Annotated in this window: 48 protein-coding genes and 1 tRNA gene; 30 read left to right on the top strand and 19 right to left on the bottom strand. The window is 60.0% G+C overall.

Translation table 11 applies throughout. From position 1 onward, the window contains the following. Nucleotides 1-598: 598 nt before the first annotated feature. Together aqpZ and WDZ78_RS22575 are read left to right on the top strand one after the other, a co-directional pair. Complete coding sequence (aqpZ, locus tag WDZ78_RS22580; protein ID WP_080817969.1) at nucleotides 599-1,324, top strand: aquaporin Z; 726 nt, start codon at nucleotides 599-601, stop codon at nucleotides 1,322-1,324. 52 nt (nucleotides 1,325-1,376) lie between these two features. Next, the gene (locus WDZ78_RS22575) at nucleotides 1,377-1,670 is read left to right on the top strand and encodes a hypothetical protein (RefSeq protein ID WP_425674298.1); all 294 of its coding nucleotides are present in this window, start codon (nucleotides 1,377-1,379) and stop codon (nucleotides 1,668-1,670) included. 212 nt (nucleotides 1,671-1,882) lie between these two features. Here WDZ78_RS22575 and WDZ78_RS22570 read toward each other — a convergent pair whose 3' ends face one another. Then, the gene (locus WDZ78_RS22570; protein WP_425674297.1) at nucleotides 1,883-3,805 is read right to left on the bottom strand and encodes a glycosyltransferase family 2 protein; all 1,923 of its coding nucleotides are present in this window, start codon (nucleotides 3,803-3,805) and stop codon (nucleotides 1,883-1,885) included. A 169-nt stretch (nucleotides 3,806-3,974) separates the two neighbouring features. Here WDZ78_RS22570 and WDZ78_RS22565 point away from each other — a divergent pair, with 169 nt between their 5' ends. Further along, on the top strand, nucleotides 3,975-4,736 hold the full coding sequence (locus tag WDZ78_RS22565; RefSeq protein WP_020010984.1) for a transporter substrate-binding domain-containing protein: 762 nt from the start codon (nucleotides 3,975-3,977) through the stop codon (nucleotides 4,734-4,736). Nucleotides 4,737-4,756: 20 nt separating this feature from the next. Here the strand turns inward: WDZ78_RS22565 and uppX are convergent, their stop codons facing one another. Next, nucleotides 4,757-6,049, bottom strand: coding sequence for a Wzx-type polysaccharide biosynthesis protein UppX (uppX, locus tag WDZ78_RS22560; RefSeq protein ID WP_026363784.1), 1,293 nt, complete (start codon nucleotides 6,047-6,049; stop codon nucleotides 4,757-4,759). A 286-nt stretch (nucleotides 6,050-6,335) separates the two neighbouring features. Here uppX and uppY point away from each other — a divergent pair, with 286 nt between their 5' ends. Beyond that, entirely contained in the window at nucleotides 6,336-7,631 is a 1,296-nt protein-coding gene (gene uppY / locus WDZ78_RS22555) for a Wzy-type polysaccharide biosynthesis protein UppY (protein ID WP_020010982.1), read from the top strand. 26 nt (nucleotides 7,632-7,657) lie between these two features. Further along, the gene (locus WDZ78_RS22550; protein WP_020010981.1) at nucleotides 7,658-8,410 is read left to right on the top strand and encodes a polysaccharide deacetylase family protein; all 753 of its coding nucleotides are present in this window, start codon (nucleotides 7,658-7,660) and stop codon (nucleotides 8,408-8,410) included. A gap of 68 nt (nucleotides 8,411-8,478) precedes the next feature. Here the strand turns inward: WDZ78_RS22550 and WDZ78_RS22545 are convergent, their stop codons facing one another. Together WDZ78_RS22545 and WDZ78_RS22540 are read right to left on the bottom strand one after the other, a co-directional pair. Next, nucleotides 8,479-9,129: a S24 family peptidase gene (locus tag WDZ78_RS22545; protein ID WP_006313323.1), complete on the bottom strand. Its 651-nt coding sequence runs from the start codon at nucleotides 9,127-9,129 to the stop codon at nucleotides 8,479-8,481. Nucleotides 9,130-9,241: 112 nt separating this feature from the next. Beyond that, nucleotides 9,242-9,892 carry a response regulator gene (locus tag WDZ78_RS22540; protein WP_020010980.1) on the bottom strand — a complete coding sequence of 217 codons (651 nt, stop codon included), beginning with the start codon at nucleotides 9,890-9,892 and terminating at the stop codon, nucleotides 9,242-9,244. 253 nt (nucleotides 9,893-10,145) lie between these two features. On the opposite strand from WDZ78_RS22540, the gene WDZ78_RS22535 reads away from it, so the two are divergent. Both WDZ78_RS22535 and WDZ78_RS22530 read left to right on the top strand, forming a co-directional pair. Beyond that, the gene (locus tag WDZ78_RS22535; RefSeq protein WP_020010979.1) at nucleotides 10,146-10,499 is read left to right on the top strand and encodes a DUF952 domain-containing protein; all 354 of its coding nucleotides are present in this window, start codon (nucleotides 10,146-10,148) and stop codon (nucleotides 10,497-10,499) included. Then, nucleotides 10,499-11,590 (top strand): quinone-dependent dihydroorotate dehydrogenase, encoded by a 1,092-nt coding sequence (locus WDZ78_RS22530; RefSeq protein WP_425674296.1) that lies wholly within the window; start codon nucleotides 10,499-10,501, stop codon nucleotides 11,588-11,590. Before WDZ78_RS22535 ends, WDZ78_RS22530 begins: the two co-directional genes overlap by 1 nt. Nucleotides 11,591-11,721: 131 nt before the next feature. On the opposite strand, the gene WDZ78_RS22525 is transcribed toward WDZ78_RS22530, so the two are convergent. After that, the gene (locus WDZ78_RS22525; protein ID WP_020010977.1) at nucleotides 11,722-12,219 is read right to left on the bottom strand and encodes a CAP domain-containing protein; all 498 of its coding nucleotides are present in this window, start codon (nucleotides 12,217-12,219) and stop codon (nucleotides 11,722-11,724) included. 1 nt (nucleotide 12,220) lies between these two features. Then, nucleotides 12,221-12,487, bottom strand: a complete 267-nt coding sequence (locus tag WDZ78_RS22520) for a DUF6460 domain-containing protein (protein WP_003493739.1) — start codon at nucleotides 12,485-12,487, stop codon at nucleotides 12,221-12,223. A 169-nt stretch (nucleotides 12,488-12,656) separates the two neighbouring features. Here WDZ78_RS22520 and WDZ78_RS22515 point away from each other — a divergent pair, with 169 nt between their 5' ends. The 3 genes from WDZ78_RS22515 (at nucleotide 12,657) to WDZ78_RS22505 (ending at nucleotide 15,059) form a co-directional block, all read left to right on the top strand. Beyond that, the gene (locus tag WDZ78_RS22515) at nucleotides 12,657-13,598 is read left to right on the top strand and encodes a methyltransferase domain-containing protein (RefSeq protein WP_425674295.1); all 942 of its coding nucleotides are present in this window, start codon (nucleotides 12,657-12,659) and stop codon (nucleotides 13,596-13,598) included. A 134-nt stretch (nucleotides 13,599-13,732) separates the two neighbouring features. Then, nucleotides 13,733-14,344 carry a YitT family protein gene (locus WDZ78_RS22510; RefSeq protein WP_026363783.1) on the top strand — a complete coding sequence of 204 codons (612 nt, stop codon included), beginning with the start codon at nucleotides 13,733-13,735 and terminating at the stop codon, nucleotides 14,342-14,344. A 73-nt stretch (nucleotides 14,345-14,417) separates the two neighbouring features. Then, nucleotides 14,418-15,059 carry a YitT family protein gene (locus WDZ78_RS22505; protein ID WP_425674294.1) on the top strand — a complete coding sequence of 214 codons (642 nt, stop codon included), beginning with the start codon at nucleotides 14,418-14,420 and terminating at the stop codon, nucleotides 15,057-15,059. 26 nt (nucleotides 15,060-15,085) lie between these two features. On the opposite strand, the gene WDZ78_RS22500 is transcribed toward WDZ78_RS22505, so the two are convergent. Both WDZ78_RS22500 and WDZ78_RS22495 read right to left on the bottom strand, forming a co-directional pair. Beyond that, nucleotides 15,086-15,547: a carboxymuconolactone decarboxylase family protein gene (locus tag WDZ78_RS22500; protein ID WP_425674293.1), complete on the bottom strand. Its 462-nt coding sequence runs from the start codon at nucleotides 15,545-15,547 to the stop codon at nucleotides 15,086-15,088. A 98-nt stretch (nucleotides 15,548-15,645) separates the two neighbouring features. Then, complete coding sequence (locus tag WDZ78_RS22495; protein WP_425674292.1) at nucleotides 15,646-16,149, bottom strand: RrF2 family transcriptional regulator; 504 nt, start codon at nucleotides 16,147-16,149, stop codon at nucleotides 15,646-15,648. A gap of 122 nt (nucleotides 16,150-16,271) precedes the next feature. Here WDZ78_RS22495 and WDZ78_RS22490 point away from each other — a divergent pair, with 122 nt between their 5' ends. Beyond that, entirely contained in the window at nucleotides 16,272-18,791 is a 2,520-nt protein-coding gene (locus WDZ78_RS22490; protein ID WP_425674301.1) for a ligase-associated DNA damage response DEXH box helicase, read from the top strand. Nucleotides 18,792-18,819: 28 nt separating this feature from the next. Then, nucleotides 18,820-19,548, top strand: a complete 729-nt coding sequence (gene pdeM / locus WDZ78_RS22485; RefSeq protein WP_425674291.1) for a ligase-associated DNA damage response endonuclease PdeM — start codon at nucleotides 18,820-18,822, stop codon at nucleotides 19,546-19,548. Between the two features lie 78 nt (nucleotides 19,549-19,626). Here the strand turns inward: pdeM and WDZ78_RS22480 are convergent, their stop codons facing one another. The 4 genes from WDZ78_RS22480 to podJ all read right to left on the bottom strand — a co-directional run bounded on the left by WDZ78_RS22480 (nucleotide 19,627) and on the right by podJ (nucleotide 25,988). After that, entirely contained in the window at nucleotides 19,627-20,064 is a 438-nt protein-coding gene (locus tag WDZ78_RS22480) for a universal stress protein (RefSeq protein ID WP_425674290.1), read from the bottom strand. A 159-nt stretch (nucleotides 20,065-20,223) separates the two neighbouring features. Then, nucleotides 20,224-21,051, bottom strand: coding sequence for a TIGR02186 family protein (locus WDZ78_RS22475; RefSeq protein WP_020010965.1), 828 nt, complete (start codon nucleotides 21,049-21,051; stop codon nucleotides 20,224-20,226). Continuing rightward, nucleotides 21,048-21,974: a sulfite exporter TauE/SafE family protein gene (locus WDZ78_RS22470; protein WP_020010964.1), complete on the bottom strand. Its 927-nt coding sequence runs from the start codon at nucleotides 21,972-21,974 to the stop codon at nucleotides 21,048-21,050. Before WDZ78_RS22470 ends, WDZ78_RS22475 begins: the two co-directional genes overlap by 4 nt. Before the next feature lie 264 nt (nucleotides 21,975-22,238). Beyond that, the gene (podJ, locus tag WDZ78_RS22465) at nucleotides 22,239-25,988 is read right to left on the bottom strand and encodes a cell division protein PodJ (RefSeq protein WP_425674288.1); all 3,750 of its coding nucleotides are present in this window, start codon (nucleotides 25,986-25,988) and stop codon (nucleotides 22,239-22,241) included. A gap of 377 nt (nucleotides 25,989-26,365) precedes the next feature. Between podJ and WDZ78_RS22460 the strand changes: the two genes are divergently transcribed. The 5 genes from WDZ78_RS22460 to WDZ78_RS22440 all read left to right on the top strand — a co-directional run bounded on the left by WDZ78_RS22460 (nucleotide 26,366) and on the right by WDZ78_RS22440 (nucleotide 32,711). Next, nucleotides 26,366-28,162, top strand: coding sequence for an acyl-CoA dehydrogenase C-terminal domain-containing protein (locus WDZ78_RS22460; protein WP_020010962.1), 1,797 nt, complete (start codon nucleotides 26,366-26,368; stop codon nucleotides 28,160-28,162). A gap of 37 nt (nucleotides 28,163-28,199) precedes the next feature. Continuing rightward, nucleotides 28,200-29,408, top strand: coding sequence for an acetyl-CoA C-acetyltransferase (locus WDZ78_RS22455; RefSeq protein WP_425674287.1), 1,209 nt, complete (start codon nucleotides 28,200-28,202; stop codon nucleotides 29,406-29,408). Nucleotides 29,409-29,555: 147 nt separating this feature from the next. Next, the gene (locus tag WDZ78_RS22450; protein ID WP_425674286.1) at nucleotides 29,556-31,772 is read left to right on the top strand and encodes a 3-hydroxyacyl-CoA dehydrogenase NAD-binding domain-containing protein; all 2,217 of its coding nucleotides are present in this window, start codon (nucleotides 29,556-29,558) and stop codon (nucleotides 31,770-31,772) included. 149 nt (nucleotides 31,773-31,921) lie between these two features. Then, on the top strand, nucleotides 31,922-32,353 hold the full coding sequence (locus WDZ78_RS22445) for a hypothetical protein (protein ID WP_020010959.1): 432 nt from the start codon (nucleotides 31,922-31,924) through the stop codon (nucleotides 32,351-32,353). A gap of 282 nt (nucleotides 32,354-32,635) precedes the next feature. Continuing rightward, a tRNA-Phe gene (locus WDZ78_RS22440) sits at nucleotides 32,636-32,711 on the top strand. A 366-nt stretch (nucleotides 32,712-33,077) separates the two neighbouring features. On the opposite strand, the gene mnhG is transcribed toward WDZ78_RS22440, so the two are convergent. From mnhG to WDZ78_RS22405, 7 genes are all read right to left on the bottom strand, one after another. Continuing rightward, on the bottom strand, nucleotides 33,078-33,422 hold the full coding sequence (gene mnhG, locus WDZ78_RS22435) for a monovalent cation/H(+) antiporter subunit G (protein WP_425674285.1): 345 nt from the start codon (nucleotides 33,420-33,422) through the stop codon (nucleotides 33,078-33,080). Continuing rightward, the gene (locus WDZ78_RS22430; protein ID WP_112356015.1) at nucleotides 33,419-33,700 is read right to left on the bottom strand and encodes a K+/H+ antiporter subunit F; all 282 of its coding nucleotides are present in this window, start codon (nucleotides 33,698-33,700) and stop codon (nucleotides 33,419-33,421) included. The genes mnhG and WDZ78_RS22430 overlap by 4 nt, the downstream gene beginning before the upstream one ends. Continuing rightward, on the bottom strand, nucleotides 33,697-34,185 hold the full coding sequence (locus WDZ78_RS22425; RefSeq protein ID WP_425674284.1) for a Na+/H+ antiporter subunit E: 489 nt from the start codon (nucleotides 34,183-34,185) through the stop codon (nucleotides 33,697-33,699). The genes WDZ78_RS22430 and WDZ78_RS22425 overlap by 4 nt, the downstream gene beginning before the upstream one ends. Beyond that, nucleotides 34,182-35,828, bottom strand: a complete 1,647-nt coding sequence (locus WDZ78_RS22420; protein WP_165001562.1) for a monovalent cation/H+ antiporter subunit D — start codon at nucleotides 35,826-35,828, stop codon at nucleotides 34,182-34,184. The genes WDZ78_RS22425 and WDZ78_RS22420 overlap by 4 nt, the downstream gene beginning before the upstream one ends. Next, nucleotides 35,825-36,160, bottom strand: coding sequence for a Na+/H+ antiporter subunit C (locus WDZ78_RS22415; RefSeq protein WP_003503487.1), 336 nt, complete (start codon nucleotides 36,158-36,160; stop codon nucleotides 35,825-35,827). Before WDZ78_RS22415 ends, WDZ78_RS22420 begins: the two co-directional genes overlap by 4 nt. Continuing rightward, complete coding sequence (locus tag WDZ78_RS22410) at nucleotides 36,160-39,078, bottom strand: monovalent cation/H+ antiporter subunit A (protein WP_425674283.1); 2,919 nt, start codon at nucleotides 39,076-39,078, stop codon at nucleotides 36,160-36,162. Before WDZ78_RS22410 ends, WDZ78_RS22415 begins: the two co-directional genes overlap by 1 nt. Before the next feature lie 106 nt (nucleotides 39,079-39,184). Further along, complete coding sequence (locus tag WDZ78_RS22405) at nucleotides 39,185-39,562, bottom strand: hypothetical protein (RefSeq protein WP_425674300.1); 378 nt, start codon at nucleotides 39,560-39,562, stop codon at nucleotides 39,185-39,187. A gap of 454 nt (nucleotides 39,563-40,016) precedes the next feature. On the opposite strand from WDZ78_RS22405, the gene WDZ78_RS22400 reads away from it, so the two are divergent. The 13 genes from WDZ78_RS22400 to WDZ78_RS22340 all read left to right on the top strand — a co-directional run. Next, the gene (locus WDZ78_RS22400) at nucleotides 40,017-41,675 is read left to right on the top strand and encodes a globin-coupled sensor protein (protein ID WP_425674282.1); all 1,659 of its coding nucleotides are present in this window, start codon (nucleotides 40,017-40,019) and stop codon (nucleotides 41,673-41,675) included. Then, nucleotides 41,675-41,974: an STAS domain-containing protein gene (locus WDZ78_RS22395; RefSeq protein ID WP_003503483.1), complete on the top strand. Its 300-nt coding sequence runs from the start codon at nucleotides 41,675-41,677 to the stop codon at nucleotides 41,972-41,974. Before WDZ78_RS22400 ends, WDZ78_RS22395 begins: the two co-directional genes overlap by 1 nt. Continuing rightward, complete coding sequence (cheY1, locus tag WDZ78_RS22390) at nucleotides 41,971-42,336, top strand: chemotaxis response regulator CheY1 (RefSeq protein ID WP_003493773.1); 366 nt, start codon at nucleotides 41,971-41,973, stop codon at nucleotides 42,334-42,336. Before WDZ78_RS22395 ends, cheY1 begins: the two co-directional genes overlap by 4 nt. 16 nt (nucleotides 42,337-42,352) lie before the next feature. Next, entirely contained in the window at nucleotides 42,353-44,614 is a 2,262-nt protein-coding gene (locus WDZ78_RS22385; protein ID WP_003503479.1) for a chemotaxis protein CheA, read from the top strand. 13 nt (nucleotides 44,615-44,627) lie between these two features. After that, on the top strand, nucleotides 44,628-45,536 hold the full coding sequence (gene cheR / locus WDZ78_RS22380; protein WP_020010395.1) for a protein-glutamate O-methyltransferase CheR: 909 nt from the start codon (nucleotides 44,628-44,630) through the stop codon (nucleotides 45,534-45,536). Next, on the top strand, nucleotides 45,533-46,588 hold the full coding sequence (gene cheB / locus WDZ78_RS22375; RefSeq protein WP_425674281.1) for a protein-glutamate O-methylesterase CheB: 1,056 nt from the start codon (nucleotides 45,533-45,535) through the stop codon (nucleotides 46,586-46,588). The genes cheR and cheB overlap by 4 nt, the downstream gene beginning before the upstream one ends. Beyond that, nucleotides 46,588-46,977: a chemotaxis response regulator CheY2 gene (cheY2, locus tag WDZ78_RS22370; RefSeq protein ID WP_003503467.1), complete on the top strand. Its 390-nt coding sequence runs from the start codon at nucleotides 46,588-46,590 to the stop codon at nucleotides 46,975-46,977. The genes cheB and cheY2 overlap by 1 nt, the downstream gene beginning before the upstream one ends. Beyond that, entirely contained in the window at nucleotides 46,974-47,519 is a 546-nt protein-coding gene (gene cheD / locus WDZ78_RS22365) for a chemoreceptor glutamine deamidase CheD (RefSeq protein WP_020010397.1), read from the top strand. The genes cheY2 and cheD overlap by 4 nt, the downstream gene beginning before the upstream one ends. 14 nt (nucleotides 47,520-47,533) lie before the next feature. After that, nucleotides 47,534-47,917: a chemotaxis protein CheT gene (gene cheT, locus WDZ78_RS22360; RefSeq protein WP_020010398.1), complete on the top strand. Its 384-nt coding sequence runs from the start codon at nucleotides 47,534-47,536 to the stop codon at nucleotides 47,915-47,917. A 128-nt stretch (nucleotides 47,918-48,045) separates the two neighbouring features. Further along, on the top strand, nucleotides 48,046-49,728 hold the full coding sequence (gene fliF / locus WDZ78_RS22355) for a flagellar basal-body MS-ring/collar protein FliF (protein WP_026363652.1): 1,683 nt from the start codon (nucleotides 48,046-48,048) through the stop codon (nucleotides 49,726-49,728). Nucleotides 49,729-50,099: 371 nt separating this feature from the next. Continuing rightward, nucleotides 50,100-50,831, top strand: coding sequence for a transcriptional regulator VisN (gene visN / locus WDZ78_RS22350; RefSeq protein ID WP_003522759.1), 732 nt, complete (start codon nucleotides 50,100-50,102; stop codon nucleotides 50,829-50,831). A 53-nt stretch (nucleotides 50,832-50,884) separates the two neighbouring features. Beyond that, nucleotides 50,885-51,586: a transcriptional regulator VisR gene (gene visR / locus WDZ78_RS22345; RefSeq protein WP_003522758.1), complete on the top strand. Its 702-nt coding sequence runs from the start codon at nucleotides 50,885-50,887 to the stop codon at nucleotides 51,584-51,586. Between the two features lie 144 nt (nucleotides 51,587-51,730). Continuing rightward, on the top strand, nucleotides 51,731-53,536 hold a 1,806-nt coding region (locus WDZ78_RS22340), incomplete at its 3' end, for a methyl-accepting chemotaxis protein (RefSeq protein WP_425674280.1).

Raw genomic sequence — 53,536 nt, 5'->3', positions numbered from 1 at the left:
GAGAACATTATTTTAGTAATATTTTATATATATGTGACGGTGTATTTTTTGGTGTCTATGACAATATCAGAAGTTCGAGATATTATGTTTTATAAACACAATAACTGGAACTTTGAGCTTGATAGTCACCCGAAATGGAAGTCGTACGAAGGGGATTCTGATAAGCAGATTTCAAACAGATCAAGAGTAATATTTTGCATGCCAGCTGGGATTATATTGTTGTCTTTGCAGATGTTCATAATCGTTTATACATATATAATAAACTATATTTGAAGAATGTTTTATTGTAAATGGCTGAATAATAATTTAAAATTTTTTTTCTTATAGTGTAGGTTCGCGATTTTACTTGGAATCATCGTTTTGATGACGTGATATATGACCTTTGAGGGGACGACGCGGCAGATCGCAGCGTTGGACTATTTGAAGTGTAATATCTGTGAAAATCTCGCTTCGATGGCCATCCGATGTCGTTCGGGTTGTGGATGGCGCAACGCTTCCAATGAAAGGGCGTTACCAAAAAAGAATAGTACACAATTTAGCTTGACTACGATTAAATTGCACGTAATAGTTGATGCAGTCGTAACATAGGGGAAGTGTTATGAGTCGCAAACTTCTTTCGGAGTTTCTGGGAACCTTTTGGCTCGTGTTCGGAGGATGCGGCAGCGCGGTTTTTGCCGCCGGCTTTCCCGAACTCGGCATCGGCTTCCTTGGTGTCGCTTTTGCTTTTGGTCTGACGGTTCTGACCATGGCCTACGCGGTTGGCGGCATTTCGGGCGGTCACTTCAATCCGGCCGTTTCGGTGGGCCTCACGGTTGCGGGTAAGTTCCCGGCGGCAAACCTCGTGCCTTATATCGTGGCTCAGGTTCTGGGGGCGATCGTCGCGGCCGCGGCGCTTTATGTCATCCTCACCGGCAAGGCCGGAGCTGACATTGGCGGTTTTGCCGCCAATGGTTACGGCGAACATTCGCCCGGTGGATATTCTCTCGTATCGGCGCTGCTGATCGAAGTCATCCTGACCGCATTTTTCCTGATCGTCATTCTGGGGTCGACGCATGGCAGGGTTCCGGCCGGCTTCGCGCCGATCGCCATCGGTCTTGCCCTTACCCTTATTCATCTGATTTCCATTCCGGTCACCAACACATCCGTCAATCCGGCCCGCTCGACGGGACAGGCGTTGTTCGTCGGCGGATGGGCGCTGCAGCAGCTCTGGCTGTTCTGGCTTGCTCCGATCCTTGGTGGCGCCATCGGGGCCGTGATCTGGAAAATTTTCGGCGAGGAAGAGAAGGCCGGCCATGCCGGTTCGGTTCAGCCTGCGCAGACGTGAATAAGAGGCTTTGTTTCCCCGAATGGTCGGGGAAACGACTGAGGAGGATGACATGGATATTGCTTCGATATTGGCCCAAATCGTTGGCGGTGCGGTAGGCGGCACGGCCGGTGGAAAGATAGTGAAGGACTCCGATCTTGGTTCGCTCGGCAACCTGATTGCCGGCGCCATTGGCGGCCTCGGCGGCGGAACCGTGCTCGGATCGCTGCTCGGCGCGGCGGGCGGTGCGGCAGCCGGCGGCGTGGATATCGGCGCTCTTGCCGGTCAGCTCGTTGGCGGCGGCGTCGGTGGTCTGATCGTGCAGATCATCGTCGGCCTGATCAAGAACAAGCTCGTTGCCAAGTAGAGCGGTTCGGTCGATTTCAGGATGAAATGACGGACCTTGCCGAAGGAGGAGCTTCGTTCGGCAAGGCATTGGCTTCTATTATTGATGACAGCGGTATTGCAAAGCCTGAAGCGGCTTTGCGGATAACGTTATGTCGCTGAAACCATGAAGCGTCGCCGCGGTTGGCCTAAAGAAGCACCAAAACTATTTTGACTGTTTTCGAAAATGCCGGGTCAGCCGGTTTTTTTGACGACCGGCGCGTGTGGTGTCTTGTTCCATGCGAAGGGTTTGGTTTTGAGCTCCACCACGGCTCGCCAGGCCGCGACTGATAACATCAGCCAATATGCGGGCATCGCCAGCCATCGCCTTCCGACATGTCTTCTTTCATAGGCGATCATTCTGCTTCGGCCCATCAGTACGAAGATCGTGTAGCTTCCGACGATATTGAGCGCATCGATAAAAAACAGCAGACCCTGCCAGGTGAGTAGCAGATCGATGCCTTTTTCCCGGATGGCGATAATCATGAATGTCAGGGAAACGAAGAGCAGGGGATGGGCAAGCGACGACAGAAGCATGCCGCCGATCAGCAGCTGAAAAACCATATAGGCAAACCATCCCATGTCGCGGGCGGTCGCAAAAGGCGCACGGGTCATCACCAGCCAGCTTTGCAGCCACCCCTTGTACCATCGTGTTCGCTGGTTCAGCCACACGGGCAGCGAGGTCGGCGCGTCCTCCAGCGTCTGTCGTCGGATGACGCCGCAACGATAACCGAGCCGATGCAGCCTGAGTCCGAGGTCGGCGTCCTCGGTTACATTGTAGGGATCCCAGGCGCCGGCCCGCCGCAGCACGGCTGTCCGGAAGTGATTGGAGGTGCCGCCAAGCGGCAGCGGCAAGCCGTGTGCGGATAGCACAGGTAACATGCAGCGGAAGAGACCGGAATATTCCAAGGCGAAACAGGCGCTGAGCCAGGAGGAAGAGGCATTGCTGATGATAAGCGGCGCCTGCAGGCAGGCCACCTCGTCAGGCTCGCTGCGAAAGGCGGTATAGGCTTCGCGCAATTGCTGCGGATGGGGCCGGTCCTCGGCATCATAGACCACAATGAATGCGCCGCGAGCGCCGGAAAGCGCATAGGTGAGGGCTTTGGGTTTGGTGCGCGGCAGGGAGGGGGGCACCCTGACGACCTCTATATGCGGGCCGGGGTTTATCCGACGGATCGCCTCGATCGTTGCGTCGTCGTCCGCCTCGCAGACAAGCTTGATGTCCAGCCGGGATCTGGGCCAGTCCAGACGCTCCAATGCGCCGATGAGCTGCCCGATGACGGCCTCTTCCCGGTAAAGCGCCACCAGAACGGTATAGACAGGCAATTCGTTTTCCTGCCGAAGAGGCAAGGTGGCGTCCTTTTCCATGGGTAGATGAACGAGCGCGAACAGCCTGAAAAGCAGGGTCAAAAGGTAAAGCATCGTCAGGGTGACATGGAGATACGTAAATGCCGCTTCCGTGTAAAACAGCAGCGACAGAATGAGCAGCGTAAGGAGAACGCCGCTGCAAAAGCCCTGCTGGCCATGCAGCGTGATCCTGGCGGAATGGTGCGGCGCCGTGTTGAAAAGCCGCTGCTGGGTTTCTGCCGAGCGGCGGGCCTCGCCCGCTTTCCAGATTGCGTTGCGCATGGCCTGCGGGGTTGTGACGGCAAAGTCGTTGAGAAGACGCGGACGCTGATCCAGCATGTTTTTCAGCGACGCCATCCGCGCCAGTTCCGGCACGATCAGCAGCGTTGGCGTGCCGTTCAGCGGTGTCAGCCGCAGGAACCTTGGTTCGAAGAGCTGAGTGTCCAGCTTATTCAAGTCCGTCACACGATCCGGATCGATTTTCGGGAGAAACGGCAACCGCAGGAACCTGGCGAAAGCGCCGAAATAGGCATCCGTCGTGACGAGACCGCTTGCCAGCAATTCGTCCTCCAAAGTCGAGCTATTTTCCAGAGCCTGCTGTTCGAATGCCTCGATATAGGGCCTGCCAAATCCCAGCGAAGAGAGAAAGCGGGCTTGGTCCTGTTCGGAAGCGGTTGAGAGTGGATTTTCATTGAGATGGGAAAATGCAATTTTTCGTGTCGCCGGCGTCGTGCGAAACGAATCTCGTGTATATTGCCTAGAATAATCCATGCATTGCCGCCGCCGTCATGGTAACGCCCACTTTCTGTCACGGATAGTATAGATGAGAATGACGAATGTAACGCGGAATATAAGTCTCGGATTTACTTTAGCTTTCGCTTTACAATTTACTGGTTTTTTTAGCGATGTACGTGCGGAGGGCCTGTCGGACGGGAACCGGATGCCGGTGTTGTTCGATGCGCAGGAGCGATTTCCGGGCGGCGACCTTTCTTCCGTTCCCCGCATCAGATTTCTGATGTCGGTCGATTTTCCGCCGTTCAATTTTACCGACCAGGAAGGCCGGCTTGCGGGTTTCCATGTCGATCTGGTGCGTGAAATCTGCGCCCAGTTGAAGGTGGAAAGCAAATGCCAGGTGCAGGCGCTGCCGTTTGACGAGCTGGAGGCGGCGCTCGAAATGGGTGAGGGCGAAGCGGTCATTTCCGGCCTCGCCACCACTGCCGATCTGCGCAAGAGTTTCACCTTCTCGCGGCCCTATCTCTTAATGCCTGCCCGTCTTGCGGTGAACAAGGCGGCGAAATTCACCGGCTCCGGCGCTGATGCGCTTTCGGGAAAGAAGGTGGGTGTGGTTGCCGCTTCGCGGCACGAACAGATGCTGAAAGCATTTTTTCCAAAGGCCACGGCCGAGGGTTTCGATGGTTACGAACCCATGTATGACGCATTGAAGAAAGGTAAGGTGGACGCCATCTTCGCCGATGGTCTGCGCCTGCCTTTCTGGATTTCAGGAACCGCGTCCGAAGGCTGTTGCGCCCTCTTCGGTGGTCCCTATATGTCCGACAGGTTTCTCGGCGAGGGCCTGTCCATCATGACCGTCGATCCCGACAACGTGCTTGTTCCGGCTTTCGATCAGGCGCTGGCGGCCCTTTCCCGCAATGGAAGGCTGGAAGAAATCTACCGGCGTTATTTCCCTTACGGGCTCTATTAGAGAGAGCCGGCCGCCAGCTCTTATTTGGCCGGCGCAAAAACCTCTTCGTTTCGGCGCAGGCGCAGCAGCGCGATCCACACGGCGGCGGCGATCGCGGTTTCCACCATGAAATAGCTGCCGATCGTTCCCGAAATGCTGAAGGACCAGGTGAAAAAGGCCACGACCACGGAGCCGATGAGATTACCGCTGTTCCAGATCTTCGCGCGAATATCCTGCCGTCCGGATGCGCCGAGCGCCTCGAGCGCGGTGGCGGCAACGGCCATCGGCAGAACCGCCCAGCAAAGCACGCGGGTGATGATAGGCAGCGAAACATATTCATCGCCAAACAAAAGCGGCAGGAAGGGTGCGATGATGAAAATGACGAGCGCACTGCCGGTCGCGATGAAAAGTGCAGCCTTCAGCACGTTATAGGCGCGCTCTATGGTCTTGCTGATGCCCTGCAGGGCGGCGGAGGCCGAACCCGGATAGATCAGCCGGTTGAGGGCTTCGACGGAGAGATAGGAACTGTCGAGAATGCGCCGGGCGATGGAATAGCTGCCGAGCACCTCGGCGCTGGCAATGGCGCCGAGAACGAGAATATCGGCATTGCCGCGCACGGCCTTGAACAGGAACTGGGTGGAAAACAGGACGCCGATGCGGATTTCCTCACGCACGATGCGGAACACCGGGCGGCCTAGTCTCGCGATCGCCTTCACCGAAATCATGGCCGCAATGGTGTGGGCGGCGAGGTTCCACAGCGCCCAGGCCTCCACGGTTTCCACCTTGAAGATGAGGCAGGCGACCACCGCGGCAATGGTGCGGGCGACGGCAAACATCACTTCCAGCTTGTTGGCGGAGGCAAAGTCGGAATGCGCGATGAAGCTCTGCGTGGAAAGCGAGATGACTTTCAGGAGGACGAGGTTCGTGAACAGGATCAGGAAGGTGGTGATTAGCGTGTGCAGCAGGGTTTCCGAGGTCGGGAAAAATACCGGGATCGTCACCATGCCGATGATTGTCAGCACCACGCCGGTCGCGGCGCTCAGGAGATAGCTGTGGCCGAGCATGACGGGAAACATGCTGCGATCCTGCGCCACACGGCGGATCAGCGATTCCTGCGAACCGATACCGCATATCTGGACGCCGAGATTGGTGACGGCCGTGATGGAGGCGTAAAGCGCGAATTGTTCGACACCGAGATGGCGGGCAAGCAACGCGAAGGTCAAAAGCTGGGCGGCGCTGGACATGAGGAGCGCTCCGCCTGACGCCATGTAGGTCAATCCCAGTCTGACTAGATGGCCGAGCCGCGGCGTATTGAACGACACCTCATTCTCCATGTTTTCCGGCATTGCCGGGGGAATTCAAAAATGACTGCGTTGTTTTTAAGATCTGGCGAACTGAAAAAGCCGCAACCGGCCAATAATGTGAAGGTCCGCGACCCGAATGAATGGCAGTTTATCCTGTCTTATCCCTCTTGAGGTAAGAGAGGGTTAAAGCAATTGCATAATAATGATGATAATGACTGTTTATGGTTATTTGGACATGGCCCTGTTTCAGAAGGGTTTCGTTGTTCGTCACAAGGCAGGCCAATGATCCGATCATCCATATCAGGTGCAGGCGACCATGCCGCGTTTGGCTGACACGCAGCCCCTCTCTGCGCAGGGCAGTGCGATATCCCTTGCCGGCGGCCGGCGCGACGCGATTTTTTTCGTCGCCACCATGCTCTATATCTGGATTTCCGTCGCACCTTTCGAAAATCTCGCAGCGCCACCTGTACCGCACGCCGCCGCAAACCAGCTGACCGGCCTCGTGATCGCGTTGATCCTCGGCGTTTTTGCACTGCGCCACCGGCTGACGGGTCTACTGCTGCGGCCGCGACTGCCCATTCTGCTGCTGTTCTTCTGGCTGGCGATATGCTCCGTGGTTGGAACCCAGCCCGGCACGTCGCTGCAACGTCTGGTCTTCACGGCGCTCCTGTGCTTCATCACCAGCGTTCTCGTCGTCATGCCGCGGGACCGGCGGCAGTTCGACCGGATGATGGCTATCTTCGCCATCATTCTCCTGGCGTTGTGTTATCTGGGGGTGATCTTCCTCAGTTCGCGCTCGATCCATCAGCCCTATGATCTCGATGAGAAAGCGCTCGCGGGAGACTGGCGCGGCATTTTCAACCACAAGAACGCCGCCGCTCCGGCCATGATTATTCTTTTCATGATCGGGCTTTACCTGCGCAACGCCTGGTCGACGCTGGGCGGCATCGCCATCACGCTGCTGGCCGGTTTTTTCCTCTGGAAGACCAATGGAAAAACCGCGGCCATGCTTTTGCCCGTCACCGTCGCGCTGATCTGGATCATGGAAAGGCATGCCCACCGCACGCTGCTGATGATCGGCGGTCTTCTGGCCTTCATCAACATATCCGCGGTCGGCTCCACTTATTTCCCAAGCATACAGAATTTTGTCGAAAGCCTGGGCATCGATTCCACCTTCACTGGCCGCACGGACATATGGCGGCTGTCCTTCGACACTTTTGCGCAATCGCCGATCTTCGGGCAAGGGTTCCAGGCATTCTGGGCGAGCGACCGGCTCCTGTCGCAAGCCGATATAGCCGGCACCTGGGCCGTCACAGCCTTTCATGCCCATAATGGCTATATTGAAAGCCTGCTGAATGGCGGCTTGCCGGCCTTCATTCTCACCGTCATCTGGCTGGTCATCATTCCCGCGAACGATTTCCGCACGGCGGTGGACAAGGGCACCGATCCGGGCCTGACCCGACTTTTTGCACGAATTTGGGTGTATGCGCTGCTTTCTTCGTGTCTTGAGAGTAATTTCTTTACCGGAACCGGGCCTATCTGGTCTTCTCTGCTGATCGCAATCTATTGTTTGAGGCATCAGGCTTACGACATACTTGAACAGGGGCAGTAATTTGCAGACAGGCCGGGGGGCTTTGTATGACGCAAAAAATCGGGACTTTTGCAGACCGGATCAATAACCGGCTGGTGCGCTATTTTCCGGGACCTGCGGCACGGATCGAAACATCCGAACCGATCGTGTCCTTCACATTCGATGATGTGCCGGCAAGTGCCTGGACGGCGGGTGCGCGCATTCTGGAAAACGAGGGCGTCTGCGGGACGTTTTATATCGCCGGCGTGTTCATCGACAAATACGATGAACAACAGCAGATGATTTCCACAAAAGGCTGTTCGGAACTGGCCGCGGCCGGCCATGAACTTGCCTGCCACACCTTTTCCCATCGCAAACTTTCGAGCTTTTCACGACGGGGGCTCGAGGCGGATCTCGATCGCAATGACACTGTGCTCGGATCATTCGATGGAAGCCGCCACGGTCGCAATTTCTCCGTTCCCTTCGGCATGGCCTCACCGGTCATGCAGTCGCTGCTGCGGCGCCGGTTCAGGACTGCACGCGGCATCATGCCTGGCATCAACCGGGGCAGCATCGACCCGTATAATCTTGCCGCAGTCGAGTTGCGTGCGGATCAGAACTACCTCAACGCCGCCGACCAGTGGCTGGAAGATGTTCTGCAGAAAGGCGGCTGGCTCATCATCTTCACCCATGATGTTTCGCGCACACCAAGCTTTTACGGTTGCCCTGAAGACAGATTTCAGGGCCTCGTCCGCAGGGCGGTGTCCGGTGGTGCGAAGATCATGACGGTCGATGCCGCGGCAACGGCGCTCGGCCTGTAGAGGAAATTCTCTGCGCGTTTCCCGGGCCGCAACGGCTGAAACGGGAAGCCAGTGTCCGCAATTGCGAGCTACTGGCTGGCCCAGATGATGCGGGCAATCCACTCCACATCGGCCATGTCGAAGCTGCGATTGGGATGTTCCGGGTTGAGCGAAAGAAGCTCGATGTTTTTGGGGCTTTGCCGTGCCAGCACCTTCGCCATCACTTCGCCGTCGCGGCTTTTCAGCACCACGCGGTCACCGCGCCGCACCTGTGCGCCCGGCTCCACGATGAGGATGTCGCCGTCACGGTAAAGCGGCATCATGCTCTCACCCTGCACTTCCAGCGCATAGACGCCCTGTTTGCGCTCGGGAGAGGAAGGGAATTCCACCACATCCCAGCCCTGACCGGCCGGAAAACCGCCATCATCGAAAAAACCGCCGGAACCGGCCTGCGCGAAACCGAGCAGGGGAATAGCGTTGTCGGCACCTGAAGGCTGCATCGTCTGCGCCCTGCCAAAAGCATAACCGAAAAACTGGTCGACGCTTGCCCCCGTCGCCTCCAGTACCTTGGAGACGGATTCCGTCGAAGGCCAGCGTTTGCGGCCATCCGGCCCGAAACGTTTCGATTTGTTGAACGAGGTGGGATCGAGGCCGGCGCGCTTCGCCAATGCCGAAGGCGTCAGCTGATGGCGTTCGGCAAGCGTATCGATGGCGCTCCAGATCGTCTCGTGTGAAAGCATGATAGAAAGCCCGCAAGTGGAGCCGATAGCGGAAAGCTCCTGTCGTATATTGACCGGAATCTAGACCATATCCGGTCAGGAGTAAAGCAAGTAAAGGAATAAAATCCTTTCCCTACGCCACCATGGCCGAGGTATTTATCTTGGCGAGCTGGATTACCGCCTGCGTGCGGCTGTCGACCTTGAGCTTCAGCAGGATCGCGGAGACATGCGCCTTGATGGTGGCTTCGGAAACATGGAGCTCATAGGCGATCTGCTTGTTCAGCAGCCCTTCGGCCAGCATGCCCAGAACCCGGCTCTGCTGCGGTGTCAGTGTTCTCAGCCGACCGATGAGATCGGCCACGTCAGGATCCTGTTCCTTGTCGCCCTGATGACCTGCCGGTATCCAGACATCGCCTTCCAGAACCGCACGGATGCCGTCTCTGATATCATCGATACCGGAGGACTTGGAAATGAAACCGGAAGCGCCGAGTTCGATTGACCGGCGAACCGTGGTCGCATCGTCCGTTGCCGAAACGATGACGATCGGCAGGCTGGAAAACTCCGCCCTCAGCGCCATCAGGCCTGAAAATCCGCTCACCCCAGGCATGGCGAGGTCGAGCAGCATGAGATCGGCGTCGTGGCGCGCGGCGGCCGCACTTCGGGCAGCCTCGAAATCTCCGGCTTCAACAATGGTCTGCTGCCCGTCGAGGCCGGATACGGCCTGTTTCAGGGCGCCGCGAAAAAGCGGGTGGTCATCTGCTATGATAATGACAAGTTCCGACATTCTGGCCCCCTCCCAAGGGCGTTATGCGGTTCTTTATTTGGGTACTGGCGCACTCCCATTTGCCGGCGGTCGAACGCTTCCGGCTCCTCCGCCAAAGGTTGCGCCAATCGCTCCCGCATTACAAGGAAAAGCTTGTGGACAGGCGGTCTTTCAGGGCTTCCGCAATAAAAATGCCGTGGAAACTGTGGACAATTGCCATGCTTTACGGCAAACCGCCCGGACAGGAAAGCGCTGGAAAGCCTTGGAGAGCCCCATGCAGGAAACGCCCGCGATCATCTATAAAATCGTGCCGGAGACGTTGTGGAATGCGGCCAGGGCGAAGGGCGTCTTCGAAGGCGCGGCCATAGATCTGACCGATGGCTTCATTCATTTTTCAACGGCAAAACAGGTGGCCGAGACCGCTGCACGGCATTTTTCCGGCCAGGTCGATCTGCTTCTCATTGCAGTCGACGGCGCGGCGCTTGGCGACAGGCTGGTCTATGAACCGTCCAGAGGCGGCGATCTTTTCCCGCATCTCTACGCGTCTCTTCCCTTGACCGCCGTGCTTTGGGAAACGCCGCTTTCACTCGGCCACGACGGCCAGCACCAGTTTCCGGAGATTTTGTGATGAGCGGATTATTTTCCTCTGTCGGCCGCAAGGGCCTGTTTCTCGTCGATCCGGAAAAAGCGCATGGCCTGTCCATCGCGGCGCTGAAAAGCGGCTTTCTGCCCACCTGCATGGTGCCGCACGATCCGCGTCTGCAGCAGACCGTGGCGGGTCTCGTGTTCCCCAATCCGCTCGGCATGGCGGCCGGTTACGACAAGAATGCGGAAGTGCCGGGGCCGCTTCTGAGGCTCGGTTTCGGCTTCACCGAAATCGGCACCGTCACGCCGAAGGCGCAATCCGGCAATCCCAAGCCGCGCATCTTCCGCCTGGTCGAAGATGAAGGTGTCATCAACCGCCTCGGCTTCAACAATGAAGGTCATGCCGCTGCACTGGAGCGCCTGAAGCAGGCGCGTCTGCGCGGTATTGTCGGCGTCAATATCGGCGCCAACAAGGATAGCGAAGACCGCATCGCCGATTATGTGCAGGGCATCGAGGCGTTTTATTCGGTTGCGTCCTATTTCACCGTCAATATTTCCTCGCCCAATACGCCCGGTCTGCGTGACCTGCAGGCGCGCGAAAGCCTTGCCGCCCTTCTCACGGCGGTGCTGGAGCGCCGCAAGGCGGAAGCCGAACGTTTCAGCAAACGCATCCCGGTCTTCCTCAAGATCGCGCCCGATCTGACCGAAGAGGGGCTGGATGATGTTGCCGAAGAGGCGCTCGCCCATGATCTCGATGGCCTGATCGTCTCGAACACCACGCTCTCCCGCGAAGGTCTGCGCCCCGGTCCGCATAAGGGCGAGGCCGGCGGCCTGTCCGGCAAGCCGCTGTTCGAGCTTTCCACCATCGTTCTCGCCAAGATGCGCCGTCGTGTCGGCGGCAGCCTGCCGATTATCGGCGTTGGCGGTATTTCATCCGCGGAAACGGCGCTGGAAAAGGTGAGGGCGGGGGCCGATCTCGTGCAGCTTTATTCCTGCATGGTCTATGAAGGTCCCGGCCTGCCATCGGCCATCGTCAAGGGACTGTCGAAGCTGGTCGCCCGCGAGGGCGTGGAGTCGATCCGTGAACTGCGCGACAGCGCGGTGGACCGCTGGGCCGACCGCAAGCTTGGCTGAGCGTTGGCAGGCTGCTTGAAAAAAGAGTGCGCCAATCCTCGGGTCGAGCTCGAGGAGGACGCTTTTTCAGCATCGCTGGCGGAGTGGCGAAATCTATCAGCGTTTTTCGCCCGCCGCCCGGGCCTAATATCTCAGGCGCAGAGCACCATCGCCCAATAGGGCCGGTTGCGGCTGGCGGCGTCATAGGCAACCGCGACGCCGAGACCATTATAGGGACCCAGCATATTTTCGAGATGGTGTTTGGAGCCGATCCAGGCCTTGACGACCCGCTCAACGCTGTCCTGACCTGCGGCCACGTTTTCCGCCGCGGGTAGCGGTACGCTGCCGTCCTTCATGCGGATGAGGAAACTGTCGGTCAGGCCGATCAGATGCGCCATCTTCTGCGCCTTGACCATACGGCCGGCCTGATAGGCGGCGGCGCTGCTAGCCGCGCCATTGATGGCGAGCGGCGAAAGCCCTTTCGAGCGGCGCAACTCGTTGACCATCGGAAGCGCTGCCGCGGTCTCATCGCGGGTGCCCGATGGCATGCCCTTATTGGTGGGCATGGAAACGCAGGCGGAAAGAACGGAACCGGCGGAAAGCAGCACGAAGCCGCGCCGTGAAAGCGTTTGAAGCGTGGAATCTGTCATGTCAGCGGCGATAGCTCAGGAGGCGCAGGATGATGAAAACGGGAATGACGATCGTTGCGCCAAGGATCAGATAGTCGCCGATTGCGCCGAGCGCATGGAAACCGCTGCGCCACAGATCGACCACGAAATCACGCGCGCCGTAGATGATGTTCCACGGCGTCAATCCGAAGATCGCCATCAGAAAGCCGACGAGCAATGAAACGACGAGCAGTTTCACCACGGTGCGGGCCACCGTATCACCCAGCATTTTGTTGACCTCACCGGCCATCAGCAAGTCTCCTGTTTTATCCTGACATATGGGGCGCACCGCTTCGATGCAAGTTTTCGCGCACTATATCGCGCCATATCCGTCAATTCCACGCAGGGGCCATGAAATAGGACTTGAGTTTTTTTATGGCTTGATAAATGACAGCCGGCATCTTCTCAGGAAATAATTGATGGCCCCAAACCAGTTTTCTTCCGGTGACGTCATTGCCGACCGCCGGGCGGACTATGCCCGCATGTTGGCGGAGGGCGGTGACTATCCCGCGGCCGCCGAACTCATGGAACAGGCGCTTGAACTTGCGCCACGGTGGACGGCGGGCTGGTTTCGTTTCGGGGAATATCATGAAAAGGCGGGGGAGACCGCAAAAGCCGTGGCGGCTTACGAGAAAGTCGCCGAACTGGATACGGAAGGGCTGTTTGCAGCCGAACTGAAGCTCGCGGTTCTCGGCGCCGCGGAAACACCCGAGCAGCCGCCGAGCCGTTATGTGGAAGGGCTGTTCGACGATTATGCCGACCGTTTCGAAACCTCGCTTGTGGAGAAGCTTGACTACAGCGTGCCGCAAAAGCTGGCGGAACTGATCGGCAAAGCGGCGGGTGGCGGCGTCTTCGACACCATTGTCGATATCGGCTGCGGCACGGGTCTCCTCGGTGTCGAAATCCGCGCCCTTGCAAAACGGCTTGAGGGTTTCGATATTTCCCAGAACATGCTGGCCAAGGCGGAGGAAAAGGGGCTTTACGATTATCTGGGTCAGGCCGATCTTTCGCTGGAAGCAGAGGCCTCCGGCCTGTTCACAACGACGCTGGCGGAGCACCGCGCCGGTCTCGTCGCCGCCGCCGATGTGATGATGTATCTCGGCAGCCTCGAAGCCGTCATGCCGCTCGTTTCTACTCTGCTCAGGCCTTCAGGCTTTTTTGCCTTCTCGGTGGAGGATGCGGGGGATGAGGACGGTTTTATCCTGCGGGAATCCCTTCGTTACGCCCATTCCAAAAGCTATGTGACCGACCTTCTTGAGCGGACTGGCTTTTCCCTCCTCGAAATACGCAAAACCACCATTCGCAAGGATGCCGGAAAACCCCTTTCCGGCATTCTTTTTCTTGCCCGCGCTAAAGCCTGAACATTCCGTTTCTTGCCTTTTTCACGATAGGTCAGTCTTGCTTACTTATCCATCTTGATCAGCTGTTTTTTGCAGTGCAAAATATGTCTGAACCAGAGGAAAAAAGCGTGAGCATAACGAGAAGCGTTTACGGCATGTGGAGTTCCGATCCGGCCAGACATGCGCCGGTGGAAGACGTGCAGGGCATCGTCACCGGCGCCATCGTCTCGGCGCTCGGCTTTTATCTCCTGAACAAGGTCGGCCTTCTGACCGGCGGCACCGCCGGCGTCGCCTTCCTCCTTCATTATGCCTTCGGCATCAGCTTCGGCCTTCTGTTCTTCCTCGTCAATCTGCCGTTTTATTACCTGTCCTTCCGCCGCCTTGGTCTCGCTTTCTCTTTCAAGACCTTCATCGCCATCGGCCTCGTTTCAGTGCTGACAGAGGTGGAAGCGCGCTGGATGGTGATTGACAGCATCAATCCGCTCTGGGCCGCGCTGCTCGGCGGACTGCTTCTGGGGTACGGATTGCTGGCGCTTTATCGTCACCGCGCCAGCCTCGGCGGTATCGGCATTCTCGCCATCTATATTCAGGACCGTTTCGGCATCCGCGCCGGTCTGATCCAGCTGGCCTTCGACGCCTTCGTCATGCTCTGCGCCTTCCTCGTCATCGATCCTGCGACGGTTGTCTATTCGATTGTCGGCGCTTTTGTCCTCAACATGTTTCTGGCCATCAATCACCGCTCTGACAGATATATCGTCGTGCGCTGAATGAAGCATGCTTGAAATCCGTCCTGCTTGGGTGCAATAGCTCGGCGATGGCCTGAAAATCAGGGGAAAAGGCATGGACGATACGACTGCGCGCAGGCGCCTGAACCTTTGGGCCTCCGCGCCGGATCGTCATTCGCTGCTGGAAGACGCGCAGGGCGTTCTGGCGGGCAGCATGCTGGTTTCGCTGGGCGTCACGCTGTTTTCGTCCGCGGGCCTTTTGACGGGCGGCGTGGTGGGGCTTGCCTTCCTGGCGCATTATTCCACCGGCTTCAGCTTCGGCGTGGTGTTTTTCCTTACCAATCTGCCGTTCTATTATCTCGCTTTCCGCCGCCTCGGCCTCGCCTTCACGGTCAAGACCTTCTGCGCCATCGCGATGACGGCGCTGCTTTCCGAATATATGCCCGGCTTCTTCGCCTTTCAGAGTATCAATCCGGTTGCCGCCGCCCTTTTCGGCGGGCTGACGGTTGCGGCCGGGATGCTGGCGCTGTTTCGCCACCGCACCAGCCTCGGCGGTTTCGGCATCTTGGCGCTTTATCTGCAGGATCGTTTCGGCTGGCGCGCGGGCCTCGTGCAACTTGCCTTTGACGGCATGGTGCTCGCCTGCTCGTTCTTCGTGGCCACACCTTTCGTCATCCTCTGCTCCATCCTTGGCGCGCTGGTCATGAACCTCACGCTTGCCATCAATCACAGGAACGACCGCTACATCGCCATGTAGCGGCCGCCCGTTTTGGGTTTAAGAGGTCAGGCCGCCTTTGCAGCCGCATCGACCGGATGCTGCGAGCGGAAACAGACGGCGATGCGGTTCCAGGTGTTGATCGCGCCGATGGCGACCGTGATCTTCACGATGTCCTCATCGGAGAAATGCGCCTTCAGCGTCTCGAAGGCGTCATCCGGCGCGCCGGTTTCGGCAATCTTCGTCACCGCATCCACCCAGCCGAGCAGCGCCCGTTCCTGCTGGGTATAAACGGGGGATTCCCGCCACACGCTCATCAGGTTGATCCATTGTTCGGAAAGGCCGTCATGACGGCTTTCCTTCACATGCATGTCCACACAGAAGGCGCAGCCGTTGATGATCGAGGCACGCAGCTTGATGAGGTGAACAAAGCGGCGCTCAAGCCCGCTGCCCTGGACGTAGTTTTCCAGCGCCATCACGGCCTTGAAGGCTTCGGGGGATGCTTTGGCATAGTTCAAACGGGTTTTCATGGGTCTCTCTCCATTGGTTGGGTCTGTTTAAGGGCATGCGTCATCGGTCCGGAAAGCTGTGATGCTTCCGGTATTTCGGTGATCCTGTCTTTTGGGCCTCAGCGCGTCGCTGTCTTGCGCTCGTTCAGTTCCAGAAAGGCGCAGCCGCGCGCGGCAATCCCGCCATCATCATTGGCGGCAAGATCGCCCAGAATGTCGGCGATGGTGGTTTTGGCGAGCTCCGCCCGATAGGCCTTCTCCGCTTTCAGCATCGCGGCGTTGATGCCGCAGGGCTTGGTGAAATAACGTCCCGGCAAGGGGTTCGGTCCGCGCTGGCGGATTTCCGCACACCGGAAGGCAGGCTGCGGCCCTTCGACGGCAAGCACGATATCGAGCAGCGTGATCCTGTCGGTCGTACGGGCCAGACGATAACCGCCCTTCGGCCCCGGCACGGTGGCAACTATTCCGGAATTGGACAGCGACTGCAGGTGTTTCAGAAGATAGCTCGTGGAAACGCCGTGAAATTCCGCCAGCGCCGCCGCCGACAGCACACCGCCCTCGGAAAGTCCCGCCAGCATGCCCACGCTGTGAATGGCCTGTTCCACGCCGTCCCCGAGTTTCATCCGACTTGCCTCTGTGTGGTTTGTGTCATTATCATGGATATTATTTATCCACGATTAAGCTTTCCTGTCAAGCGGCCCTGTTGCGCTCTTCTTTTTCGCGGGCTTTTCACTACCTTGATGGGGTGAAGCACACCGAGTCTCCCATTTCCGGCACCCATGTCGGCTCCTTGCCCCTTTCATTCCAGAAATGGTTTGTCGAAAAAGGGTGGTCTCCGCGCGCCCATCAATTGGAGCTGATGGCGCGGGCGCGCGGCGGCGAGAACATGCTGCTGATTGCGCCCACGGGCGCCGGCAAGACGCTGGGCGGCTTCATGGCCTCGCTCACCGATCTGGCAGAGCGCGGCAAGGTGCCGCCGGGCTCGGGCTTTGTCGGCGTGCACACGCTCTATATCTCGCCGCTCAAGGCGCTGGCCGTCGATATCGAGCGCAACCTCACAAGACCCGTTTCCGAAATGGGCCTGCCGATTTCCATCGAGACCCGCACGGGCGATACGCCGCAGGGCAAACGCCAGCGCCAGAAGGTGAAGCCGCCGGATATTCTGCTGACGACGCCGGAACAGGTCTCGCTGCTGCTCGCCAACAAGGAGGCCGAGCGCTTTTTCCGTGACCTGAAATATGTGGTGCTCGACGAATTACATTCGCTCGTCACCTCCAAACGTGGCCATCTGCTGTCGCTGGCGCTTGCCCGTGTGCGCCGGCACGCGCCCGATGTGCGTTTCATCGGTCTTTCGGCCACGGTGGCGGAGCCGATGGATTTGCGCCGTTATCTTGCGCCGCAGGGGCAGGGTGAACCGCCCGCTGGCCTCATCACCGTCGAGGGCGGGGCAAAACCGGATATTTCCATCCTGAACACGGAAGAGCGCATCCCATGGTCCGGCCATTCGGCGCGTTACGCCATGAAGGATTTGTACTCTGCGCTGAAGGACCACCAGACGACGCTGATCTTCGTCAACACCCGTTCGCAGGCGGAGCTGATCTTCCAGGAGCTCTGGACAATCAATGACGACAATCTGCCGATTGCCCTGCATCACGGTTCGCTGGATGCCGGTCAGCGCCGCAGGGTGGAGGCCGCCATGGCCGAAAACCGGCTGCGCGCCGTCGTCGCCACCTCCACGCTCGATCTCGGCATAGACTGGGGCGATGTCGATCTCGTCGTGCATGTCGGCGCACCGAAGGGCGCGAGCCGCCTGGCCCAACGCATTGGCCGCGCCAATCACCGCATGGATGAGCCGTCAAAGGCGATCCTCGTTCCCGCCAACCGGTTCGAGGTGATGGAGTGTCGCGCTGCACTGGATGCCAATTATATCGGCGCGCAGGATACGCCGCCGATTGCCGAAGGCGCGCTCGATGTTCTCGCCCAGCATGTTCTCGGCATGGCCTGCGCCGAACCCTTCGATGCCGACGATCTTTACCGCGAAGTGACCAGCGCCTCGCCCTATGCCGATCTGCCGCGCGCCACCTTCGACCGGGTGGTGGATTTCACCGCTACCGGCGGCTACGCGCTGCGCACCTATGAGCGTTACGCCCGCATCCGCCAGATGAAGGACGGCCGCTGGCGTGTCTCCAACCCCGCCGTCGCACAGCAATATCGGCTGAACCTCGGCACCATCGTCGAGGCGGCGGAACTGAATGTCCGCATGGTCAGGCGCAATCCCAAGGGCACTGTCGGGCGCGGCGGCATGTCGCTCGGCAAGGTCGAGGAATATTTCCTCGAGCAGCTGGTGCAGGGCGATACGTTCCTTTTTGCCGGCAAGGTGCTGCGTTTCGAAGGTATCCGCGAGAATGAATGTCTGGTCTCGCAGGCCTTTTCCATGGACCCGAAGATACCCTCCTATGCCGGCGGCAAGTTTCCGCTTTCCACCTACCTCGCGGATCAGGTGCGCTCCATGCTGTCAGACTCGACGCGTTGGCATGCGCTCCCGGATCAGGTGCGCGACTGGCTGGCGATCCAGAGGGAAAAATCGATCATTCCCAGGCGCGACGAGCTGCTGGTGGAAACCTTCCCCTTCCGCAAGCGCTTCTTCATGGTCATGTATCCCTTCGAGGGGCGCTTGGCGCACCAGACGCTCGGCATGCTTTTGACGCGCCGGCTGGAGCGTGCGGGCGCAAAGCCCATGGGCTTCGTCGCCACCGATTATTCGCTGGCCATCTGGGCGATGGAGGATATCGGCATGCGGCTGAAATCCCGCCGCCTGTCACTGGCGGACCTCCTCGATGAGGACATGCTGGGCGACGATCTGGAAGCATGGCTGGACGAATCCTTCATGCTGAAGCGCACCTTCCGTAATTGTGCGGTGATTTCCGGCCTCATCGAACGCCGCCATCCCGGCAAGGAAAAGACCGGCCGTCAGGTCACGGTGTCTGCCGATCTTATTTATGACGTTCTTCGCAGCCATGAGCCGGATCATATCCTGCTGGAAGCGACGCGGAGCGATGCCGCGGCTGGACTTTTGGACATTGGCCGTCTTGGCGATATGCTGAAGCGAATCAAGGGTCACACCACCCACCGCGCGCTGGAACATGTCTCGCCGCTTGCCGTTCCGGTCATGCTGGAAATCGGCCGTGAGACGGTGGCGGGCGAAGCGATGGACGATGTGCTGGCCGAGGCCGCCGACGAGCTTATCGCCGAGGCCATGTCCTGAAACATGCAATGAAGGAACAACGATAAAAGTGCTGAGCCGGCTGACATTGAGCGACAGGTTTTCCAATGGCTTCGAATGCCTTGGCAGCGAGACCGCCATCAACGGCGTCGCCGCCTGGTGCGACCCGTTGGGCGGGCTCTACCTGCCGGACCTGTCATTGCTCGTCGTCTCCGATCTGCATCTGGAAAAGGGCGCGGCTTTTGCAAGGCGTGGCCGCATGCTGCCGCCCTATGACACCATCGCCACGCTTAAAATCCTGTCCTCCCTCGTCCGCCGCTATGATCCGAAGATCGTCGTCAGTCTCGGTGATAATTTCCACGATCGCGTCGGTTCCGAGCATCTGCCGCTGCCGCTGCGCGAACTCATCCGCGAGATGGCCCGTGGCCGCGAGTGGATATGGATCAATGGCAACCACGACCCCGACGGTACGATCGATCTGCCGGGTTCTTCGGTGGACGAGATGTTTTATGGCAATCTCGTCTTCCGCCATGAGCCGAAGCTGGGAGATGCCGCGGGCGAAATTGCGGGGCACCTGCATCCTTCCGCAACCGTGCGCCGTCGCGAGAAAACGGTGCGACGCCCCTGTTTCGCCGCCGACGGTTCACGGCTTTTGATGCCGGCATTCGGGGTGATGAGCGGCGGGCTGGATTTGCGGCATAAAGCCATGCGCGGGCTGTTCGATCATGCTGCGCTCGTCGCGCATCTGATGGGGAGGGATCGCATCTATTCGGTGCGGTTTTCAAATCTCATCGGCTGAGCGCATCGTCGCCGTTATCTCTTTGTTTCTACGCATTGTCCGGACGCAAAGCCGCTACGCATTTTTGCTGGAAATGCTCTATTGCCGGTAGACCAGTACCGGTATCTTCGAATTCTTCAGCACCTTGGCCGTGACGCTGCCGAGCAGCATTTCCACGAAGCTCCTGCGCCGATGCGAGGCCATGGCGATGAGGTCGCAGCCGGTCCTGTCGGCGATTTCGATGATCGCCTCGTCCGGCCGCCCCGCCCGCGCCAGCAGCGCTTCGCAATCGAGCCCCATGGCGGCGGCGTGCGCCTGCGTATCGCGCAGCAGATGCTCCGCCTCTTCGCAACGGTGAAATTCCTCTTCGGCAATGGCGGCAATGTCCTCGACATCGCTGGCAATCACATGAAAGGGTTCCGATACCGTCACGACGGTCACCTTTGCGCCTGCCTCCTTGGCGAGAGCGAACCCTTGGTCGATTGCGATCTGCGCCAGCGGCGAGCCATCGGTGGGAATGAGAATGTGCTTGAACATGACATTTCTCCTTTTCATCCCGGTTACAGCCACACTGGCCGCCAAGAGCTGTTTGCGTGGTTGTAACGCCTTGAATTTTACCGCAAACCGATGAAGGAAGCGAATGCTATCTTTGGCGCAGAGGGTCGCCTGCGCCCTATTTTGCAGGAGGAAGAGCGGTCAGTCCTTGCGGAAGATGATGCTGGCGCCCCAGCCGGTCACGACGGCGAGCAGAACGCAGAGCGCGCCGTAGGCAAGCGGCGTCTGATGCGCCGCGTCGGTGATCGCCTGCTCCATGCCGGTCTTGACGACACGCAGTTTCAATTCGCGCTGGGCGATGAATTTGCCGCTCTTGAAGAGATAGGCGCGGGCGGTGTGTACACCGTTCGGCACGTTTGCGGGCAGGCGAAGTGTCGCCCAGAACAGGCCGGTGCGTTCCAGCCGCACCCCGGTCGTGTCGTTGCGATAGATGCCGCTGGAAAGCTTGAGCCGACGGTAGGCTTCCTGAAAATCGAAGACATTGTCGGGCACGCCGGAAAACACCGCGCTTTTCAGCGACAGATGGTCGACGCCGAGCCCCATGGCCCTGAGCGTGCCGGGCGAGGCGATGTCGCTGATATTGCGCGTGCTGGCCATGGAATAGGATTCCGGCAGCGGCGTGAAGGTGATGGCGCTGGTATTGATCCAGATGCCCGCCACACGCTCCTTCTTGCGCACGGTCATATAGTCGCTCGGCCCTTCCAGCGTCACGACGATATCATATTGCCCGATGGCAAGCAGCAGCTGGTCGGTATTGTTGAGCGCACCGAAGAGCGTGAAATCCGCCCCGCGAAAATCCGACGCAATGGGAATTTCCGTCGTCGATGCGCCGATTTCGATATTTTCCAGCAGGGACCGCTGCTGCGGCCCGGGCGGCAGGGCAAGCGGCGGCGTCTGCGCCGAAGCAGTTTGCCCGAGGGCAAGACATGAGAGCAGGGCAAGGGCGGCAAGCCGCAAATGGCGGGTCAATAACCTAACCCCCCGACGGCGACCGAAAACAGGTCTTCCGGCCGCACCACCAGCGATACCGCAAGGCGAAGCGCAACCGCAAGGACGAGAAGGGCGAGCAAAGCACGCAGCTGTTCACCGCGCAGTTTCTGGCCGACGCGCACACCATATTGCGCGCCGATGACGCCCGCCACCATCAGGATGAAGGCCAGCACCACGTCGACGGAATAGTTGGTCGCGGCCTGAACGACGGTCGTATAGGCGGTCACGAAAATGATCTGGAACAGCGAAGTGCCGACAACCACGCTGGTGGGGATGCGCAGGAGATAGATCATGGCCGGCACCATAATGAAGCCGCCGCCGACACCCATGATCGAGGTGAGGATACCAATGCCGAAACCCAGCGTGACGACGGGAATGATGCTGAGATAGATCTTCGATTTCTTGAACCGCATTTTCAGCGGCAGGCGATGCACCCAGTTGTGGTGCCCCGGCCGACGCAGCGTCACGGTTTCGTTGCGGGCGGCGCGGCGCAGCGCCGAAATGCTCTCCTTCAGCATCAGCACGCCAACGGTGCCGAGCAGGATGACGTAAAGCAGCGAAACAATGAGATCGAGTTGGCCGATACTGCGCAGGAAGGAGAATATCCACACGCCGACCGTCGCCCCGACAAGACCGCCGACAAGCAGCACGCTGCCGAGCTTCACGTCCAGCGTTCCGCGCCGGAAATGGGTGATCGAGCCTGACACGGAGGAGGCGACCACCTGGTTTGCGCCTGTCGCCACGGCCACCACGGGGGGAATATTGTAGAAAATCAGAAGCGGCGTGATCAGAAAGCCGCCGCCCACGCCGAACATGCCGGAAAGAAAACCGACGGCCGCGCCCATGCCGAGAATGATGAAAATATTCACCGACAGTTCTGCGATCGGCAGATAGACAGTCACGGCTCGGACCTCGGGCAAATGGTTCCGGGCGGCAGGGCTTGTCCGGGTGAGGGGGCCGCGCCGCGATTTACACTTTCTGTCTGAAAAGACCGGGCGTGCCCGACCTTCATCCGTCATGCCCGCGAGGGCCTGACCTGTCAACATTCAACGGTAAATACGTTGATAATTTGGAAAGATAGCGGTCGTGTGTCGACAGGCCGCCACATTCCTGCGCCGGGTTACCCGGAAGCGGCCAAGGGGGCCGCTTCACCAGTTCCAGAACGCTTACTTGTTGCGGGCGAGAAGCGCGGTCACCAGCTCGTTGGTGATGCGCCCGTCGGGTGCCTGACCCACGGACTTCTGGAAGTCCTTGATGGCGGTTACGGTGTTCTTGCCGAGCTTGCCATCGGGCTGGCCGGCGTCGAAACCGTTCTTGTTCAGGATCGCCTGAATATTGCGGATCGCCTTTTCCATGTCCACGGAGGCGGTCTTTAGCCCCTCCTTGCCGGCCCATTCCTCAGGCGGGTTGACGCTGTTGGCGTCTTCCGAAAGCGGTTTGACCTTCCAGGCGTCCACCTTGGCCTTGGCGCTCTGAAGCTGCTGCGGGTTCAGTGCCCCTGCCACTTCGTCGCGCTTCTGGGCGGCGTCGGCGTCACCGTCCCTGGCGGCGATGGCGAACCACTTGTAGGATTCTTCGATATCCTGCTTCACGCCGCTGCCGCGGGCGTAGAGAATGGCGAGGTTGAACTGGCTGTCGCGCACACCGAGGTCGGAGGCCTTGATGAACCATTGTGCGGCGGCGGCAAAATCCGGCTGACCGGCCGCGTCGGAGGCGAGCAGGACCGCGAGATTGTGCATGGCGCCGGCATTGCCCTGTTCGGCCGCCAGCGTGTAATAGCGCTTGGCTTCGGCAAGGTTACGTTCGACGCCGTTCGCCTTCTCGTAAAGATTGGCAAGACGATATTGCGCGGGCGCAAGACCGCGATCGGCAGCCAGCTTGTACCACTTTGCCGCTTCCGCACGGTCGGCGGCAACGCCGCGGCCGTCGGTGTAGCGCGCTGCGATCTCGAACAGTGCCTGCGTATCGCCCTTGGCGGCGGCTTCGGCAAGCGATGCGGGCTCGATGCCAGCGGGAACCGGGATGGCGTCCTGGGCAGGAGCGGCCGTGGCGGCGACCTCAGCCGGTTTTGGAGCTTCGTTCTGCGCGACGGTGCCGGAATTTGCGGGATCCACAGCGGGAACATCGGCAACCGGCGGCTCGTCCGGCAGCGGCGCACCGCCTATGGTGCGATTATCAATGATATTTTGCGCCGGTGCGGTATTTTCGATGCTGTCAGCGGATGCCGACTGTTCCGGATCGATGGCGAGATCGGACGGAATGGTGACGGCCTTTTCGCCAGTCTCGGGAAGTGCTGAAACCGGGCCATTGTCCATCTTCTGCTCGATGACCGGCGCCGGGGCTTCCGCGCCGCCGATCAGCGTCTTGACGAGCGGCATGGCCATCATGGCAAGAAGAATGGCGCCGATGCCAAGCAGCAGCGGGCGGCGATAGCGGGAAAGTGCCGAGGTGTCGGCCTTGCGGCTCTTCTTGCCGGTTTCAAGCTTTTCCGGCGATGTTTCCATGGCGGCGGCCTGCGCTGCGCGGCGGGCGGCGGCGATGAAATCCGTCCGTCCTTCCGCATCCGCAGCCTTGCCGCTGGCGGCCACCTGGCTGGCGCGCACGCGTTCCAGGATTTTCTTGATATCGGGCGCACCCGAACCCGGCTCCAGAAGTTCGTTCTCCTGACCTGCGGGCAGCACATCGATCGGATCGAGCGAGGGAGCGGGCTCGACCTGCGTGCGGGTGGAGGAGGCCGATACGGGTTCTTCAGCTGTTTTGGCGGTCTTCGCCGTGCCAGTCTTGAAACGCTTCGTCAGGCCTGCAAGCAGGCTTGTCTTTTCCGCTTTTGCGGGCTTTGCGGCGGCGGGTGGTACGATCGTTGCCGCGTCGTTTTCGCTGCTATCGTCGAGAAGGGCCTGTTCTTCGGCAATATAGCCTTCCTCCGGGAAGATGGCGGCCGGCATGGGCGCTTCTTCGCGGGCGGGGGCGACCATCTGCTGCGCGACGTTGCGGGGCGTTTCGTCACGATAGGCGGGTGCGTTGTCGAGGCTGTCGAGCCGGCCGGCGATCTGCACCAGCGTTTCATGCAGCGCCTCGAAGGTACGGTGCGTGCGCTCTTCGGTATTGCGGCTCAGCGCTTCGAGACTGCGCAGGTCGGTCGCAAGATCGGTCAGCATCGTCATGTCGGCGATGTTTGCGCCGGCCGAGAGATTGTTGCGGGTATAGGCATCCAGAACTGCTTCGGCAGCCTGCCGCGCCGCTTCGATGATATATTCATCGTTCGACGCCATGTAGTCTTCGATCGCCGCCATACGCGCGTCGAGTTCCGGCGACATGCCTGTCGCCTGCATCTGCACCGGCTGGCTGATCAGCGTGGAGAGATGCGCGATCTGGTTTTCGAGGCTGGCCAGCGCATGGCTGTCGGCGGGCGCGGCGTGGGCGGTTTCGTCCAGGCGGGCGGCAATATTGCCGAGCCGCTCTTCCAGACGCGAAAAGGCGCTTTCGCTGAGCCCGGATGCGGCCTGCGGCTGGCTGTAACGATAGTCGAGGTCCTCGATCCGGCGCGACAGCGTGTCGAGCCGTTCGGCCAGGCCGTCATTGACGGCGCCGTGGTCGAGCGCATCGATCTTGCGGGAAATATCGCTCAGAAAAGATGTCAGCTCCGCCTGCTGCGAGGGACGCTGCGAACGCTCCAGCAGCAGGGAGAGCTGGTCCAGCCGCTCGTGCAGCTGGGCGGCGTCGCGGGCGGTGCTGAGCTCATCGATCTTGCCGGCCAGCGCTTCAAGGCGGGCGGTGAGATCGAGCGCCGGTTCCGGCTTGGCGGCGGCAAGGCGGTTGATGTCGCCGAGCTGTTCGGAAAGGCCGTTCAGCCGGGTTTCCAGCCGCTGCGCCAGCGCATTGTCCGTTGCCTGTGCATTCGCGCGTGTGCCGGTGGCGGCAATGGCGCGGCTGATTTCATCCAGCCGCTGGTCGAGACCGGAAAACTGCTCGCTAAAGGCGGCCTCGTTCGGCTTCATATGTTTGCCGAGCTGCTCTACGGCGCTGGCAATCGCGATCAGCTTGTCTTCGAGCACGCGCACGGCCGGATTGTTGCTCATGCCGCCAAGCTGAGTCTTGATGTCATCAAGACGATAGGCGAGCGAAACGATCTCATCCTGCAGCGCGCCGGCGTCGAAACCACGCAGCGTGTCTTCCACATTGTTCCAGCGGCTTTCGATCCGGTGCACGCTGTCTTCGCGCGCAAGCTGGTCGATCGTCAGGCGCAGGTCTTCGAATTCGTTGCGCAGCCCGTAGGCGTCAGGCGATGCCAGATTGCCGAGCTGGTCTATGCTGCCGGCCAGCCGTGCGATATCGTCGCGCAGGTCGCCAATGAACTGCTGGTCTTCCGCGACTGCGCGAATATTGCGGATTTCGGCGCGCAGGCCCTGCGCTTCGCGCGCAACGCCCTCGGCAATATCGTGCTTCAGTTCATGCCGCAGATTGACGAGCGCCTGCGCAATCTCCTGCAGGGCCGCGTCGTTGCGTTGCGGTTCCTGATAGGACGGAATGGAACGTGTACGCGGGGCGGGAGCGGCTGCGGCCTGCTGCGCGTCCCTCGGACGGTATTCCGGCGCAAGCGGTCTGGTAATCGTCCGTTCCGGGCGGGCGGCGGGTTCCTGCGGGCGCTGGAAGCTTGCTTCGAGGAGGCGCTGGCGTTGGCGGATTTCGTTCACGGGGTCGAGCTGCGGCGGGGTAACACTGGCGCGTGGCTCGCGGGGCGCGGCATAAGCTTCGTTTTTGGGCTCGGCCTGAGCGCTCGCACCCCGAGGGTCGCGCGGAAACTTCTGGCTCATCAGCCCTTCGATGCGGGCTTCGAGGCCTTCAATGGTGCGATTGAGAGCATCAAGAGACGATCTGTCGCTTGGCTGTTGGTTTTTCGATCGCAATCCGTTCATCTTTTCGCTCGCTTCGCTTCCGCCCGCCGTGCCCGGTTATCTGTCGCGACGTTGCCTGCCTGAACACGCCGTCGCCGCAACATGCAGCAATTCCAGAGCCGGTATTTGCCCCCGTTGAGGAAAATGCGCCGGAGTACGAAGCAGTTACCTCTCTCGGGAGAATTCACGAAACGTGGTAAAGAAGTGGTTAACTATGGTCGGAATTTTTTAACTTTTGTGGCGCGTGAGAGCCATGAGCAGGACCGGCCATCCATTCCGCGGAAAAGGGGAGGCGATATTCCGCCGAAATTTGTTTGACGTTTACGCGCACGTCAAATATTGTCATCCCATATCGGCCGGATTATCGCCGGCCCCCACGATGCGGAGGAACATCGGTAATGCCTGTTTACAAGGCCCCAGTCAAAGACACGCTTTTTATCCTGAACGACGTTCTCGGCCTGGAGCGGTATAACAACCTGCCCGGCTTTGAGGATGCAACCCCCGACATGATCGAGGCGATCACCGGTGAGGCCGCAAAGCTTGCCGAGGAGCGGCTTTTCCCGCTCAACCTTTCCGGCGACAGCCAAGGCTGCAAGCGCGCCGATGACGGTTCGGTCTCCGTGCCAGATGGTTTCAAGGACGCCTACGACGCCTATTGCGAAGGCGGCTGGATCGGTCTTGCCGTTCCGCCGGAGTTCGGCGGGCAGGGCCTGCCCTATACGCTGCATGCGGCTATCGGCGAATATATGTCGTCGGCCAACCTGTCGCTGATGATGTATCCGGGCCTCACGCAGGGTGCGATTGCCGCCGTCCTCGTGCATGGCACGCAGGAGCAGAAGCAAACCTACCTGCCGAAGATGGTCGAAGGTTCCTGGTCCGGCACCATGAACCTCACCGAACCCCATTGCGGTACCGATCTCGGCCTGCTGCGCACAAAGGCCGTGCCGCAGGGCGACGGCAGCTATAAGATTTCCGGGCAGAAGATATTCATCTCCGCCGGCGAACATTCCATGACTGACAATATCGTCCATCTGGTGATTGCCCGCATCGAAGGTGCGCCGGAAGGCACCAAGGGCATTTCGCTCTTCATTGTGCCGAAGTTCCTCGTGAAGGAAGACGGCACGCTCGGTGAACGCAACGGCGTCACCTGCGGCGCGATCGAACACAAGATGGGTATTCACGGCAACGCCACCTGCGTCATGAACTACGATGACGCGACGGGCTATCTGCTGGGTGCGGAGAACAAGGGTCTCTCCGCCATGTTCGTGATGATGAACGAAGCCCGCCTCGGCGTCGGCCTGCAGGGTCTCTCCGTTGGCGAGATCGCCTACCAGAACGCTGTCGAATATGCCCGCGAGCGTATTCAGGGCCGTTCGCTTTCCGGTGCGAAATTCCCCGACAAGAAGGCCGATCCGATCATCGTGCATCCCGATATCCGCCGCACGCTGATGACCATCAAGGCTTACAACGAGGCCGGCCGCGCCTTCCTCCTCTGGACGGCGCTGCAATCCGATATCGCCCACCGCGCCGCTGACGAGAAGCAGCGCCAGGCGGCAGACGACCTGCTCGGCCTCGTTACGCCAATCCTGAAAGGCGTGCTGACCGACAAGGGCTTCGACCATGCTGTCATGGCGCAGCAGGTCTTTGGTGGTCACGGCTACATCGAGGAACATGGCATGAGCCAATATGTCCGCGATGCCCGCATCACCATGATCTATGAGGGCGCCAACGGCATCCAGGCGCTTGATCTGGTGGGCCGCAAGCTCGGCATGAATGGCGGCCGCGCCGTCATGGCGCTGTTCAAGGAAATCGGCGATTTCTGTGAGGAAAACCGCGCCGACGAAAAGCTCAGCCTCTACACCAAGGGCCTGAAGAAGGGCTTGAACGACCTGCAGGCCGCAACCATGTGGTTCATGCAGAACGCCATGGCCAAGCCCGACAATGCCGGTGCCGGTTCGACCGACTACATGCACCTCTTCGGCATCGTGGTGCTGGGTTACATGCAGGCGCGCATGGCGAAAGCCGCCAGCGAAGCGCTTGCGACCGGTGCCGCTTCGGACGAGGATTACCTCAAGACCAAGCTCGTCACGGCAAAGTTTTATATGGAGCGCATCATGCCGGAAACGGCGCTGCGCAAGGCCCGCATCGAAACCGGCGCGGACACCATGATGGAACTGGCTGCGGAAGCATTCTGAGAAGGTTGGCGGTAAACACGCCGCAGGGAGAGAGTTTATGACCGACGTTTATATCTACGACCATGTCCGCACCCCGCGCGGACGCGGCAAGAAGGATGGCAGCCTGCATGAGGTGCCTTCCGTTCGCCTGGCCGCCAAGACGCTGGAAGCCATCCGCGACCGCAACGGGCTCGACACCTCTGCTGTCGACGACATCATCATGGGCTGCGTCGATCCGGTCATGGATGCAGGTGCGGTGATCCCGAAAGCCGCCGCCTTCGAAGCCGGTTATTCCAACAGGGCGCCGGGCATGCAGATCTCGCGCTTCTGCGCTTCGGGTCTGGATGCCATCAACTTCGCGGCCGGCAAGGTCAAGGCCGGCTCGGACGATATCGTCATCGCCGGCGGCGTCGAGAGCATGTCCCGCGTCGGCATGGGCATGTCGGGCGGCGCCTGGTACATGGACCCCTCGGTCAACTTCCCGGCCTTCTTCATGCCGCAGGGCGTTTCGGCCGATCTCATCGCCACAAAGTATGGTTTCTCCCGTGACGATGTCGACGCCTATGCCGTCGAGAGCCAGAGGCGTGCGGCGCATGCCTGGGAAAAGGGCTATTTTAACAAATCAGTCATTCCGGTGAAGGACTCAAACGGCCTGACGATCCTCGACCGTGACGAGCATATGCGCCCCGGCACGGACATGCAGGCGCTGGCTTCCCTCAACCCCTCCTTCCAGATGCCGGGTGAAATGGGCGGCTTCGAAGCAGTCGGCATCATGGCCCACCCGGAAGTGGAGCGTATCAACTACGTGCACCATGCTGGCAATTCGTCCGGCATCGTCGATGGCGCTGCCGCCGTGCTGGTTGGCTCGAAGGCGGGCGGCGAGGCGATGGGCGCGAAACCGCGCGCCCGCATCAAGGCTTTCGCCAATATCGGTTCCGACCCGGCGCTGATGCTGACCGGCCCCGTTGATGTGACGGAAAAGCTCCTGAAAAAGACCGGAATGTCGCTCGCCGATATCGATCTCTTCGAACTCAATGAAGCTTTTGCCGCCGTCGTGCTTCGTTACATGCAGGCTTTCGAGATCGACCACGACAAGATGAACGTCAACGGCGGCGCAATCGCCATGGGCCATCCGCTGGGCGCCACGGGTGCGATGATCCTTGGCACGGTGCTGGACGAGCTGGAACGGCGCGACCTGAACACCGCACTGGTCACGCTCTGCATCGGCGCGGGCATGGGCACGGCAACCGTTATCGAGCGGGTTTAAGAGGCTTCGGCTGATACCGCAACGGTTCCTCCGTCATCCTCGGGCTTGACCCGAGGATCTATCCCCAGTGCTTAGATCCTCGGGTCAAGCCCGAGGATGACGGAGAAAGCGAAGCGGCCATGAAGATTCAGGGAAGAGGAATCCCAAATGAGCACTTATACCAATTTCACCATCGAGACGGACGCAGACGGCATTGCCCTCGTTACCTGGGACATGCCGGAAAAATCCATGAACGTCTTCACCACTGAAGTGATGGACGAACTGAACGCCATTGTTGAGGCGACCGTCGCCGACGCTGCCGTCAAGGGCGTCGTCTTCACCTCCGGCAAGAGCACGTTTTCCGGCGGCGCTGATCTTTCGATGATCAAGTCGATGTTCTCCTTCTACAATGACGAGAAGGCGATGAACCCGGATCAGGCGGCGGCAAAGCTGTTCGAACTGGTTGGCCGGATGACTGGCCTGTTCCGCAAGATCGAGACCAACGGCAAGCCCTGGGTGTCGGCCATCAACGGCACCTGCATGGGTGGCGCTTTTGAACTCTCGCTCGCCTGCCACGGCCGCGTGGCCTCCAGCGCCAAAAGCCTCAAGATCGCCCTGCCGGAAGTCAAGGTCGGCATCTTCCCCGGCGCCGGCGGCACCCAGCGCGTGCCGCGTCTGACCGATGCGCAATCGGCGCTGCAGATGATGACGACGGGCCAGTCGCTGACCGGCGCACGCGCCAAGGCCATGGGTCTGGTGCACCAGGTGGTGGAGCCGGATCAGCTGGTCGCCACCGCAAAGCAGATGATCAAGGACGGCCTGAAGCCGGTCGCACCCTGGGATGAAAAGGGCTTCAAGGCCCCCGGCGGCGGCATCTGGACGCCTGCTGCAGCCCAGCTGTGGCCTGCCGCTCCCGCCATTCTGCGCCGGGAAAGCGCCGGCAACTATCCGGCAGCACTTGCCATCCTCAAATGCGTCTATGAAGGCCTGCAATTGCCCTTCGATACGGCGCTTAAGGTGGAGCAGCGTTATTTCACCGAAATCCTTCGCTCGAAGGAAGCCTTCGGCATGATCCGCTCGCTGTTCATTTCCATGCAGGAACTGGGCAAGGGCGCGCGCCGCCCGGCTGGCCAGCCGAAAACGGAGTTCAAGAAGATCGGCGTTGTCGGCGCTGGCTTCATGGGTGCTGCTGTCGCTTATGTCACCGCCGCAGCCGGCATCCCCGTCACTCTCGTCGACCGCGATCAGGAAGCCGCCGACAAGGGCAAGGGCCATTGCGAGGAAAGCGTCAAGGCGGCCATCGGCAAGGGCAGGCTGACGCAGGATGAGGGCAAGGCCCTGCTCGACCTTGTTACTCCGACGGCGGATTACAAGGCGCTCGCCGATGCCGATCTCGTCATCGAGGCTGTCTTCGAGGACCGCGACGTGAAGAAGGCGGTCATCGAGGCGGTGGAAGCCGTGTTGCCCCAAGGCGCGATCTTTGCTTCCAACACCTCCACCTTGCCAATCACCGGGCTTGCGAAGAACTCGAAGCGCCCGACCGATTTCATCGGCATTCACTTCTTCTCGCCGGTCGAGAAGATGATGCTGACGGAAGTGATCCTCGGCAAGGAAACGGGCGACAAGGCGCTGGCCGTCGCGCTGGATTACGTGGCCAAGATCAAGAAGACGCCGATCGTCGTCAACGATACGCGCGGCTTCTTCGTCAATCGCTGCGTGCTGCGCTACATGGCGGAAAGCTATGACATGCTGATCGAGGGCGTACCGCCCGCCATGATCGAAAATGCCGCCAAATTCGCCGGCATGCCGGTCGGTCCGCTTGCGCTGAATGACGAGGTGGCGATCGATCTTTCCTACAAGATCCTTAAAGCCACCGTCGCCGATCTCGGCGAAAAGGCCGTTGATCCGCGCCATATGGAGCTGGTGAAGAAGCTGGTGGAAGGCGAGGGCCGTTTTGGCCGCAAGAACGCCAAGGGCTTTTACGACTACCCGCCAAAGCCCGCCAAGAAGTCCCTCTGGCCCGGCCTGAAAAATCTCTATCCGCAACAGAAGCCGGAGGATGTGGATATGGAAGTGCTGAAACAGCGCTTCCTCGTCACGGTGGCTCTGGAAGCCGCCCGCACGGTGGAAGAAGGCATCGTCACCGATCCGCGTGAGGCCGATGTCGGCTCCATCCTCGGTTTCGGTTTCGCCCCCTATACCGGCGGCGCGCTGTCCTATATCGACGGCATGGGTGTGAAGACTTTCGTTGCTCTGGCTGAAAAGCTGAGCGAGGCCTATGGCCCACGCTTTAAGCCGACGCCGCTCCTGAAGGAGATGGCCGCCAAGGGCGAAACCTTCTACGGTCGTTTCGATCCTTACGCCAGCGCCGCCAAGGCGGCGTAAGGTTTCCGGAGAGATTACTGAACAGGCCCTTCGGGGCCTGTTTTATTATGCCGCTTTCCGTGCATCCTTTGCCCGGCTGAGGCGTTGAAAGGGCGTGACCGGGCGAAAGACGCCCGCCGCCGCAATTCAGCACGCCTCAGGAGACAGCGATGAAAGCACCACTGCGATCCCACGGTTTCGACAAGCCATCCGACCTGGACGATGAACTGGCCGAACTGGACGAAGAGGCCGAGGCTGTGGCCGCCGAAGCAAAGGTGGCAAAACCCGCAGCGAGGAGAACGCGTGCCGCCAATATCATCGACCCGGCGCTACGCGCCGAACTGGACGAGCTTCGCAAACAGGTCGACAAGATCCGCCGCGATGTCAAACGGCTGGAGGCGGCCCAACATTCCCGTCACAGACCCGCACAGCCCCACCATGAGCGCGACCGCGAGAATTCCCGAGTGATGACGGTGGTGCGCTCCGTCGCCGTCACCTCGCTTGCCAGCCGCATCTTCGCGTCTTCGCCCGTCATGGCGGCGCTGGTGGCCGTGGTGCCTTTCGCGCTTGGCCTTGCTGCGCGGCGCAGTGAAGGGGCATAGCCGCCCCACGCTGCGCCCTCTCGTAACCTTGCGACCCTTTCCGAACGCGTCCGCCCGTCGAACGCCGATCAGGCCCGGCTGATGGCGGAGAGTGGATTTCCAGCCAGGATCCGGCCTCTGCCGGACACGCATTCCAGCCATCCACAGCCGCTGTGAAAAAACTGTCAAAAAACTTCGCTATGGCGCTTGCCATGTCCGAACAAGATGTTATAACCCCGCTCACTTTCGGGGCACCAAACGGCCCCGCCCGCCAAAAGCGGAGGTTCTTCAAGGACCTGAAGTGCCCGGATAGCTCAGTTGGTAGAGCAGCGGATTGAAAATCCGCGTGTCGGTGGTTCAAATCCGCCTCCGGGCACCATTTCTCTCAAATCAATTATCTAGTGAATTGGTTATGTGGTGGCTTGCCCCATTCACAAGGCGGGGCCTTCCGGCCCATCGGCTCTTCCTATCATATGCTTTTTGACAGTTCCGATGTAGCCATCTGCCGAGCTTGTTTATTTCAAGTCGTTGGAGGGCGCACGCAAATGAACCATGTCGGTGCATCCCCTTTGCCGCCCGGCGTCGTGTATTTCGACGCCTTCGTCTCCCCGACGAGATGGCTGGACCCATGAAATTCCGGCTCGCAAATCGGATATCGTGAATGGAGTTAGGACAGACCGAAGCAGAAGAATTTCCCTCACTTTTCGCAAGGTCATCGCTCCGAAACGGTCTTGATCTGGGCGAATTACAAATGCTCCCGATTGTCCGTATTCTGCTCCGCCCGATCCCGATAAAGTGCCGCCCGGCCGAGCAGCATCAGGGAAACCGGGGTCGTCACCGTCATGAAAATGCCGATGAAGATTTCGTGGAAGGCGAAGCGGTCGCCGGAAACTGAGAAATAGATGATCGAGGCCATGACGATGCCGCCGGTGCCCCAGCTGGTGCCGAGGGTTGGCGCATGCAGGCGCTCATAGAAGCTGTTGAGCCTGGCAAAGCCGATGGTGCCGATCAGCGTCAGCGCGGCGCCGAGCAGCACGAAGAAGGCCACGGCAATGGCGGCCCAGAGCGGAAATTCGTGTACCTCGTTCATTCGATCACCTCGCCGCGCATCAGGAATTTGGAGAGGGCGACGGTGGAGACGAAGCCCAGAATGGCGATCAGCAGCGATGCCTCGAAATAGATGTCGTTGCCGGTGCGCAGGCCGAAGGTCAGGAGAAGCAGCATGGCGTTGACATAGAGCGTATCCACGCCCAGCACGCGGTCCTGCGCGCGCGGGCCGATGGCGATGCGATAGACTGATATCGTCATTGCGATGGCGAGCATGAGCTGCGCGAGCGAAAAGGACCAGAAAAGGATAATCGAACTCATTCGAATATCTCCATCAGCAGTTTTTCATAACGGTTCTTGATGAGGCTTATCCAGGCGGCCTCATCCACATCATCGAGAACGTGAATGAGAAGCGTGCCCTGGCTGGAATTATATTCGAGCCATGCGCTTCCCGGCGTTGAAGTCAGGATCGTCGCGAGAACGGCCAGCGCCATGGGGTCGCGAATATCGAGCGGCACTGCGAGGAAGCCGGACTTCCGGTTCTTTTCGCGCTCGAACAGGATGATCCTCACGACCGAGAGGTTGGACCTGACGATATCATAAAGCACGATGAAGATCAGCTGCACCAGCCTGTGCCAGTTGCGGATGCGCGGCTTGGCTGGCCTCAGCGACGCCATCGCCCAGGAGGCGATAAGCGCGACACAGGCGCCGAGCAGCAGGTGCCCCGGCGAAAAGCTGTTGATCGTCATCCAGAAGAAGATGAGCGAGAGGGTCAGCAGCGGGTAGGGCAGGATACGGCTGATCATGGCTCCGCCTCCGGATTGCTTCCCGCCCTCGGCGCGGAAATGACGCCCTGAATATAGCTCGCCGGCAGATCGAGAATACGCGCCGTTTCCTGCATGTAACGCATCACCGGTCCTGCCTGCACGGTCATGGCGAGCGTCAGGCCGAGCAGCAGCATGATGGGCGCGATTTCGATGACCAGCACGCGCGGCACGGTTCCCTCGATGGAGGCCCAGAAGGTGCGGATGCCGGCGCGCGTCATCGAAATCAGCGAGGCGAAACCGGCAAAAACGATCAGGAACACAAGCCACCAGGAAAGCGTGGAAACGCTGTCATTGGCGCCAAGCCCGGAAGGGTTGAGAATGGCGGTCAGCATCGAGAATTTGGCGATGAAGCCCGAGAGCGGCGGCAGGCCGGCGAGAAGAATGCCGCAGGCGGCAAAACACGCACCGAGCACCGCCATGGTGGCGGGCATGGTTACGCCGACTTCTTCCTCCTCATCCTCATCTTCGCCCTCGCCATAGGCTTCCATGGTCACGGCAAGAACGTTCGCGCCCGCATCCTGCCCGCGTTCCACCAGCTCGATCAGCATGAAGAAGGCGCTGATGGTGAGCGTGGAGCTGACCATGTAATAGAGCGCGCCGGCCGCAACCGTCGGATTGCCGGTGCCCATGGCGGCAAGAAGCGTTCCCGATGAGACGAGAACAGAAAAGCCGGCGAGCCGCCCCAGCGCCTGTGACGCAAGAACGCCGATGGCCCCGAAGATGATGGTGGCGATGCCGCCGACAAGCAGGGCGTCATGGCCGAAACCGGCGGATTCCCCTGCCGTCTGCCCGAAAAGCAGGAAGGACAGGCGGGCGATGACATAAATGCCGACCTTGCTCATGATCGCGAAGAGCCCGCCGACCGGGGCCGACGCCGCACCATAGGCGGAAGGCAGCCAGAAATTCAGCGGCCACATGCCGGCCTTGACCAGAAACGCAACGCCCAGAACCGCCGCTCCGGTCTCCAGCAGCATACGCTGGTCGGAGTTGAGGCCTTCGATACGATGGGCGAGGTCACCCATGTTCAGCGTGCCGGTCACACCATAGATGAGGCTGACGCCGATCAGGAAGAACAGCGCTGCAACGAGGTTGATGGCGATATAATGCAGCCCCGCCTTGACGCGCTGCTGGCCGGAACCGTGCAGCAGCAACCCATAAGAGGCCGCCAGCATCACTTCGAAGAAAACGAAGAGATTGAAGAGGTCGCCGGTGAGAAAGGCACCGTTGACGCCCATCAGCATCATCTGGAACAGCGAATGGAAATGCGCGCCGGACTTGTGCCACTTGGCCATGGAATAGATCAAAGACGGAATGGCAAGCAGCGCCGTCAACAGCACCATCAGGCCGGAGAGGCGATCGGCGACGAGCACGATGCCGAACGGGGCCGGCCAGTTGCCGAGCAGGTAGACGCCGCTCGAAACTACCGCGGCGATCTCGGTATTGACCGTCGAGTTCACCTCGCGGAACAGCAGGATGGCGACCACCAGCAACAGCACGGTAGAGGTGAGGCTGATGGCGGCTTTCGCCACGCGCTGGCGCTCGTCGAAGAATAGCAGCAGGGCTGCTGTGATCAGCGGCACCAGAATGGGGGCGATAACGATGTGGAAGGGGAACGACATCATTTCGACTCCCTCCCGTCCACATGGTCGGTGCCGGTGAGGCCGCGGGCGGCGAGCAGCACGACGAGGAACAATGCGGTGGTGGCAAAGCCGATGACGATGGCCGTCAGCACCAGCGCCTGCGGCACGGGGTCGGCGAGCGTCGAGCTGTCGACACCGTTGACCAGCACCGGCGGTGCATTGGTCTTGATGCCGCCGACACCGAAGATGAAGAGATTGACGGCATAGGACAGCAGCGACAGCCCGACAATGACTTGGTAGGTTCGTGGGCGCAGCACCAGCCAGACGCCGGAGCCGGTCATGATGCCGATGCCGATTGCAAGAATGAGTTCCATTACACGTCCTCCGCTTTTGCGGCTTCAGGCGTGCGAACGCGGTAGTTACGCAACGATTGGTGTGCCAGTGCTATCAGGATAAGAACGGTGGAGCCGACGACCAGCGAGAAGACGCCGAGATCGAACAACAGGGCGGATGCCGTGGGCATTTTGCCGATATAGGGTATTTCCGTATATTGGAAATAGGACGTCAGGAACGGGTAGCCGAAATACCAGGAGCCGATGCCCGTCGCCGCCGCCATCAGAAGGCCGAAGCCCATCCAGCGCAACGGCAGGATGCGGATGCGGTCTTCCGCCCAGCGCGCGCCGCCGGCGAGATATTGCAGCAGGAAGCCAATCGCCATGGTGATACCGGCCGCAAAGCCGCCGCCCGGCATATCGTGGCCGCGCATGAACAGGAAGATAGAGAAGGTGATGATGACAGGGAACATCCACTGCATCACGATTGATGGCACGTAGAGATAGTCGCGAACCGTGTCCCCATTGCTGCGGTCGGGTCTTTCCGCATCGAAGGCGTTCTGCATCTGCTGCTGTTCCGGCACCCCGATGCTTTCATGGGCAGGGCGGAAACGGCGAAGCAGCGCAAAGACGGTAAGCGCCACGATGGCCAGAACAGCGATTTCGCCGAATGTATCGAAGCCGCGGAAGTCGACAAGGATGACGTTGACGACATTGGTGCCGCCGCCTTCTGTATAGGCGCGCTCCAGGAAATAGGTCGCAATCGCGTTCGGCACGGGCAGCGTCATCACGGCATAGGCGATGACGGACATGCCGATGCCGCTTGCGGCCGCCAGCAGGAAGTCACGGGCGCGGCGAAGCTGCGCCGGGAATTCATTGCTGCTGTCGACCTTCTCGAAGCGTTTCGGCAGCCATCTGAGGCCAAGCAGGATGAGAACCGTGGTGACGATTTCCACCAATAGCTGGGTGATGGCGAGATCCGGCGCGGAAAGCCAGACGAAGGTGAGGCAGGTGACGAGCCCGGAGACGCCAAGCATGACGAGGGCGGCGAGGCGATGATATTTCGCCTGCCAGGCAGCCCCCATCGCGGCGATCATGCCGATCAGCCAGAGGATGGCGAAGATCGGGTCGAATGTCGTCACGCGCGGCAGCGACAGGGAGAATTCCGAAAGGAACAGAGGCGAGAAACCGGCAAGAAGCGCCACGAGAATGAGAAGTCTAAGCTGCGGCTGCAGACGCCGCGTGCCGAGCCTGCTTTCCAGCCACCGCGCCCATTTCCAGGACACGGTGACGAGAATGCGCTCGAAGATGCGCTGTCCCCGCAAATGCCGGAAGACCGGCGGGCCGTCGTCGCAGCGCGAGAAATAACCGCCGAGCAGGACATAGATAGTCACGCCGCCGATCAGCGCCGCGATACTCATGATGAGCGGCAGGTTGAAACCGTGCCAGATCGACAGGCTGTAGACTGGCGTCTGCGGACCGAGAACGGAAAGCACGGCCGAATGCAGGAACGGGCCGATGGACAGGCTCGGAACGATGCCGACGATCAGGCACGCAAAAACCAGGAACTCGATCGGGAAACGCATCCAGCGCGGCGGCTCGTGCGGATTGGGGTTGGGCAGGTCAACGGGTTTGGGGCCGAAGAAGACCGTATGGATAAAACGCAGCGAATAGGCGACGGCGAATGCGCCAGACAGCGTCGCGACATAGGGCAGGGCCCGGTCCAGCAGCGAGTCGGCATGGGTTTCGACGGCCTCGGCAAAGAACATTTCCTTGGAAAGGAAGCCGTTGAACAGGGGTACGCCGGCCATGGCCGCACTCGCCGCCATGGCAAGCGTCGCAGTCGCGGGCATATAGGTATAGAGCCCGCTTAAGCGCCGCATGTCGCGGGTCCCGGTCTCATGATCGATGATGCCCGCCGCCATGAAAAGCGAGGCCTTGAAGGTGGCGTGGTTGACCATGTGGAAGATGGCCGCAACCGCCGCAAGCGGGCTGCCGAGGCTGAGCAGCGTGGTTATAAGGCCGAGGTGGCTGATAGTGGAATAAGCCAGCAGCCCCTTCAGATCCTGCTGGAACATGGCGAAATAAGCGCCGAGCAGCAGCGTGATGATGCCGGCCGCACCCACCAGCCAGAACCATTCCGGCGTGCCTGCCAGTACCGGCCAGAACCGTGCGAGCAGAAATACCCCTGCTTTCACCATCGTGGCGGAGTGCAGGTAGGCGGAAACGGGTGTGGGCGCCGCCATGGCGTTGGGCAGCCAGAAATGGAACGGAAACTGCGCGCTCTTCGTCAGCGCGCCGCCGAGAATGAGAATAAGCGCCGGTAAATAGAGGGAATGGGCGCGAATGGCGGCGCCGGCCTCGATGATCTTGTCGAGGTCATAGCTTCCCGCCATGTGGCCGAGGATCAGCAGCCCGGCCAGAAGGCTGAAGCCGCCGATGCCGGTCACTGTCAGCGCCATGCGCGCACCGTCGCGAGCGCCGGCATTCTGGTGCCAGTAGCCGATCAGCAGGAACGAGAAGATACTCGTCATTTCCCAGAAGATCGACAGCAGGATGACGTTGCCAGAGAGGACCACGCCGAGCATTGAGCCCATGAAGGCGAGGAAGAAGGCGAAAAAACGCGGGATCGGATCTTCAGCCGACATGTAGTAACGGGCGTACAGCACCACCAGCAGGCCGATGCCGGTAATCAGCATTGAGAAAATCCAGGCGAACCCGTCCAGCCGCAGGGTAAAGTTCAGGCCGAGCTGGGGCAGCCATTCCACATCATATTTAAGAACCGCGCCGCCACTGACGCTCGCATAAAGAAAGATACTGCTGACCAGCCCGAAAAGGGCGACTGCGCCCGCGACGGAGGCGGGGGCTGCGGCTACACCCTCGCGCGGCATGAAAGCCGTCAGGAGCGCGCCAACGAAGGGCAATGCGACAATAAATGGGAGAATGGTTGCAAGTATCATATGCGGCGGCGGTTTTCTCTCTGGAATGGGAGCCTACGGCGGGTTTCCGACGCCTCCGATCCCTCAAGGTTCGCAATGAACCTGATGATGCTGACCGCCGGAATGACTAATACATAATATGCGGAGGCGCGCGTGGAACCACGCTGGCAAAGTCTCGGGAAGTTTGTGGCACGATGGCAACAGCAGCGAGCGAGACTTCGGCGTGATCCCTGAGGTTCGGGGCGAATGAAGCGAACTCGCTATAACGAAGGCCCGAACCGGCGTCGCCGGTCCTGCAGCCGACATCGTTGCCGCTATCGCAAGCTTTTTCGCGAAGAGAAACCGAACGGCCCGGATCGACGCTCTGCAATCGCTCAAGGCGGCTGGTTTTGGAAAGGGGCTTGATGCCGGAGGGCGCCTGAAAGCCGATCATGACGAGCAGGCTCGCGACCACGAGACCGATCAGCACTTGCGGATGGCGCCTTGAACTGCGGCCTTTCTCCATCCATGGCAAGTTGGCATCTCCTTGATCGTAAAGGTCTCTTTAAAGCATCACCGTTGAGCGAATATCCTGTTGATTTGTTTTAGGGGAAGCCGGACATGCTTGTCCAGCGCGCAGGCGGGAAAAACCGCCCGCAGCGTCCGATTCCTTTTCGTTTTTGCCCGTTTGCGGCAAAGTGAGGGCGGCCTTGGCTAAAAGCTTTTACAAATTTTACCGTTTGACGCCGCCGCCTGTGTTTCTTAACTTTCAAGCAAGGAATTAACCATAAAGATTGATGGTATTTCCACGGCGGAATGGGGTCTCTCCCCTTCCAGGCATGACGCCGCACTGCCGTACCGGTGCCGATCCGGTATTTTCGTTTCTTGGTTCAAGAAGGTCAGGCAAGCGTCGATGCCGCATCGTCCGCGATGGGTATGTTCGTTCAAAAATCCCCTTAAGGGTGCTGGCGTTCTGAACCTTGGCCAATTTGGCCGGGTTTTACCGGCCGTCATGTTATTGGGGACGTCGGTTGGGGCAGGATTTGCCATCAGATCAAGCGCGCAGGTCGGCAGGCGGAAGCCTGGCGGGACGGTTGCGTTTTGCCGGCCTCGATGAGACGCAATCCGATTTCCTGCGCAGCTATCGCAGCATGCTGGAGCCTTACGTCAAGGCCGGCCTGCGGGACGTGATGACCCGTTTCCAGTCCATGCCGGACTGTTCCCCGTCCTTCGAAAGTGAAAACCAGCTCGACCGCCTCCATGATCTGCAATCCTCGCATTGGAGCGTTTTGACGGATGCGCGTTTCGATGCGCTTTATGCCGAGCGGGTGAAGGTCCTCTCCGACAATTCCAGCCGCATGGGGCTTGATCCGCGCTGGCAGATCGCCAGCCACGCGGTGGTTCTGGAACATCTTGTCGGCGGGCTTGTGGCCGAACACGCGCCGCGCTCCTTCCTGCCCGGCAACCGCAAGAAAACCCGTGAACTGGCGGAAGCCGTGAAGAACGTCGTCCGTCTGGTGATGGTCGACACCGAAATCGCGGTCTCGCTGCGTTTTAATGAATTGCGCCTGCGCCATGGCCGGGAGCTGGCCGAGCAGCGTGACAGTGACCGTTCGGAAGCGGCGACGTTGCTGGGCACCGCATTGACGGCCTTTGCTGCGGGCGATTTGCAGGCCCGCATCGGCGGCGATGTACCTGAAGCCTATCGCGACGTTGCGGTTTCCTTCAATACGGCTCTGGAAACGATCGGCGCATCGTTGATCGCGGCGCAAAACAACATCGGCGAGGCTGAGGCGCTCGGCGCGCGGTTTGCCGATATGGGCCGCTCCATCGCGGAGCGTTCCCGCCAGCAGGCCGAAGCCCTTGCGGAGACCTCCCGTGCGATCCAGGCGATGATCGGGAACATTGCCGAAAACGGCGTCCGCATAGCGGCGACGGAAAAGGCGGTTTCCAGTGCCCGCGAGGCGGCGGTCGAAAGCGGCCGGGCGATCGGCGAGGCGATCGACGCCATGTCGGACATCGAACAATCCGCCGAGCAGATCGGCAGGATCATCGGCACGATTGACGAGATTGCTTTTCAGACCAACCTTCTCGCCCTCAATGCCGGCATCGAGGCGGCGCGTGCGGGTGATAGCGGACGTGGTTTCGCGGTCGTCGCGCAGGAAGTCCGGGCGCTCGCCCAGCGGTCTGCAGATGCCGCAAGAGAGATCAAGAGCCTCGTCGGGACCACGAAAACGCAGGTTGAGGGCGGCGTGCGCATGGTAAACCGCACGCAGGACGCAATCGGCGGCGTCGTCCGGCAGGTTTCAGGCATCAACGACATGATTGCGGAAGTCTCCCGGCATACGGCCGAGCAGGCCGGCGAACTGCAATCGGTTGCCGCCGATATTGGCGGGCAGCAAAAGCAGGCGGACCGGAACGCCGTCGATATCAGTGCGAGCGCCTCCGAAGCCGACGCGCTTCAAACCGTCATTCTGGAACTCGGCCGTACCATCCGCGAATTCCGCATTGCCCGTCAGGGGCAGGCGAAGGCGGCGTCGGATGCGGACCGGCAGGGCACTTCATTTATGGCCCGTGCGGATAACCGCACGGATTACGGCCAGGATTACCAACAATTCAGACGCCAAGGAGTCATGTAATGGCAGCCAGAAAAGCAGCTGAGGCGACGCTGAAACTGTCACCGGTGCTGGATCTCAACGAGGCATCGGCCCTGCACGGCAAGCTGATGACGCTGAGAGGAGCACCGTTGTCGGTCGACGCGTCCGAGGTGGAGCGTATCGGTGCACTTTGTGCCCAGGTCCTCATGGCCGGCGCGAAGTCCTGGGAGGAGGATGGCAAGCCCTTCGGTTTTGCCAGGGTGTCCGATGCGTTCGACAAGACCATGAAACTGATAGGCGTCGATATTGACCATTTGCTCCCCAAGGAGATGCAAAAGTGAAGAAAAAAGTTCTTACCGTGGATGATTCCCGGACGATCAGGAACATGCTCCTGGTCACGCTTAACAATGCCGGTTTCGAAACCATTCAGGCCGAAGACGGCATCGAGGGCCTCGAAGTGCTCGAGCAGAGCAACCCCGATGTCATCGTGACTGATATCAACATGCCCCGTCTCGATGGTTTCGGCTTCATCGAGGGTGTGCGTCGCAACGAAAAATACCGGGCGATCCCGATCCTCGTTCTGACGACCGAAAGCGATGCAGAAAAGAAGAACCGCGCCCGTCAGGCCGGTGCGACCGGCTGGATCGTCAAGCCGTTCGACCCTGCAAAACTCATCGATGCCATTGAACGCGTAACCGCCTGATACGGGACATTTCACGATGGATATGAACGAAATCAAGGAAATCTTTTTCCAGGAATGCGAGGAGCAGCTCGCCGAACTGGAATCGGGGCTTCTTAAATTGAATGACGGCGACCGTGATCCGGAAACCGTCAACGCCGTTTTCCGTGCCGTTCATTCCATCAAGGGCGGGGCGGGTGCCTTCGGTCTCGATGATCTCGTGGCTTTCGCCCACGTTTTTGAAACGACCCTCGACTGCGTCCGCTCCAACAAGCTGGAGCCGACCCAGGATGTTCTGAAAGTCATGCTGCGCTCCGCCGACGTGCTGGCGGACCTGACCAATGCGGCAAGAGACGGCGGCAGCGTCGATGAAAGCCGCACCCGTGGCCTCGTGAAGGAACTGGAAGCGCTGGCAAACGGCGAAGCCGTTCCGGCATCCGCGCCGGCTCCCGTCGCCGTAAAGGCACCGGAACCCGTGAAGGCCAAGCCGACGGATGAGAGCGGCTTTGAGCCGATCCCGTTCTCTTTTACGGACTTTGCCGACGAAACCACGCCGCTGATGGAAGTGCCGTCCTTCCAGATCACCTTCAAGCCGCATGCGTCGCTTTATTCGAAGGGCAACGAGGCGGCACTTCTGCTGCGCGATCTCTCGCGCATCGGCGAGATGAGCATCAATTGCGACATGTCGGAGCTGCCTTCGCTCGACAAGCTCGATCCTGAAGCATCCTATCTCTCCTGGACGGTTTCGATCGCGACCGACAAGGGCGAAGAGGGTATCCGCAGCGTCTTCGAATTTGCCGAATGGGATTGCGATCTGGAAATTGTGCCTGATGTTTCGGCCGTCGCAGGCGGCGATGAAGAGCTTCCGATGATCCCGGTGCCGTTCGACCTTTCGGCTCTCGATAGCGGATCGGAAGAGCAGCCCATCGTTGAAATCGCTACGGCGGAAGCGTCTTATGCTGCAGCAGCCGTCGAAACGGCCGTCGCGACGACGCAGATCGCCCAGAGCGTCAATGCCGCCATCGAAAAGCGCGAGGCTGCGGCCGCGCCTGCGGCAACGCAGGCGAACGCCAACGCAGCGGCCAATGCCAGCGCCGGCCAGACCATCCGTGTCGATCTCGATCGCGTCGACCGCCTGATCAACCTTGTCGGCGAGCTCGTCATCAATCAGGCGATGCTGTCGCAGAGTGTCATCGAAAACGACGCGAGTGGCACGTCGGCCGTCAATATGGGCCTCGACGAGCTGCAGCAGCTGACGCGCGAAATCCAGGACAGCGTCATGGCGATCCGCGCGCAGCCGGTAAAGCCGGTGTTCCAGCGCATGTCGCGTATCGTCCGCGAAGTCGCCGACATGATCGGCAAGCAGATCCGCCTCATCACCGAAGGTGAAAACACCGAAGTCGACAAGACGGTCATCGACAAGCTGGCGGAACCTCTGACGCACATGATCCGCAATGCCGTCGACCACGGCATCGAAACGCCGGAAAAGCGCGAGGCTGCGGGCAAGAACCCCGAAGGCACCATCAAGCTTTCGGCCAAGCACCGTTCGGGTCGCATCCTGATCGAACTGCAGGACGACGGCGCCGGCATCAACCGCGAGCGTGTTCGCCAGAAGGCGATCGACAACGATCTGATCGCCGCCGATGCAAACCTGACCGACGAGGAGATCGACAATCTGATCTTCGCGCCGGGCTTCTCCACGGCAGACAAGATTTCCGACATTTCCGGCCGCGGCGTCGGCATGGATGTGGTCAAGCGCTCCATTCAGGCGCTTGGCGGCCGCATCAGCATCTCCTCGCGCCCGGGCCACGGTTCGACTTTCACCATGAGCCTGCCGCTGACGCTTGCCGTTCTCGACGGCATGGTGGTGACTGTTGCCGGCCAGACGCTGGTGGTGCCGTTGACGGCGATCGTCGAAACCCTGCAGCCGGAAGCGAAAAACATTCACTCCTTCGGCGCGAACCAGCGGCTGATCTCCATCCGCAACTCCTTCTGCCCTCTGGTGGATGTCGGTCGCGTGCTGAATTTCCGTCCTACCCAGGCCGATCCGGTCGAAGGTGTCGCCCTTCTGGTGGAATCGGAAGGCGGCGGCCAGCGCGCCCTGATGGTCGATGCGATCCAGGGTCAGCGCCAGGTCGTCATCAAATCGTTGGAGGCGAACTATACCCATGTTCAGGGCATTGCCGCCGCCACTATCCTCGGTGACGGGCGCGTCGCGCTCATTCTGGATGTCGATGCCATCGTCAGCGCTTCGCGCGGACAGCCACTGAAGCAGGAAATGTCGCTTGCGGCGACAGGTTGAAAGCGGATCATCCATGGCAGCACTTAATTTCAGCGACCAGCGCCAGTCTCCCGACGACGTTCTTGCCAGCGGTGAATATCCGCTGACGAGGCGCGACCTGTCGGAAATCGCGGCGATGATCTATGCCGATGCGGGTATCTATCTCAACGACACCAAGGCGTCGCTGGTCTATTCCCGCCTGTCGAAGCATATCCGCAATCTCGGCCTGTCAGGTTTCCGCGAATATTGCGCCCTGGTATCTTCGCCGGAGGGTGCGCCGGCGCGGCGCGAAATGCTGTCGCACCTGACGACGAATTTCACCCGCTTCTTCCGCGAAAACCATCATTTCGAACATCTGCGTGATGACGTCCTGCCGGGCCTCATCGCCCGGGCGAAATCCGGTGGGCGCGTCCGCATTTGGTCGGCGGCCTGTTCCGACGGGCAGGAGCCCTATTCGATTGCGCTCACCGTGCTCGCCATGTTTCCGAATGCGGCGGATTACGATTTCAAGATCCTCGCGACGGATATCGACCCGAAGATTTTGGCGCAGGCCCGCGCCGGGGTCTATGACGACAACGCGCTCGAAACCGTGTCTCCCGCCATGCGCAAGCAATGGTTCACGGAAGTCGATGCCGGCGGTCGCCGCAAGTTCCGCATTGACGACAAGGTCAAGCGCCTCATCACGTTCAACGAATTGAACCTGATGACGCAATGGCCCTTCAAGGGCAATTTCGACGTCATTTTCTGCCGCAACGTCGTCATTTATTTCGACGAGCCGACGCAGACGCGTATCTGGTCGCGTTTCGCAGGCCTGCTGCCGGAAGGCGGTCATCTTTATATCGGCCATTCCGAACGTGTGTCTGGTGACGCCAAGAACCTGTTCGACAATACAGGCATCACTACATACCGCTTCATTGGTCACGCTTCGGGGAGGAAGGCATGAGCGCGCTCGCAAGGGTTCTTGTCGTTGATGATTCTCCGACGATGCGCGGCCTGATTTCGGCCGTCCTCAAGGCCGATCCCGAGGTTGAGGTGGTCGGTCAGGCCGGTAACGCCATGGAGGCGCGCGCCGCCATCAAGCAGCTCAATCCCGATGTCGTGACGCTCGACATCGAGATGCCGGAAATGAACGGGCTGGAATTTCTCGAAAAGATCATGCGCCTGCGGCCCATGCCGGTCATCATGGTCTCGTCGCTCACCCATCGCGGTGCGGACGCTTCGCTGGCCGCGCTTGAAATCGGCGCCTTCGACTGTGTCGGCAAACCGGCGCCGGGCGATGCACGCCCCTTCGGCGATCTCGCCGACAAGGTGAAGGCCGCTGCCCGCTCACAGCATGCCGCTTACCGCGCTGCGCGCCCGGAAGCCGCAGCCGCGTCGCAGCCGGTCCCGGTCAGCGAATATCGGGCCGGTCGCAAGGTCGTCGCCATCGGTTCCTCCACGGGTGGTGTTGAAGCGCTGATCGCCGTGCTGCAGAAATTTCCGGCCAATTGCCCGCCGACCGTCATCACCCAGCACATGCCGCCGACCTTCACCAAGAGCTTCGCCGAACGGCTGAACCGCATCTGCGCCCCCGTTGTGGAAGAGGCGACTGATGGCGCGCGCCTGCAGACCGGTAAGATCTATCTTGCGCCGGGCGGCGAACGCCATCTGCAGATCGCCAACCGGTCTGCACCCTGCTGCCGGCTTGTCGAGCGCGATCCCGTCAACGGCCATCGCCCGTCGGTCGATGTGCTCTTCGATTCTGTCGCCGAGCTTGCCGGCCGCAACGCCGTCGGCGTCATCTTGACCGGCATGGGCCGCGATGGCGCGGCCGGGCTCCTGAAAATGCGTCATGCCGGTGCGCGCACCGTCGGCCAGAACGAAAAAACATGTGTCGTCTATGGCATGCCCCGCGTGGCCTATGAGCTGGGCGCGGTGGAACAGCAATTGCCGTTGGCCTCCATCGGCGAAGAAATCCTGAAACTAACCACTGCCCGCAAAGAAGGTGCTGACTAATGTCTCTCGCAGAAAAGATCAAAGTTCTGATCGTCGACGATCAGGTGACCAGCCGGCTGCTCCTCAGCGATGCGCTGACACAGCTCGGCTTCAAGCAGATCACCGCCGCCGGCGACGGCGAGCAGGGAATGAAGATCATGGAGCAGCAGCCCCATCATCTCGTCATCTCCGATTTCAACATGCCGAAGATGGATGGTCTTGGTTTCCTGCACGCCGTCAGGGCCAACCCCACCACCAAGAAGGCCGCCTTCATCATCCTCACCGCGCAGGGTGACCGCGCGCTGGTGCAGAAGGCAGCACAGCTCGGCGCCAACAACGTGCTGGCCAAGCCCTTCACGATTGACAAGATGCGCGCTGCCATCGAGGCGGTTTTCGGATCGCTGAAATGATTGAAGCTGCGGCCAAGCGCGTACATATCATTCAGGGCGAGTACAAGGTCGTCAGCGATCCCGACGTGGTCATGACGACGATACTCGGTTCGTGCGTGGCCGCCTGTCTGAGAGATCCCGTTGCCGGCCTCGGAGGCATGAACCACTTCCTGCTGCCGGGAACGGGCAATGTGACCGGCGGAGATGCGACGCGTTACGGCGTGCATCTCATGGAGCTCCTGATCAACGGCCTCCTGAAGCAGGGCGCGCGGCGTGACCGGCTGGAAGCCAAGGTTTTCGGCGGTGCAAAGACGATCGCCAGCTTTTCCAATGTCGGCGAGCAGAACGCCATCTTCGCCATGCAGTTTCTGAAGGACGAAGGTATTCCGGTCATAAGCTCCTCCACGGGCGGGGAACACGGCCGCAAGATCGAATTCTGGCCGGTCTCTGGTCGTGCACGGCAGCATCCGCTCAGCGGCGCGGAAACCCAGAAGACGGTTGCCTTGGAAACGCGTCCGGTGCCGGCCCCCAAGCCCGTCGCCAACGACATCGAATTTTTCTAGTCACGGAGTTTCCAATGCAGCTTGCAGAGCACACCGCCGCCACTCCGTTCGAAGAAGCCCTGCCGGATGTTCTGATGCGCGTGGTATCGGAACTGCACGATGTCGCCTACCTTATAGAGCGCATCGAACCGCAATTGCTTGAAGTGACCAGCGGTCAACTGTCGAACGACGGCGTCAAGCTGTTGCAGGGCATCGACCTTGCCGTCCAGAAAACCCGGGGCCTTGCCGAATTCATCGATACCATCACCGGTTCCATCCCCGGAGACTGGATCGTGGATGTCTCCACCGCGCTCAGCCTCGTCAAGCTTGCCGAAATGCAGAAGGCGCTCGGCGCGGCCTTCCGCCACGGCCATTCCCAGCCGCTCGACAAGGCCTCCGGCGACTTCGATCTCTTCTAGCGCCATTTCCGCCGTTGCCCGCCTCTTCGCGGAATGCGGAGAAAGGCAACGCTCGCGCAAGCTTCGCACCCTATTGTCATTACGGGGCCAAAAGGTCTCGGACTCTATGAATGACGGTGCGGAACAGAATGAATCTGTTAAATCAAATCCCTCAGGTCTTGAAGAATGTTGCTGCGCTGGGGCAGACACGGCTTTTGATGCTGGGCGGCGTGGGCGTTTTGTCCATGGCCATTATCCTTGCAGCAGCGCTTTATGTGAACCGTCCTGCTTATGAGACCCTCTATGTGGGGCTTGAAAAAAGCGACCTCAACAAGATCAGCATTGCGCTCGCCGAATCGGGTCTGGACTTTCAGGTAGGGACCGATGGTTCCAGCCTTCAGGTTCCCGTCGGGCTCACCTCCAAGGCGCGGCTGCTTCTGGCTGAACGCGGCCTGCCTGACAGCGCCAATGCCGGTTATGAGCTTTTCGACAATGTCGGTTCTCTCGGCCTGACCTCCTTCATGCAGGAAGTGACGCGCGTTCGCGCCCTTGAGGGCGAGATCAGCCGCTCCATCCAGCAGATTGACGGCATTGCCGCCGCACGCGTCCATATCGTCATGCCTGACGTCGGCAATTTCCGCCGTGGCGAACAGAAGCCCACCGCATCGGTCATGATCCGCGCCAGCGCCACCGCAGGGCGCAAGGCATCGGCTTCCATCCGTCACCTCGTCGCCTCGGCCGTTCCCGGCCTTGAGGTCGATGACGTGACACTCCTCGATTCGACCGGCCAGCTTCTGGCCTCCGGCGACGACGTCACCAACGCCGCCATGAACCGCTCGCTGACGCTGGCGCAGAATGTTCAGCAGGAAATCACGACCAATATCGACAAGGCGCTGGCGCCTTTCCTCGGCATGGACAATTTCCGCTCCAGCGTGACGGCGCAGCTCAATACAGACAGCCGTCAGATCCAGGAAACCGTCTACGATCCGGAATCACGCGTCGAGCGCTCCATCCGCACGGTAAAGGAAGACCAGAAATCCCAGGAAACGCAGCCAGATACGGCCGCGACCGTGGAGCAGAACGTACCGCAGGCAGCGCCCCAGGGCGGCGGCGGCGGCCCGCAGTCTTCCGACCAGTCGGCCAAGAAGGAAGAGCAGACGAACTACGAGATCAATTCCAAGACGGTCGCTACGGTCAAGAACGGCTACACCGTCGAGAAGATTTCGGTTGCCGTGGTCGTCAACAAGGGTCGCATCGCCAAGATGGTCGGCGAACCCGCCGATCAGGCCAAGATCGACGCCTATCTCGCCGAAATGCAGAAGATCGTCACCTCGGCGGCCGGTATTTCTGCCGACCGCGGCGATATGGTTACGCTGACGGCCATGGACTTCCTCGAAACGCAGCTGCTTGACGAAGCCGTAAGCGGGCCGGGCATCATGGAAGTGCTGAGCCGCAATTCGGCCGGCATCATCAACTCGCTCGCCTTCGTCGCCGTCGCCTTCCTCGTCATCTGGCTCGGTGTGCGTCCTCTGGTCCGCACGGTTACCGCCAACGGTGCGGCGGCGGGTCAGCTCAGCCAGGAGACAGCCGGTCTGGAACTGCCGGACTTCTCTCCCGGCATGGATGCCGGCGCAGGCGGCCTCATGGAAGGTTTCGGGGCGGATTTCGGCTTCGACAGCACCGACGATCTTCTGGCAGGCGGCGATGGCGAGGGCACATTCAACCGCCGGGTTCGCGAAGGGCCCGAACGCAGGCTCTCCCGCATGGTGGAAATCAGCGAGGAACGAGCCGCCAAGATCCTGCGCAAATGGGCGGTGGAAAAAGCAGCATAATATCAAAAAGGCCGGTTTTACCCGGCCTTTTTTCTGTTTTCGGGCTTTTTGCTATCCTTGGCGGGCGCATCGTGGCAATCTCGTTTTAGGACAGTGTTTACAAAAAATTCAGCAACGATACAGTTTGCTGGGAATTGGCTGAGAATGCCGTTTATGGATTGAACAGCTTTTCAGTATGTTTTTTTAGCAATAGACGAACAGTGAAATACGTGGAAAGGCTGGTGTCAGGTAATGGCAAATCCCAGTCCGTTCCATAAAATGAAGTGATTCGGTCTCCGGGGGGCTTGCCGTCCCATTTTGGTAAGCTTCTCGAATGGAATGATTCCATCCCGAGGTATAATCTCCCACTGGGAGCAAGAGGGCGTAGGCGATTGAAAGTCGATGTTGATATCCGCAGGCTGTCTGCCAAGCCTATGGAGGGCATGGGTAAGCCCTTGCCACGCGATCAGCTTGCTAAAAACGTCGCAGCCACGGCTGCTGCCGGTAACGTTGCAGGCGCACTGGATCTGCTCGTAACCTATGCTGGCGCCTCGCATTATCTGCTGGCGCGGGATGATCTTCTCGAAGAAACCGGACTGAAATTCATCGTCACCTCCGACTGGCCTTTTGATCTGGTCCGCAGGCTTGGCCTTGAACTGGCCAACAGCCAGAACAGATCGAGCGAAATGGAGAAATGCCTTTCGCTTCTGCAGCCGCGGCTGCTTTTCCTTCCCGATGATGTTTCGGTTCCCTACGGCATAGACCGGCAATATTCGGCACTGTCTTTCTGTGTGGGCCGCATCCGGCTTTCGCTGCTGCTGCTGTTTCCCGAAGAAGCGGTGCCTTCGCCGGAAAGACTGCGCGAAATCGCCCTGCTGACGGGTTATTGCGTCAGTTTCGGCATTGCCAGCGAAGCAAAGACCGTGCGCGATATCGATCTCACGGAGCGTGAGCTTGAGTGCCTGTTCTGGATCGCGGAAGGCAAGACAAGCGATGAAATTGCGATGATCCTTGGCATTTCGCGCAATACGATCAATAATTACATCACAAGCGTGATGCGGAAAACCGCGACAAAAACCCGCTCGGAGGCAATTGCCTACGCCGTGCGCAACAACCTCGTATAATGGTCGGACGGATGGTACAGACGAAAGACAATGAGGGTACAGGTCAAATGGGCATGTTTTACCGCAGCCCTGTCGTGACGAGCCGGTCGGATCTGTTTCCGAAGCTTGTCGCCATGCAGAAGCTGGTCGGCGCGCGCAATTTCGTGGTGACGAAAGCTGCCGCTTCCGGTTTCCCGAACAAGAAGAAGCTGACCTGCGAGCTCGAAAACTGGGGCATGAATGCCGCAGAACAGAGCGCGCAGTTCATCCGCGCCGTCGGCGATATTCTTCTCGATCATATCGAGACATCGCTTTTGCCGGTCATCTGGCGCAACAAGAATGCCGGCGGCTTTGCCGATCTTCCCGATGTGCCCGCACTTCTGCGCCGCATCGAGAACGACACATTGCCCTATGCGGGGCTCGCCCTGCCGGTGCGGCTTGGCACCATCGGCAACGGTTATATCGTCTTCTGCGGCACCAACCTCGTTCTCGACAATGAGGTCGTGATCGAGCAGCACATCAAATGCTGCGAGATCATGGTGGACATGCTGGCGCTGGACGAGCGCAAGGCGGCACCCTCCGAAGCCTTGAGCGAGAGGGAAATCGCCTGCCTGCAACTGGCGGGGGATGGCCGTATCAGCGAAGAAATCGCGGTCAAGCTCGGGCTTTCCGTGCACACCGTCAACGCCTATCTCGGTTCGGCGACGATCAAGCTCGATTCCGTCAACCGTATCCAGGCGATCGCCAAGGCTATCAGGCTCGGTTACATCCATTGATGGCGGGCGGGTTTTCCCGCCCCTCCCAGGCCGGCGGCCCCGAACCGGCATTTGCGCCTCCCTAAAAGGCGCTATCGGCACTTCGCGTTTTTTTAACAGTTGCCTACTAGAACTTTTATAAGTTTGGCTTTGGGGAACTGTTTCATGCACAACCGGCTCTTTAAGTCCGTTGCTGGCAAGGTTGTCGCGCTGACGATCGGCCTGATCACGCTCAGCGTGGCGGCAGTTGGTTTTTCGACCTATATCCGCTTGAAGGACAATATCATCACCACCGCGCTGCGTGATACGCACAGCGCAATGCGCAGCATGGCGATCCTTTACGAACTGAAGGTCGGCGGCGTCGCCCTCGAAATGGTGGATGGGGACCTCAAAAGTGTGGGTCGCGCCAGCATCGGAACGATGCGCGACAATGATCTCGTCGACCGCACCGCAGCCGGTAACGGCGGTATTTCTACCGTGTTTGAAGCCAAGGGCGGCGAGTTCATTCGCATGACCACCAATCTGAAGAACGAAAAGGGCGAGAGAGCAGCCGGCACCAAGCTTGCTACCGATCATCCCGCTTTTGCGAAAGTCTCCAAGGGTGAGGCCTATTTTGGCACCGCCACGCTGTTCGGCACCAGCTACATGACCGGTTACATGCCTGTCACGAACAAGACCGGCGCAACCGTCGGCATCCTGTTCGTGGGTGTTCCCATGGACGTCTACGATGCGCAGATATACAGCCTGCGCGACATGATGCTCATCTGCGGCGCGCTCGCCATGCTTGGCGTCGGACTGCTCGCCTACTTTGTCATCAAGCGCACGCTTCAACCCCTTGGCAAGTTGACCGATGCGGTGAAGTCCCTTTCGGACGGCAATCTCGATACGCCGATCCCCTACGCCACCAACACCAATGAATTCGGCAACATCGCCCGCGCGCTGGTGATTTTCCGCGAAAATGCGGTCGAGAAACTGGCGATTGAGGGCAAAAGCGCCGAAGAACGCTCTGCGGCGGAGTCCGAGCGTTACCGCAACGACGCCGAAAAACAGGAACTCGACAGCCAGATCGAATTTGCGGTCGGCGAGATCGCCTCCGGTCTTGGCAGGCTTTCGCGCGGCGATCTCAGCCGCACGATCGAGACGCCTTTCGCTGGCCGTCTTGACCGTCTGCGCACGGATTTCAACGAATCCCTTCTCAACCTGCGCGATGCGCTGGGGCAGATCCGCGAGCGCACGCTCATCATCCAGCATAGCGGTTTTGAAATTGAGCAGTCGTCGGTCGATCTGTCGAAGCGCACCGAAAATCAGGCCGCCTCGCTGGAAGAGACCGCCGCCGCCGTAGACGAAATCACCGTCACCGTCAGATCCTCGGCCGAGCGTGCGCGGGAGGCCAATGAGGCCGTGCGCATCACCAAGCAGAGCGCCGACAGTTCCGGTTCGGTCGTCAGCAACGCCGTCGACGCCATGGGCCGGATCGAAGGTGCCTCGCGCAAGATCGAGCAGATCATCGAGGTCATTGATGACATTGCCTTCCAGACCAATCTTCTTGCGCTGAATGCCGGTATCGAGGCGGCGCGTGCGGGCGAAGCGGGCAAGGGTTTTGCCGTCGTGGCGCAGGAAGTGCGCGAGCTTGCCCAGCGCTCCGCCGACGCGGCCCGCGAGATCAAGCAGCTCATCAACCAGTCGACGCATGAGGTCAGCTCCGGTTCGAAGCTGGTGCAGGAGGCGGGCACGGTTCTTTCCGCCATCAGCCAGCAGATCGTCACCGTCAGCCAGCATGTCGAAACCATCGCAACGGCGACGCAGGACCAGTCCTCCGCGCTTCACAACGTCAACAGCTCCGTCAACCAGATGGACCAGATGACCCAGCAGAATGCGGCGCTTGCCGAACAGTCGAGCGCGGCCAGCAGGGTACTGTCCGGCGAGGTGGAAGCGCTGCTCGATCTCGTCCAGCGGTTCCAGATGGAGCAG

The organism is Agrobacterium sp. M50-1, assembly GCF_049843495.1.
Lineage (GTDB): Bacteria > Pseudomonadota > Alphaproteobacteria > Rhizobiales > Rhizobiaceae > Agrobacterium > Agrobacterium radiobacter.
Note: the sequence above shows the minus strand (reverse complement) of the source record. Positions and strands in the feature narration are given on the sequence as shown.

Bases quoted from the DNA above. Each gene is read 5' to 3' on its own strand.
- aqpZ (WP_080817969.1), top strand. From the start codon at position 599: ATGAGTCGCAAACTTCTTTCGGAGTTTCTGGGAACCTTTTGGCTCGTG.
- WDZ78_RS22575 (WP_425674298.1), top strand. From the start codon at position 1,377: ATGGATATTGCTTCGATATTGGCCCAAATCGTTGGCGGTGCGGTAGGC.
- WDZ78_RS22570 (WP_425674297.1), bottom strand. From the start codon at position 3,805: ATGGATTATTCTAGGCAATATACACGAGATTCGTTTCGCACGACGCCG.
- WDZ78_RS22565 (WP_020010984.1), top strand. From the start codon at position 3,975: ATGCCGGTGTTGTTCGATGCGCAGGAGCGATTTCCGGGCGGCGACCTT.
- uppX (WP_026363784.1), bottom strand. From the start codon at position 6,049: ATGGAGAATGAGGTGTCGTTCAATACGCCGCGGCTCGGCCATCTAGTC.
- uppY (WP_020010982.1), top strand. From the start codon at position 6,336: ATGCCGCGTTTGGCTGACACGCAGCCCCTCTCTGCGCAGGGCAGTGCG.
- WDZ78_RS22550 (WP_020010981.1), top strand. From the start codon at position 7,658: ATGACGCAAAAAATCGGGACTTTTGCAGACCGGATCAATAACCGGCTG.
- WDZ78_RS22545 (WP_006313323.1), bottom strand. From the start codon at position 9,129: ATGCTTTCACACGAGACGATCTGGAGCGCCATCGATACGCTTGCCGAA.
- WDZ78_RS22540 (WP_020010980.1), bottom strand. From the start codon at position 9,892: ATGTCGGAACTTGTCATTATCATAGCAGATGACCACCCGCTTTTTCGC.
- WDZ78_RS22535 (WP_020010979.1), top strand. From the start codon at position 10,146: ATGCAGGAAACGCCCGCGATCATCTATAAAATCGTGCCGGAGACGTTG.
- WDZ78_RS22530 (WP_425674296.1), top strand. From the start codon at position 10,499: ATGAGCGGATTATTTTCCTCTGTCGGCCGCAAGGGCCTGTTTCTCGTC.
- WDZ78_RS22525 (WP_020010977.1), bottom strand. From the start codon at position 12,219: ATGACAGATTCCACGCTTCAAACGCTTTCACGGCGCGGCTTCGTGCTG.
- WDZ78_RS22520 (WP_003493739.1), bottom strand. From the start codon at position 12,487: ATGGCCGGTGAGGTCAACAAAATGCTGGGTGATACGGTGGCCCGCACC.
- WDZ78_RS22515 (WP_425674295.1), top strand. From the start codon at position 12,657: ATGGCCCCAAACCAGTTTTCTTCCGGTGACGTCATTGCCGACCGCCGG.
- WDZ78_RS22510 (WP_026363783.1), top strand. From the start codon at position 13,733: ATGTGGAGTTCCGATCCGGCCAGACATGCGCCGGTGGAAGACGTGCAG.
- WDZ78_RS22505 (WP_425674294.1), top strand. From the start codon at position 14,418: ATGGACGATACGACTGCGCGCAGGCGCCTGAACCTTTGGGCCTCCGCG.
- WDZ78_RS22500 (WP_425674293.1), bottom strand. From the start codon at position 15,547: ATGAAAACCCGTTTGAACTATGCCAAAGCATCCCCCGAAGCCTTCAAG.
- WDZ78_RS22495 (WP_425674292.1), bottom strand. From the start codon at position 16,149: ATGAAACTCGGGGACGGCGTGGAACAGGCCATTCACAGCGTGGGCATG.
- WDZ78_RS22480 (WP_425674290.1), bottom strand. From the start codon at position 20,064: ATGTTCAAGCACATTCTCATTCCCACCGATGGCTCGCCGCTGGCGCAG.
- podJ (WP_425674288.1), bottom strand. From the start codon at position 25,988: ATGAACGGATTGCGATCGAAAAACCAACAGCCAAGCGACAGATCGTCT.
- WDZ78_RS22460 (WP_020010962.1), top strand. From the start codon at position 26,366: ATGCCTGTTTACAAGGCCCCAGTCAAAGACACGCTTTTTATCCTGAAC.
- WDZ78_RS22455 (WP_425674287.1), top strand. From the start codon at position 28,200: ATGACCGACGTTTATATCTACGACCATGTCCGCACCCCGCGCGGACGC.
- WDZ78_RS22450 (WP_425674286.1), top strand. From the start codon at position 29,556: ATGAGCACTTATACCAATTTCACCATCGAGACGGACGCAGACGGCATT.
- WDZ78_RS22445 (WP_020010959.1), top strand. From the start codon at position 31,922: ATGAAAGCACCACTGCGATCCCACGGTTTCGACAAGCCATCCGACCTG.
- mnhG (WP_425674285.1), bottom strand. From the start codon at position 33,422: ATGAACGAGGTACACGAATTTCCGCTCTGGGCCGCCATTGCCGTGGCC.
- WDZ78_RS22430 (WP_112356015.1), bottom strand. From the start codon at position 33,700: ATGAGTTCGATTATCCTTTTCTGGTCCTTTTCGCTCGCGCAGCTCATG.
- WDZ78_RS22425 (WP_425674284.1), bottom strand. From the start codon at position 34,185: ATGATCAGCCGTATCCTGCCCTACCCGCTGCTGACCCTCTCGCTCATC.
- WDZ78_RS22420 (WP_165001562.1), bottom strand. From the start codon at position 35,828: ATGATGTCGTTCCCCTTCCACATCGTTATCGCCCCCATTCTGGTGCCG.
- WDZ78_RS22415 (WP_003503487.1), bottom strand. From the start codon at position 36,160: ATGGAACTCATTCTTGCAATCGGCATCGGCATCATGACCGGCTCCGGC.
- WDZ78_RS22410 (WP_425674283.1), bottom strand. From the start codon at position 39,078: ATGATACTTGCAACCATTCTCCCATTTATTGTCGCATTGCCCTTCGTT.
- WDZ78_RS22405 (WP_425674300.1), bottom strand. From the start codon at position 39,562: ATGGAGAAAGGCCGCAGTTCAAGGCGCCATCCGCAAGTGCTGATCGGT.
- WDZ78_RS22395 (WP_003503483.1), top strand. From the start codon at position 41,675: ATGGCAGCCAGAAAAGCAGCTGAGGCGACGCTGAAACTGTCACCGGTG.
- WDZ78_RS22385 (WP_003503479.1), top strand. From the start codon at position 42,353: ATGGATATGAACGAAATCAAGGAAATCTTTTTCCAGGAATGCGAGGAG.
- cheR (WP_020010395.1), top strand. From the start codon at position 44,628: ATGGCAGCACTTAATTTCAGCGACCAGCGCCAGTCTCCCGACGACGTT.
- cheB (WP_425674281.1), top strand. From the start codon at position 45,533: ATGAGCGCGCTCGCAAGGGTTCTTGTCGTTGATGATTCTCCGACGATG.
- cheY2 (WP_003503467.1), top strand. From the start codon at position 46,588: ATGTCTCTCGCAGAAAAGATCAAAGTTCTGATCGTCGACGATCAGGTG.
- cheD (WP_020010397.1), top strand. From the start codon at position 46,974: ATGATTGAAGCTGCGGCCAAGCGCGTACATATCATTCAGGGCGAGTAC.
- cheT (WP_020010398.1), top strand. From the start codon at position 47,534: ATGCAGCTTGCAGAGCACACCGCCGCCACTCCGTTCGAAGAAGCCCTG.
- fliF (WP_026363652.1), top strand. From the start codon at position 48,046: ATGAATCTGTTAAATCAAATCCCTCAGGTCTTGAAGAATGTTGCTGCG.
- visR (WP_003522758.1), top strand. From the start codon at position 50,885: ATGTTTTACCGCAGCCCTGTCGTGACGAGCCGGTCGGATCTGTTTCCG.